We start from the raw sequence: 57,671 nt of genomic DNA on the forward strand, positions 1-57,671 counted from the left end.
GAGAAGCAAAAGAGGAGTAAATGAGAAAACATAAAACATAGTAATTATGTATTTTTACTTCTCTAAAGCGCAGCGCCATCTTAACCTCTTTGTGAATAAATCACTTAAAACCTTATTGCACAAAGAGAAGCAAAAGAGGAGTAAATGAGAAAACATAAAACATAGTAATTATGTATTTTTACTTCTCTAAAGCGCAGCGCCCTCTTAACCTCTTTGTGAATAAATAACTTATAAATCTATTTTTTGTCGGTATAAGTTATTAAATGCGTTCACCGCCTGCTTTATAGCAAAACACTACATGCAAAAGCGCGCTCGAATTTAACGCAGCGTCAATCCCTGCGAATGAAAGCTTGCTTCTATATATCCCGACTAATATATCGCTTTTTTCTTCCTTACTTAGGCGTTTATTGCTAACCTCGCGTTAACGTTTTTACTTAAACAAATTTTGCTAACGGAATAATTATGCTCAAAAAAATATCACTGTTTATCGGGATGGCAATCAGTGCAAATGCTGTTGCTAAAGGTGGCGTATCACCTTATTTACCTTTAAATCAAGCCCCAGAACTTGAGCACCAAGTACAACGACTTTTAGCCGTAAGTAAAAATACACATATTATGAGTAAGCCTTATAAAGCGCACGATATTTATAGAGTGCTGCAAACAGTAAGGCATACTTACCCAGAACTATATCAAACACTTTCGTACCAACTTAGCCCCTACATTCAAAGCGACGCGGGGTCATTTGCAAAAGTAACGCTTGCTGCAGGCACAAAAGATAAAACACTGCCTAACCAACGCGGCCAAACTACTAAAACCAACTTAATTGTTGAAGGTGGCGCTTACGCTAACTTTGGGCGTTACTTTGGTGTAAGTGTTGCAGGCATAGCCAACGAAGACGAAATATTACCTACACAAAGTTTTTTTTATCTTGGTAATAAATACGCGCAGCTAGATGTAGGTTACCGAGAGCATTGGTACTCACCTTTTAACGACAGTGCCATGCTATTAAGCACACAAGCTAAAACAACGCCTTCTATAACGCTTAGTAATATAGAGCCAATAACCAGCTTTAATATTCGTTACGATATGTTTATTAGTAAAATGACAGAGCAAAGCGGAATTTTAAAAGAAGGTAAGCAAACAGGAGTCGCTAACGTATATGAGCCAGGCAAGCCTTATTTATTTGGCTTACACACTAGTTTTGCAGCAACAGATAATTTAACTATAGGTATAAGCCGTTTAATGCAGTTTGGTGGCGGTCCGCGAAGCGTTACAATCAAAGACTTTACAGAAGGTTTTTTTACTCCTGGCGCTAAAGATAACGTAGGCAGTAATGATGCAAATGAGTTTGGTGAAAATTTTGAGCTTGGGGATCAACTAGGATCAATAACATTTGCCTACAACAATAGTATTTACGCACTCCCTTATGAGCTTTATGGTGAAGTTGCACTTGAAGATACATTGGGTGGCTCTCGCAATAATGCATATAGTTTAGGCCTTTATTTACCCTTTATTGCTAATAACCACAGTTTGCGTATTGAACACAGTAATTGGCAAAAAAGATGGTATCAAAATAATTTGTATTTAGACGGCAACCGTAACTCAGGGAATGTAATTGGCCACTGGGCCGGTGATGAACACGACTACACAGACTACACTCCGGCTAAATCAATGAGCGTAAATTGGCATTGGCAATTAAGTAAAATAGAAAGTTTAAATACCACCATTCGCATGCTTGAAAATAAAAACGAAGGGTATAAAACAAGTTACGAACTGCAAACAGCGTACACACGCAAGTTAAGTAAACCAATAATGGGTGCTAAAAGTTGGGGAGCTGAGCTGTATCAAGGAAAGGATGTATACGGGGAAACGTTTGCTAGGTTAGGTGTATTTGCTAATTTTTAACACCCTGTAGGTGCGAATTAACTTCGCACTCATGTAATTTAACGTTACAAAAGCGAGGTATAAAACCTCACCTATAACATATGCCACCCTATAAGTGTGAATTTACTTCGCGCTCACCTAACCTAACTTTACCAAAAGCGAGGTATAAAACCTCACCTACAATATACACCCTGTAGGTGCGAATTTACTTCGCGCTCTTCTAACTTAACTTTACCAAAAGCGACGTATAAAACCTCACCTAGGGGATATAAATTAACTATGTTATTAATTTTTACCATTAACAAAGGTATTTATATACTGAGTAAAATCTTTACCTAGCTTTTCATCGCGCATTGAGTATTCAACAATTGCTTTTAAATAACCTAACTTATCGCCACAATCGTGCGAAGCGCCACTCATATGGAATGCTTCAACCGTTTCCTGTGTCATTAACGCATCAATAGCATCGGTTAATTGAATTTCGTCACCTGCGCCTACAGGCGTTTTAGCAAGTAATGGCCAAATATTTTTACTAAGTACATAGCGACCAACAACCGCAAGGTTTGAAGGAGCAATATCTACAGCCGGTTTTTCAACCATTGTCTTAATTGCTGCGCTCATACCTGGGGTAAGCTGCACACCATTAATATCGGCAATACCGTATTTACTTACATCTTCCTGCGCTACAGGTTCAAGCATAATCTGGCTGGCTTGTGTTTCATTAAAGCGCTTAATCATCGCAGCTAAGTTTTCAGTTTTTTGATCAGCTGTATATGCATCAAGTATTACATCTGGAAGTAACACAACAAAATCGTTATTACCTACAATGGGTTTGGCGCATAAAATTGCATGGCCTAAACCTTTAGCTTCACCTTGGCGTACACTCATAACGGTTACATCTGGCGGGCAAATTGATCGGACTTCATCAAGCAGAGCACGTTTTACGCGCTTTTCGAGTGTGGCTTCTAGCTCATAGCTTGTATCAAAGTGATTTTCAATTGCATTTTTAGAGCTATGCGTTACTAAAACAATATCTTTAATACCAGCAGCAACACATTCACTAACAATATATTGAATAAGTGGCTTGTCTACAATTGGCAGCATTTCTTTAGGAATAGCTTTGGTCATTGGCAACATACGAGTACCAAGGCCTGCAACGGGAATAACGGCTTTCATGGGTAGTCCTTTATCTGTAAATTAATAATTTTTAAATTTAATAAGTTAAAAATAGGTAGATGGTAAATAAAAAGTAACTTTCAGTAAAATTCAGCTCATCAATGGTTTAATGTGTTTAGGTTAACCAATCTAAACACATTAAAAAACACTGTCTCAAATTGAAAACAGTGTTTCTAAATGACTTACAAGTTGTAACCTTTATTTATAAAAGTCTTTATACCACTTAATAAGCTCACTAACGCCTTGCTTAACCCCAACCTGCGCTTTATAGCCTGTTGCATTAAATAAGTCTGTAGTATCAGCATAAGTTTTATAAACATCGCCGGCTTGCATTTCACGGAAGTTCTTTTTAGCTTCAGTACCTAATTCTGCCTCAATGGCTTCAATAAACTTCATTAGGTTTATTGGGCTACCGTGGCCAATATTATAAACCGCATAAGGAGCAGAGCTAGAAGCTGGCGAACCTGTTTCAACTCTCCAATCTGGATTTGCAACTGGTATAACATCAGCAGCACGAACAACACCTTCTACTATGTCATCTATGTAAGTAAAGTCACGCCACATATCACCATTGTTGTTTATATCAATAGTGTCGCCGGCAAGTATTTTTTTAGTAAAAATATACGGTGCCATATCTGGGCGCCCCCATGGGCCATAAACAGTAAAAAAGCGTAAGCCTGTTGTAGGTAAGCTATATAAATGAGAGTAGCTATGCGCCATTAGCTCATTCGCTTTTTTAGTTGCTGCATAAAACGACACAGGGTGATCAACACTGTCGGTTGTTTCAAACGGGGTTTTTTCGTTTAAGCCATACACAGAGCTAGATGAAGCATAAACTAAGTGTTTAACTTTATTATTACGACACCCTTCAAGCACATTTAAGTGCCCTACTAAATTAGAATCGGCATAAGCATCAGGGTTTTCTATTGAATACCTAACACCGGCTTGCGCCGCTAAATGTATTACTTTATCAAACTGCTGTGCTCTAAATAGCTCGCTCATTGCTGGGCGTTCACTTATATCAAGCTTGATAAATGTAAATGCTTCATGGCTTTCAAACTGCGCTAAACGAGCTAGTTTTAAACTTACATCGTAATAGTCGTTAAGGTTATCAATACCGACTACTACATGGCCAGCTGCTAACAATTTTTGGCATGTTGCCGCACCAATAAAACCAGCCGCACCCGTTACTAAATATTTCATAATTTCCTAATCTTTAAGCTGATAAAGTTGAAGGTTGAAGGTTGAAGGTTGAAAGTTGAAAGTTGAAAGTTGAAAGTTGAAGACTAAAAGCCTAATCCCAAGTTTCAATAGTTTTCATTAAGGCAGATATCATTTTTGATAACTGCCTAGACTCTTCTATCCAGATTTCTGCTGTTTTTGTATCAACCTCTCCAATTTTTAAGGCAATATATATTTGTGAGCGAAGCTCACCACAACTACCTTTAGAGTAAGAGAGAAAACGGCAGTAATCTTTAGCTGTCTTTCTCTCATAACCCTCAGCAATATTTGATGAAATTGATAATGCAGAGCGTGTAATTTGATCTTTTAAACCAAATTGCTTACTTGCCTTAAAATAAATAAAAACTTCACAAGCTAAATCGGCAGAGCGTTGCCATACATTTAAGTTCTCAAACTGCACAACGCCCCCTAATATAAATCAGCTTAAGTTTTTAACTTAGTCTTTAATCTTTAATCTTTAATCTTTAATCTTTAATCTTTAATCTTTAATCTTTAGCCTTTGTTTATTAATCGCTACCAAACAAGTCGCGAGTATAAACTTTGTCAGCAATATCACTAAGCTCTTCAACCATACGGTTAGATACAACAACGTCAGATATTTGCTTAAACTCGTTTAAGTCTTTAATTACACGTGAATGATAAAACTCATTTTCTTCAAGTACTGGTTCGTAAACTACTACCTCAATACCTTTAGCTTTAATGCGCTTCATAATGCCTTGGATGGCAGAGGCTCTAAAGTTATCAGACCCAGTCTTCATTACTAAACGATACACACCAACTACTTTAGGGCTACGTTTAATTATTGAGTCTGCAATAAAGTCTTTACGTGTAGTATTAGCATCAACAATTGCACCAATAATGTTGTTTGGTACATTTGCATAGTTTGCACGTAGTTGCTTAGTGTCTTTTGGTAAACAGTAACCACCGTAACCAAACGATGGATTATTGTAATGGCTACCTATGCGAGGGTCTAAGCTAACACCCTGTATAATTTGCTTAGAGTTTAAGCCATGTGCTTCAGCGTAGCTATCAAGCTCATTAAAATAAGCCACACGCATAGCTAAGTAAGTGTTTGAGAACAACTTAATAGCTTCGGCTTCAGTTGAATCAGTAAACAGTACTTCAATATCTTCTTTTATAGCGCCTTGTTTAAGTAAGTTAGCAAACACAGTTGCGCGCTCACTTTGCTCACCTACTACAATACGTGATGGGTATAGGTTATCGTGTAGTGCTTTACCTTCACGTAAAAATTCAGGTGAAAATATTAAATTACTAACGCCTAACGTCTCTTTAATACCTTGTGTAAAACCAACTGGTATAGTTGATTTAATAACCATAACTGCATTTGGATTATGCGCTATCGCATCCTTAATTACAGCCTCTACAGAGTTTGTATTAAAGTAATTATTTTCTACATCGTAATCAGTGGGTGTAGCAATAATTACAAAGTCAGCATTTTTATAGGCTGCTACTTTGTCGGTAGTTGCTGTAAAATTTAAGTCACTACGTGTTAAAAACTCACTAATTTCGGTATCGACAATTGGTGACTTTTTATTATTTAAAAGTGCTATTTTTTGTTCATCTATATCTAATGCAACCACTTCATTGTGCTGTGCTAGCAACATAGCGTTAGAGAGGCCTACATAGCCTGTACCTACTACGGCAATTTTCATATTAATCCTTTAAGATTAGTTAATAATTAATAAAATGATTCTATCAGAGTTATAAATTAGGCTCTAGCTAAAAGGCTCTAGCTAAAATGTAACATCGAATGATATTACTCGACGACCTCATAACTTTACCTAAGCTGCGCTTTTAAAGTGCATTAACCTTTAATTTATTTGTGAGTAAATCACCTAAGTTTTTTACTTAATAGTAAAATAAAAGTGGATGACTATTCTGATGAACACGTTCTTTGTAGATTTGAATTTACTGCGCACTTAAGTAATTTACCTTTACCAAAGCGAGGTATAAAGCCTCACCTACAATATATTCACCCAGTCCGGATTTACTGCGCGACCATGTGGTTTCATTTACTCGTTGAATATTCTTTTTCTGGCAGGTCTAACTTACGTCTAAAAAAGTTTATAATTTTACAATAATTAATCAGTACAATTAAATAAGCTGCGAACATAATAATAAAACTATAAAACATTAAAAATTCAGGTATTAAAAAAACCTCACCAATAATACCGACTACTGCAAAGACAGCGGCAATAGAACATATTAAAATGAGTGTTTGCGTAGGTGAGCAACCAAGACGCTGACAAATGTGATGCAAATGCTCACGATCGGGTTTAAATGGTGATTTACCCTGCTTAATACGACGTATCATTATTGCAGTCATATCCATTAATGGTAGTGCAATTAGCCACAATGCAGTTACTGGGCGTATCATAGGGTTACCAGGGGTTTGACTTGCGCCAATTAATAGCCAAATAACCGTAAAGCCAATCATCATACTGCCAGCATCGCCCATAAATACTTTTCGCTCACGACCTATAAGGCCCAAGTTCATAACAATGTAAGGGATCATACAAACAACCAATAATAAGCATAAATAACTTAAGCTTTGCTCGTTACTCATACTTAACAAAATACCAATAGCAGCAAATGTAACTACCGAAAGGCCACCCAAAAGGCCATCGATACCATCAACCATATTAAAGGCATTTATACAACCAATAACCGCGAAAATAGTAATCATTCCGCCGACATAGCCATAACCTAAACTAATATCACCAAAACCTAATATATTACCTAGCGTGACTAATTCTGCTTTAGCAAAATAAATCATAGCAATAGATACAACAGCTTGGACAAGCATACGTATTTTTACACTTAAGTCGAAACGATCATCTAACGCACCTATTGTTGTTAAGCCAACAATACAATACATGTATAAATTAGTGTAATTAATTATGTCCGGATGCGTATAAATATATTGTACGATAGTGATGCATATTGATACACCGCCTACCAATGGTACATTGCCGGTATGCAGCTTTCTACCAGAGGGCTTATCTACTAAACCAATTTCTCGTGCAACTTTTCGCATTAAAAAAAGAACAGCAAAAGAAATAAAAAAAGTAAAACACAAATCTATAACCATATAAAATCTAAACCTTATTTTTGTTGTTAGTCTTCAAAATTTTTAAATTCTGATAAATCAACTCTCAAAGCACCAAAATATAAACCCGATAAAGTCCAAAAGAAGTAAGCTACTTTATGTCCATCTAGAGGTGAATTTGCTAATGAGAATATAACTGCACCAAGAACGATTGAAAAATAGGCCAATGATACAGACCGTCCTTCTTCTGACGCGTCTAAATTGTGAACAATTTTAATGGTAGACAATGATTTACAGAAAAAATATATCAGCAACAGTAGGTAGTAAAACAACCCAAATAAACCATAGTTATAAAGATAATAGCCGTAGCCATTTTCAATAACTACATATTCGGCTGGATACCCTAAAAAAGGGTTATTCTCTAATGTTAACGAAATATATGAAAGCTGATTAAGCCTAGTTTGTGTTGATGCATCTTCACCATTGCTCGTCACTGAAGATACAAACCTTTCAATATTACCAAAGTCATCTAAATTCGCTATAACGTAAGTAACTAACATAGCTATAAACAAAAAGAGTAGAATAACAATACTGAGCATTGTTTTACTTTTTCCGTATCTAAAACCTAAATAGCAGAAAAATATAAAGTTTATTATATAAGCCAAATAAGCAGCTTTCGATTGACCTGCTAATATAGTTAATAATAAAACAATAAAAAAAAGCCAATGCCATTTATTTGCTGCACCTTTAAACATTTTAGAGAAAATTAAAAAAATTATAGGTAACAAAACAAATCCATAAGAATAAGACCAAACCAAAGGCCCCCCGATCCTAAACCCCAGTCTACCTATCGCCTCTCTATTTGTTATTCCCAACTTTAAAATAAGATCAGGTATTAATAATTGTAATAAAACAAATACCATAGTTAAAACCCCTAAATAAAGGATTGGTAAATATAGTTCTTTGAGACCGATCCCTAAATTTATCGCTATGTTATATGTAAATAAAAAAATAAAAAAATAAGCCAAGTATCTAAAATGCCCTAACAGTATTTGAACATTAATAAAATCAAACTTACTTAAAATACTAAAAACGTAAAAACAAAAAGCTGAAAATATGATAATTGCAATTTTAGGAAGATAAATAGACCTATTTTTAAAAAAAAGAAAAAGGCAAGCTAATATTGCAGGATAAAATACATACAGGACCTTTTGGCCTAAGGCTAGTGACATTCCGCCTATATAAGTAGGAAAGAAGATTATTATAGTAAATAAAAATAGTACTAAAAGCTCTTTAGAACCCATTCTACTTTTTAGCAAGAAATAGATCCTTCATGAAAACAAATAAAAATTTTGGATAAAACTTTATGACTCTTTTTATTACATGACTTTCAGTAAAAAAGCGATATAGCCATCGTAAATTATACTTGTTAACCCATTTTGGATAATAATCACCATTTGATGAACCTGCAGTTTGAGATATAAAAGCCCCGCAAGTAAAGTACAGCCCCAAGCGACTCTTAGCCAAATGCGCTGCCACTCTCTCTTGCTTTAAGTTACCTAACCCAAGTATAACTATGTCTGAATTAGCAGCTGTAACATTACCAATCACTTCATCCTCTGAGATATAGCCATCACAATGGCCAGCCCAATTAATATTTGGAAATCGACTATCAATTAATCTACAAAATTTTTCAGCATCGCCTGGTTTGCCGCCAGCAATATACACACTTTTATTCTCACGCTGTGCATAATCAAATATAACCGGCGCTAAAGAAGTCATATCGAAAGACTGTCGATAAAAGTTGATTGTTCGTGGTAAGAAAGCTTTAAATATCGAAATAAGGTATATACCATCAGAGCGATAATAAGCAACTTCAGTTATGTCAGGCGCATTTCGAAGATACATATAATTAAATGGGTTTACATATATATAAGCACCTGGTTTAAAGTCATTTACTTTAGCAAGTGCTTTTACATCTACATAGCGAGTTTTCAGAAATTCTATAATTTTCACAACGTTCCAGTATTAAAAAGTTTTATATAGTTTTTAGCGGCATTAGAAACACTAAACTGCCACCCTCTATTTTTTATAAGTTGAATATTGCGCTGAGTTGAGAGCTCTTTTTTGATACCTTCAGCAAAAGCAGCGGTATTTTTTATTGGTACTAAGGTCCCAAATTTTTCGTCTTCTAAAATTTCTCGCGGGCCTGCAATACAATCTGTTGAAACAACTTGTTTGCCTAGGGCCATAGCTTCAATCATCGCATTCGGCAAGCCTTCCCACAAAGAAGACATCACAAACAAATCAGCCCTAGATACATACTTATAAGGATTATCAACAAACCCGACTAAATCTATATACTCAGCAAGAGCAATATTATTGACCTCATTTTGTAACTCGTCGAGTAAGTCGCCACCACCTAGAATTATTAACCTAAGATTTTGGTTATTCTTAAAAGCAATTTCAAATGCATTAATTAATGTATGATAATCTTTTTGTACATTAAGCCGCCCAGCAGCGACTAGAACCGTATTTTCAATGTTAAAAAAGGTGTGCTGTAAAGGCTCTTCAGCAAGTTCAATTAAACGATTCGAAACAACAGGGTTATATATCGTAAGCGTTTTAGATTTTAATTTAGTACTCAACCCATCAACGGTTGCTTTAACCTCATCTGATACACAGATTACTTTATCCGCCATTGGATAATAGTGTTTAATAGCAACTTTACGTACAAAATTTTTAATCCAACTATTTGCCAACAACTCAACAGGAACAGCTTGAATAACATACCACCGACAAGCAGTTGGTAATTGTTTTTTAAAACGTATAACTTCCATAAATTGCTGCCCCATGCAGCAAGTAACTATATCAGGAACTATGTTCTTTAAAGTTTTTCTTAGTTGTTTTTTTAGTTCAGTCCCTTTAAGAGCACCCAGCACGTAAAGCTTTACACTGTCAGGAACTAAATTTATATTTTCGCCGTTGGGCTCATTAATAATTAAATGAACGCTAGCATTTTCAAGAGACTTTTCATCTACAACTCCTTGAAGTAACCTCATGGTTCTTCGCTGGACTCCACCATCTTTCAAATTCTCTAAATAAAAAACAATATTCAAAAAAGGTTCCTCATTAACAGTACTAGTCTACGAAAAAAAAATCTCGTTAGTCTATTTGAATCAATTATATAAATGATAATCGCGACAACTTCTAAATATAGCCTGCGTCCAAAAGTAATATTTTTTCTAAATATACCAAGCCACATTAAAGCCATTTTATATTCACCAGTAATAATCAAAGTAAAAAAACTTTTCACAGATTTCTTTAACAGTAAACTTTCCTTAGTAGCTAGATATTCATCCAAACCATATTCACTTATAAAATTATAGGTATCATTTCGTTCGGTATCATTCTTATTTAATTGCAGCCTAATTACTTCAGCATATTTTATTTGCTCAAAACGCTTCTTAGGGTTAAATGTTGCTCCATCATCAAACACCTTTTTACTATAAGCGACATCATTTAATACAAATATTTTACCCACTGACAATAATCGCACATATAAATCCCAGTCTTGGCAAAATTTAAATAAAGGATTGTATCCACCCACTTCATTAAAAGCACTTACGCGGTAAATAATTGTACCGTGTGTCCATTTTGGAGGAGACTCAAGATTATTGAGCATAACTTCACCTGAAAACCTAGAGGTGTATACAACTTCGTCAGCTCTATTTAATAAAGAATGTTTACATGCAACGGCACAGAAATCATCGTTAAGCTCTAAATAGTCAACTTGTTTTTTGAAGCGAAAATCTGTACATAAATCACCAGAGCCATGTATTGCAATATATTTAGTCGGATTATTTTTTTGAGTTATATTTATTGCGTTTTGTAAACACTTAGTAAAACCTAAATTACTGTTACTTTTTAAATAATGCACTTGAGAGTGTTTTCTTTCAAGCTTTCTAGCTATTTCGGCTGTATCATCAGTTGAAAAATCATCTACAATTACAATGCCAGTCTCATCGGGAGAGTACTGCAATAAAGAGTCAACTGTTTCATTTAAGCAAAACCCTCTATTGTAAAAAACTGTGTAAATAGTCAAGTTTGGCTTCATCTAAACACCTGTTTCTATGAACTTAGCAGGGACACCAACTGCAAGACTATTGTCTGGAACGTTTTTGTTTACCACTGCATTAGCACCAATAGATACATTCTCTCCAACAATTATCGGCCCTATTACTTTACAACCAGCATAAAGGATTGAACCCTTTTTAATCGTAGGGAATGGTTTACTACCCCAATCACCAACTTTCCCACCACCGACAGTAACTTGTTGGTAAATAATAACATTTTCCTCAACGACCACCCCTTTACCTATAACTATCCCATTCGCATGTATAAACTCAACAGTTGGGTGAATGACTGCATCTATACTTATAAAGCAACCAAATTTATTCTCTATACTTCTTTGAATAAACTTTGCTAACTTTACTTTTTTTTTACATTTCAATTTCACTGCCAGAAAGTAAAGCATTTTAACCTTTTTACTTGCGCCCCCTAATAAATACTGCAGAATCCAAAACCTCTTAATACGTTTTAACATTTAGAGTTTACCTCCTAAAAAAGTATCATAAGAAGAAGGAGTGAATAAAGCATAACCAGCACTAGGGTAAGGAGTTAACTCCCCAAAATAAATTTTGTCGCCAACTTCATATAAATCAACTCTCATAAACTCGAAATCAGAACCTAAAACTTTGGCAAGTTCGATCATTTCATTCAAGTTTTTAGGTGCTTCAACATCATAACCCTTGGTATATTTATACTTTACATCTAGAAGCTCCCAGCTTGGCGAATACAAAGTTCGAGTGTGTCCTTCAAAGCGATCTAAATCAACTTGAATAAACACTACAACTCCCTTAAAAACAAATAACTTGTAATCTTTAGGGACCTTGCCGGACTCGTCGATTAATAATTCTTCAATGAGTATTCTTCTTTTATGCAATTGAGTAAACCACACTAAAGGTTGATATCTATATTTTTCGCTTATCCAACATTTTATATTTTTTATTACCTTGGATCGGTTTATTTTACCATCTTTAACAATTACATTTTGACCAGAGGAGTGGCTCATTTTAAGGATGTAATTTTTAGGCAATTTGCAATTAAGGTATTCTTCGACTGTTTCAAACGCAGCGATTAAAGGGATTAAATATCTTTCACCTATTTTACTTGCTACATAACTTCTTACAGTATACTTATCTGTAATTATAGGAGTTATATCTTTTCTGTTAAATAATTTATCTGCTATCAACTTTTCATTAAACGTTTTTGGATTTTTAAAATCAGGCCAGTATCGATTTTCATTATAAAATGACAATCGAATTAATGGAAAATTCATTTTTTTGTGAAAATTAAAATACTGTTCAAAATTCATAGTTTTTACAAACAAATAATAATCAAAATTACGGACTATTATTAAAATAACTTTACTAAATTTCACGAAATCCTCTCTTTTTTTAATGTGTAGATAATCAAGGTATATATACCTAAAAAAAACAAAGACATTATCACTGAGTAAGCAAAAACAATCTCAATAAAAACGAATTCAAAAACATAACTTATGAGGCAAAATAATACCAAACAAATAAATCTTATAAAATTTACAATCAAATACATTTTTTGCTTATTTAAAACATCAAAAACGTTTAATAATGGGCCAACTGTAATCGAAAACACTAAATATAGACTCAAGCATTCTACGACCTCACCAGCTAATCGCCAATCCACTCCAAAAAAATATGTAAAAATTTCTTTACCGAATAGACTTAGCCCTAAGCAGGGTATTAAGGCAACAACAAACAATCGAATAGAAAACTTATATGTTAAGCTTAATATATCTTTAACCGATTTATTATTTACTATCTCACCATAAAAAACTTTTTTTATGGTCGAAACAAATAGCATTGTAGGAATTGCAATTAAAGATAGCGCCAGGCCAAGCTGACCAACATTATCTTGAGAGAAATTTAAAGCAACATAAAAAACTAATAGTTGCTGTGAAAGTGTCATTAATAGATTCGATGGTAGGCGTAACTTCGGATATCTAGAATACCGTCTTGCGATATTAATAAGTTTATTAGGATTAATTATTATTTTTATTTTTTTAAAATATAAATAAAAATTAAGAAATAACCTGTAATTCCCTGAAGAAAGTTGTGCAATATAACCAATCATCAAGCCGCTTCCTACACTCACACCTCCCATCACTAGCTTCGTTATAGTTCCTATAAAGCTTTGGGCAACCTGACTTTTAGCAATAACCCCAAAGCTTTTTGTGCGAATAGCCCACATATTAAGAACTTCATACATAGCAGAAAGGAGTAGCGCCGAGAACAGTGTTAACGTAAATATAAAAGGATGTTCAGAAAAAGGTGTTGAAATAACATTTATAATAACTACAAACGTTAAAGTTACACATAATACGAAAGCACCTATTAAAGACCCGCATAAAAAAACGAGTAAAATAGCCTGTCTGTTACTTGCAGGCAATGGTATTGCATCGCAATACCTTAGGGAAATTAATGGCGCTAAGACCAGGACCAAAGATGTGAATGTTGTAAATAGTCCAAATTGCTCAGGGCTATAAATCCTTGCTAGTACTGGCATTGCAAGAATACCAATCAACTTTGCCCCACCAGAACCTAAAATTAATTTTAAGCAATTAACAAGTAAAGTGTTTTTTTTTAAATCAATCATTAATATGCACTTCGTGAGCAGGTATAAACCCACCAAAGGAAGTAACAAAACGCACCTCTGAAACCATGTGATAACCAGTTTCTCGCTTTACACTTTCACACGCTAGCTTTACTAGAGTTAATATATCAGAAGCCTTAGCTCCATGCTTATTTACAATAAAATTAGCATGCAATGGTGATATTTCTGCTCCACCAGCCTGCTTACCTTTTAAGCCACATTTTTCTATTACAGCCCCTGGCGGACCAAATTCTTCATACATTGCAGGGTTACTAACAAAGACTGAACCACAGTTAGGAAGCTTTAATGGAAATTTATGCCTTCGACTTCTTAATATAGATAACATTTGTTTTTTTATCTGCTTGCTAGGTAAAGTATTTAACTTTAAAACTGCGGATAATATTATCTCATTATTTTTTTGAAAAACTGAAGTTCTATAAGCAAATGAACATTCACTTTGTGAGTATTGCTTAACTAAACCGTCCCGAGTTAAAGCCGTGACAGATAAAACATTTTCTCCAATCCCTTTTCGCATACTTCCGCCATTCATGCAGATTAGCCCACCGATTGTTCCAGGTATACCTGCGGTATGTTCTAACCCCGACAATCCATTATTTGAGAGCGTTCTTGCAAATCCAGGGACCCAAGCACCAGCCTCTACTGTAACTTCATTACACTTGTCAAAACTCACATTTGAGAGTTGCGAGCCTAGGTTTATAGCAAGTATATCTAGGCCTTCATCTGCAAATAACAAGTTGCTAGTAGAACCTATTACTATATATGGTTGATTTAGCTCACTAGCTATTTTTACTACGTGAATTAATTCATCTATGCTAGTAGGTGTGAAAATACACTTAGCATTACCACCTACTTTCCAACGACTAAACTCAGCTAAAGAAACGTCTTCTTTAGTAGAGTCTTCATTGATATCAAGGAGTTTTTTAATAAAACTCTTTGATATACTTTTATTACTTGCTATGTTTTCCATTAACCAACTCTTACGTTAACGCCTAAAGCTTCCATTTTTTCAAAAAAGCGATCGTAGCCTCTTGTAATTTGCCATGCTTCATGGATGTGCGTCTCACCTTCAGAAAATAATGCTGCAAGTGCCAAAGCAATTCCAGCTCGGAGATCTAGTGCTGTAACGTCAGTTCCTTTAAGGCTACTCCCACCATCAACAATTAACAAATTACCTTCAGTTCTAGATTTTAGGCCCATTTTATTTAATTCACTGGCATAGCCGTAGCGACCAGGAAAACGTAAATCAACAAATTTTGACTGGCCAAGTGCTTTAGCTGCATAAACAGCAAGAATAGGTTGCATGTCTGAATTCACACCAGGATACGGTCCAGTACTAAGCTCTAAAGGGTAACAACTAGATCCTTTAACTATCATGGAATTCTCATGACGATACATTTTAGCACCTGATTCTTTCAAGAATGCTAGAGGTATTTCTAGGTGTTCAAAAGGGAAGTTTTGAATTTCAACTTCGCCACCAGTAACCGAGGCACCGACCAACCATGTTAATGCTTCAACATTGTCTGGTATTACTGTGTGTGTTGTGCCTCTTAATGATTGCTTACCTATAACTTCAATATGCTCTTGACCATATACATTTATTTCACCACCCATCGAATTAATCATATCGATTAAATCAAGTATTTCTGGGCGCACATGAGGGTTCCAAATTCTAGTAACTCCGTTAGCAAGAGTGCCTGCAATTATTGCATTTTCTGTAGCTCCAGTTGAACGAATTGGTAAATGAATATCAGCCCCAACCAGCCCTCCATCAGGAGCTTTAGCGTGCAAAAACCCACCTTCACCCCAAACTTTAGCACCTAACTTTTCAAGTAACATTACGTGTAAATCATACGCACGCTCTCCTGTTCCACCTCCAATGCTACATCCGCCAGGAAGAGGTACAGCGCCATAACCTGTACGTGTAACTAAGCCACCTAATATCAGTAACGTATTACGTATTGAACGTCCGTGCCAATCTAATTTACTAGCAAGGCCTGACGGCTCTTCCACTACGAGAACGTCATCTTGCACTACACAATTTTTCCCTAAAACCTCAAGCATATCCTTGTGCACAATTGCATCGAGAAGAGTTGCAGGGTAATTTTGTATGACTAATTTTTCATTAGTTAAAAGAGTGGCGGCCATTAGTCGTAAAACAGAGTTTTTAGCTCCACTAACTTTTACGGTTCCATTTAATATTGCTGGTTTTACGGTAATTTTACTTATGTTTTCAGACGAAAAATTAGTCATTAAAATTCTCTATTAATTATACTTAGTTCAAAGTTATTTGTATTCGTAGTTGTAATATCCATAGTACCCATATGCATTACTTGCTTTTTTCACTACGCCATTAAAAACAAGGCCTTTAATATCTGTACCATTTTGCTCAAAGCGATTTCGGGTCAATTCTATTTCTCGCAGATGATTTTGGCCAAAACGAGCTACCAATAAAGTAGTACCACAATGAGCACTTACAATAGCAGGGTCCGTTACTGCAAGTATTGGAGGGGTGTCGATAATTATAATGTCGTAAGCGGCGCTTACTTCTTCAACTAATTTGCTAAAGTTACTATGCATTAATAGTTCTGAAGGGTTTGGTGGTATTTGCCCGCGCGTAATAACACTTAAGCCTTCAACTTTGGTTGGTTTAGTCACTTGCTCTAGGTTTAAACGGCCCGATAGGTAATCACTCAAGCCATCGTCCCATTTCAAACCAAACTGGGTTTGTAAGTAGCCTTTACGCATATCGGCATCAATAATGAGTACTTTTTTACCACTTTGCGCGAGCACTGAGGCTAAATTAACCGATATAAACGATTTACCTACACTTGGGCTTGGGCCCGATATGGCAATAACATTATTTTTAGCTTCCATCATCGCAAAGTGTAAACTGGTACGTAAGCTACGCAGTGCCTCAATCGCTAGGTCAGCTGGATTATCAAGCGCTAAAATACTTTTAGGCTTATTCGTTTTATTTTTACGGGCTCGCTCAGCAAAGCCAGTTAGTTTATCTTGATAATCTGAGTGCGGTACACTTGCATATACAGGTATACCTATTGCCTCAATTTCACTAGGGTTTTCTACTCCTCGATTGATAGCTTTTTGTATTAAAACAAGTAATACTGAAAAAAGAACTCCAAGGAAAGTAACAATAATAACAACTAAAGTTTTTCTAGGCTTTACTGGTTTAGAATGGTTAACGGCTGCTGAATCTATTACCCTCACATTACCAACAGTTCCTGCACGTACAATATCAAGTTCTTGGCTTTTTCTAAGTAATAATGTGTAAATTTGGTTACTTACTTCAACATCGCGCTTTAAACGTAGTAACTCTTGCTGAGTTTCTGGTAAGTTGCCAACCTCTCCAATCAATTCCTTTTTTTGACTCTCAACCGCCTGTATTTGCTCAACAATACTTTGATATGTTGGATGGTCTTTTTTGAACTTACGGCCAAGCTCTAGGCGTTTCAAATTTAGCTCTTGTAACTTGGTCTCTAGCTTAACAACTTGCTCAAGCACGCCTTGTGTTTCGAGCGTTATGTTTATTGATTGGCGTTTAATTTGATAGTCGTTAAAGCGTTGCTCAGCATATTCAAGCTGTTTTTTAATTTCAGGTAATTGTACTTCTAAAAACTCCAGCGACTTTTGTGCTTCAGCACTGTTACGTTCTACATTACGGCGTACATATATATCAGCAATTTTATTAAGTACTTTTTCAGCATAATTAGGGTTTGTACTCTCTAAACTTAAATTAACTATACCTGAGCTTTTTACTTCCTCTTCTGCGACAAACTCTTTTTGTAGGTTCAAAATAGTATTAAGGCGATCTTTATGGATAATTGTAAACTCTGTACCAGGGCGTGCATTCAAAGTACGAACTGTTAAGCTAAATAAATCATTTTTAAGTTCATCACCAATTTTGCCCTTTAAAACTTGTTCGCCATTATCGTTTAAAAGTGCAAGGCTGTTGTTAGCTTGTGCTACCAATGTGAACTCTTGATTTACTGCACTACGCGGTACATCAAACCTAAATACATTTATACTCTCACCGCCCCATGCATAGCTAACAGCTCCAAAGCTTGGCTCAGCTAAGTCGCCATTTTCCATTGGTGTAAACTTACGATATGCACGGTTACCCAAAAACGGAAATAATTTAGGCTCTGCTGTTATATCAAGCTTTAAAGCATCTACTGCTTCGCCTATTATACTGCGCGACTTTAGTAGCTCAATTTCAGTAACGGCAGCCGATGTACTTTCAAGCATACCACCAACATCATCAAACCCTGGAACTGATGCACTACCAGCCTCAACTTGTATCATGGCAGTTGCTTGGTAAACAGGAGTGCTCAATACTGCATATACAACACCTATGGTCATAAATAATGTAGTTACAGCAACTATAAAATACTTGCGATCGAGTAGTGCACCAAGCAGAGCCATCAAGTCAATTTCTTGGATTTGTTGCGTTGCATTATTACTTTTTTTATTAGTGCTTTTATTATTTGGCTGGGCATTCATTAAATTAGTCATTCCTTATAAATACTTTTGCCAAGCGCTACACGCGCTGTCGATTAATGTATAAACGTGTTCAAAAGCCTCTTGGCTTTGGCGGTAAGGGTCGGGTATTTCGGCGTTGTTAATCCACTTACCGAGTAAGAACGTTTTACCTCGCGCCTCTGGATAACGAGCATGTACGTCGTTTAAATGGCGTTCTTCCATTACGAGTATTACGCTGTTTTGCGCAACTAAGCTTGATGTAAGCTGTTGGCCTTGGTGTGCATCCATATTAACGCCATGTGCCAGTGCTATTTGTTTTGCTTTCGCATCTGCTGGTTTGCCTTCAAGTGCTGTTAGCCCAGCTGACGATACTTTAATATTTTTGCCTTCAAGCTTTTGCTTTAAAACATACTCACCGGTTGGGCTGCGGCAAATGTTACCTGCGCACACGACTAAAACTGAATCAAACATGCTTTTAGTAACCTTTAATTATTAATGTCATTTAAGTTATCAACTGTTGATACCGATGGTAATAATAAACTTATTACACGGTTCCAACGGGCAAGCGGCGCCGACGTAACATATACAATATCGTGCGGTTGTAGTTCAAATTGCTCAGCTAATACCATTGCCGCTATATTTTTAGCATGTAATTGGTATACGTTTGCAATAATACCTGTTTGCTCTAGGTCACTTTTACGCAGTACAAATACGCCATTTGCATCAGCCGAACCTTCACTTAATCCACCAGCATCACTTAATGCTTCAGCCAAGTTTAAACCATAACGGTTAAGCGTTACTGAACCTGCTTTGTTTACACTACCGAGTACAAATATTTTTTGTGCATCGTTACGATTTACATGCACTATGTCGCCATGTTGCAATAAACGATTTTGCGAAATGTCGCCATGGGCATAAAAGTCATCAAGTTTAATAACTTCTGTTTTGTCGCCACGGGTAAATGTTACTGTGCGCCAATCGGCTGCATCAGTTAAACCGCCTGCTTGGTTTAAGGCATCAATAAGGGTAAGTGGAATTTCGGTTACTGGGTATACACCAGGCTTGTTTACTTCACCGGTAACGTAGGTTTTTTGGCTTCTAAAGCCAACTACTTTTACGTCCACTTGCGGGTCTTCTATTACTCGGCTTAGGCGTTTTACAAGTTCGTTACGTACTTGGCTTATTGTTTTACCTGCAGCGGGTATATTTGGTGCGTAGGCATAAGTAATGGTGCCATCTCGCTGTACTCTAAAGCCGTCAAATTCTGCGGTACGCTGTACTGCTGCCGGTATTGTTAGCTCTGGGTGATCCCATACGCCTATGGTTAGTACGTCGCCAACACCTAGTTTGTATTCGTAGTTACTTACGTTTAAACCATCGGTGCTTGAAATTGGTTTAGCTGCTATACGCGCTTGATTTTGTTTATTTATTAGTAGCGAGTCGATTATTTGAATGTTTACTTTTTCGAGATCTTGTTCGAGGTTTTGTGTTTGCTCGCCTGAGTCTATACCTTCAAAGTGACTGCCTGGTACTATTGTACAGCCGGTCATGCTTAGTATTGCGAGTATTGATGCGAGTGATTTACAGCTTAACGCCATTGTAGAATCCCAAAATTATTTTAAATATTGCACTTACTCACCAACCTTGGTGAGCACTTGTATTTTAGCCGACTAATTAAAGCATGTGCACTATTGTGAAGCAATAGCCTTTGCTTTGTAAAAGCTTTGTTACTAAGTTTTTAATTAGCACTGAAATTATATCAGTATTTTCATAAGGCCTTTATGAATAAATTTAATTGATAGCCGTTTTCAGTAAAACACTTAACGCATTCATCGCCAATTGTACAAAGAGAAGTGAATGAGAAGCCATTTAAACAAGTGCTTTAGGCTGTTTACTTCTCTAAAGCGCAGTGCGCTCGACCTCTTTGTGAATAACCCTTATTACGAGCTTTGCTCGTCACGCCAGCAAGCTGTGCGTCTACAAAGTAACTTAACCACGGTGTTAAACTTTGCCGCTGGGCTTTCACTTAAAAGCACAGCGCCCTCGACCTCTTCAGATTAACCACTTAAAGCTTTATTGCACAAAGAGAAGCGAATGAGAAGCCATTTAAACAAGTGCTTTATGGCTGTTTACTTCTCTAAAGCGCAGTGTGCTCGACCTCTTTGTGAATAATCCTTATTACGAGCTTTGCTCGTCACGCCAGCAAGCTGAGCGTCTACAAGTGAACTTAACCACGGTGTTAAACTTTGCCGTTGGGCTTTCACTTAAAAGCACAGCGCCCTCGACCTCTTCAGATTAACCACTTAAAGCTTTATTGCACAAAGAGAAGCGAATGAGGAGTAAATGAGAAGCCATTTAAATAAGTACTTTATGAGTTTACTTCTCTAAAGCTCAGCTCGTCACGCCAGCAAGCTGCGCGTCTACAAGTGAACTTAACCACGGTGTTTTAAGTGCTTCAGGCACGCTTCCGCCCTTAGGTTACAGTTCCTAGTTACTGATAGAACACTATTTTTCGTGGCATGAAGCTGCTACGTTTTAATTCACGCGGCATAAAGCCGCTGCTACGTTTTTAGTTATTAGTTATTATTGCTTAATATCTTTATTATCTACACTTACTTCAATTTTTTGATTAAGTAAGTTAATTAGTAAAATACTGCGCAAGTCGCCGTCTGGCTCTTTGTATATTGCTTGTATATTACTAAATGAATCGTTATTCACACTTACTACATCACCTGTTTTTGGTATTTTTGATTCTATAGTATGTGCACGTTCATTTTTTAACTGGTCAATTATGTGCTTAGAAACCAACTGATAACTTGCCCCATAAGAAACAAAACCACCTATTCCACGGGTATTTTTTACAGCAGAAAAGTTACCATTTTTTGATTCAAGGCATACAAATAAATAATTAGGGAATAAAGCGGTGTGTTTGACGGTCCGACGACCTTTAACCAACCTTTCGGTAGTTAATTGGGGGTAAAACGCTTCAATCCCTTGATTTTGCAAGTTAGTTTTAGCTCGCTCTTCTTGCTTAGGTTTGCATACGACTAAATACCAACATTCCATAGTAGCCCTTAATACATAACTAAATTGCAAAAAATACAATTCCAAACTAAACAACGGCGGCATTATAGCCAACATAGAGTACCTATGTAAATAAGCCTTAGCGGTTAATAGCCACTCACTTTAACAAATATTGTTATTGAGTTTAAAGGGAGTAAAGGCTTTAACGCTAGTTTAGTACCCATAAAGCCATGTTTAGATTAGGCTAAACAAAAGTTTAGCCGCGAAAATTTATTAAAAACTTTAATTAATATTTTTTAATAAATATATAAGTAAGAGCGCGAAGTAAATTCGCACCTACAGGTTGGTGTATGTTTGTAGGTGATATGTTGTAAGTGAAGTATTAATTTAGCCCAAGCGTTAGAACCTTGAATAATTATGGCTTTACTTCTACCTTAAAATTCAATGTAACAAATTGATGACAAGGAAGCACAATGCAAATACTTCACCACGGAGCAGTTAATGGCGTTACTGGTTCGTGCCACGAGCTGGTAGTTAACGAGCAAACAAGTGTGCTTATTGATTGCGGGTTATTTCAAGGCGAAGACTCTAAAGTCGACCTTTCAATTGAGTTTAATATTACCCATGTTACTGCCCTTATTGTTACTCATTGCCATATTGACCATGTTGGCCGAATTCCTTACTTATTAGCAGCCGGTTTTAAAGGCCCTATTTTTACAAGTATTGCATCGGCCAGTTTATTACCGTTAGTAATTGAAGATGCTTTAAAAGTGGGTGTAACCCGCGACCCTAAAATTATAGCTGCCTGCTTAAGCTTATTGAATAAACGAATAGTAGCTGTTGACTATAAAACGTGGTTTGAACTACCTTGCAAAGGGCTCAATAAAGCTAAAGCGCGGTTTCAGCGTGCAGGCCATATATTAGGTTCTGCCTACGTTGAAATTGATATTACAAATAGCAATAACAACAAACATCGCGTTGTATTTTCGGGAGACTTAGGCGCGCCCTATACCCCGCTACTCCCTTCGCCTAAGCCGCCCTATAAAGCCGATACTCTAGTTATTGAATCAACCTACGGTGATAAAAATCATCAAGGCCGTAAAGAGCGCACTCAAACGCTAAAAAGCATTATTGAACGCGCTGTTAGCGATAATGGCGTGGTGTTAGTGCCAGCTTTTAGTATTGGCCGTACACAAGAGCTACTATATGAGCTGGAGCAACTCATACATAGCTCATCTAAAAAGTCTAAGTGGCAAGACATTCACGTAATACTCGACTCCCCTATGGCAGCCAATTTTACTGAGCAATACAAAAAGTTTAAGCACCTATGGGATAGCGAGGCCAAACGCAAAGTTGCAAACGGTAGGCACCCGCTCGATTTTAAAAACCTAACTACGGTTGATTCACACAAAGAGCACATAGCTATTATTAACTATTTAAGTTCGCGGCAAACACCAGCAATAATATTAGCGGCAAGCGGTATGTGTACTGGTGGGCGAATAGTTAATTATCTTGAGCGATTTTTAAGTGACAAAACCACCGATGTATTGTTTGTAGGTTACCAAGGTAACAAAACGTTAGGCCGCGAAATTCAAAAATATGGCCCGCGTAATGGATATGTTTTTATAAATGATGCTCGTATTACTATAAACGCAAAAGTACATACAATTAGCGGGTACAGCGCCCATGCCGATCAAAACGGATTAATTAAGTTTGTAACGGGTATGTATAAAAAGCCAAGCCATATAAAAATTGTGCATGGCGATGATGATGCAAAAAACGCGTTAGCCGCAAAGTACAAAGAGGTTTTAGGTAATGATGTTGAAGTTGAGATAGGTAGATCGTAGATACCATCTCTCATTTTAAGCTTCAAGGTCGTATTTAACTTTCTTGAAGCTTAAACGCTTCTTGGTTTTTTATTACGCCAAAACATATATGAATTAACTTTCGCATATTTGCACACACAGCTTGCATCGGTGTTTTACCATTATTTATTAACGTTAACTTGTGTCTCTTTATTGTTTTATTCCATTGCCCTGCAACAATGGCCGCCATATAAAGTTTGCATCGAATTCTGGCTGGCCCAAGTTTACTGATTGACGTTCGCCCTTTTAATTTACCCGATTCATTATGCCGTGGAATTAATCCGCAATAAGCTGCCGCTTCTTTGGCTTTATTAAATTTTTTAGCCGCAAACAAATACGTCAGCTCTCTCGATAATACGGGTCCAATGCCAGGGATAGACTCAAGTAGTTTTCTGTTTCTTTTTAAATCAGGTTCATTATCTATGTGGTTATCAATGTCAGATTTAAGCTGTTTAATTTCATCGTCTAAAAACGCGATAGTCACTTTTATCGATTGGCAAACACGTGCTGAAACGTTACTGAATTCACTTGCTTCTAATCGGTTAGCTTCTCGTTGTCGGTTACTCTCAAGCGCATCTAAACGACGGATAAGGGCTTTAAGCTCTCTAATCTCTAATGCTTCAGGTTGCCAATAATTAACGACTGCGTGCTTAGCACAGCCATAATGAGCAAGCATCGTTGCATCAGATTTGTCTGTTTTGTGAATTATGTTTAAAGCGTCTGCATACTTTTTTGCTTTACCTGGATTCGCTAAAATAATTTTAAAGCCTTGCTCGTGTAAAAAATACATCAGTGCTTCATGATAAACACCCGTTGGTTCGAGAGTGATAACGAGCTCATTAGCAGCGCTTTTTGTTGTATTTAAAAGCCATTTTTCTATTGCTAAAAAGTCTTGATGCTTGTTTTTAAAGACTTTTGTTTTAATCTTGTTTGTAAGCTGGTCTCTCAACCACGATAAATCAATTTTCTCTTTACTAATATCAATGCCGATAAACATCATCTCTACTTACTCCCCTTGTACATACAGCATCTACTTAAATAAAAGCGTGCTTGGATACCATTCAGTTTGTGAGAATAGAAAGTCAGGGCTTTATCTACGGCGCAGTATTAAATACTAGGCGTAAAGGCAAGCTCACTGACTTCGATGTGATAAATGATAGCTAATCATTTATCAATGAGAGATACAAGGCGTGAAGCTTGCTCACGCAAATTAATAAATGCGTAAAAGCTGCGCTTTTAGTGCGCCAGTAAGCAAGGCGCCTGCATGACCACATACGCCGAGGGTAAAAATCCACGTATGCGTGAAGCTTGTTATCGCAATTTAATAAATACGTAAAAGCTGCGTTTTTAAAGCGCCAGCAAGCAAGGCGCCTACTGGTCACATACACCGAGGGGGAAATCCACGCAGGCATGTCATTCCCTACAAAGATCAAACTATTGCAATCTATTCGCTTTAGGAGCCACTTACGTTTGGTAAAATTGTAACGTTAGTCTGCTTATTAAATTTTTGCTTCCAATTCAAATCACAAATACCATCAGTGGGTGAAAAAGCGGTAGGTGCTGTTAAAAATAACCTACGTATTTCTTGATGATCAGACTCGTCACATGCAATTTTAAGTTTATCTAAAAACGGATCGAGCTCAGACCAAGGCATTTTAACTTCTTGTGCACTTAGGATTCTTGGGTGGTCTGTTCCAATAACGTTATCTCCGATGAGTAGCTCTTCAAAGAGTTTTTCACCTGGGCGTAATCCTGTGCACTTAATTTCTATATCGCCATTTGGGCGTTTTGCATGTTTAACTTCAAGCCCTGATAGGTGAACCATTTTAGTCGCTAAATCTTTAATTTTAACAGGCTCTCCCATATCAAGTACAAACACGTCACTACCCACTCCCATTGCACCCGCTTGAATAACCAACTGGGCAGCTTCTGGTATTGTCATAAAGTAACGCGTTATATCTTGATGAGTAAGTGTTATTGGGCCGCCTGCTTTAATTTGTTTTCTGAACAGAGGCACAACAGAACCAGACGATCCTAAAACATTACCGAATCTGACCATAGTAAACCGTGTTGTGTCTTGGATTTCAGATAGCCCTTGCAGTACTAATTCAGCCATGCGCTTAGTTGTGCCCATTATATTTGTTGGACGTACTGCTTTGTCAGTGGAAACCAATACAAACGTTTCTACATTTGTATAAATTGCAGCGGTTGCTACATTGTAGGTGCCATAAACATTGTTACGCACGCCTTCAACTACATTATGCTCAACTAAAGGTACATGTTTATATGCGGCAGCATGATAGACAGTTTGAATATTGAAGGTAGAAAATGTAGATTCAACAAGTTTTTTATTTTGAATTGAACCTAATATTGGTAGTACTTCTATATTTAAATTATTGGTATCACAGTACTCCGACAACTCTTTTTCTATAGCATATAAAGCAAACTCAGACAGCTCAAATAACACTATTTTAGTCGGGCTGTTCTTAATTATTTGTCTACAAAGTTCTGAACCTATAGAGCCGCCAGCACCGGTTACCATTACAGCTTTGTTGGCTATATTTGCCGACATTAAATCTTGTCGTGGTTGGACTGAATCGCGGCCCAACAGATCTTCTATTTCAACATCTTTGATTTCATCAAGATTCGTTGTCCCTGCAACAATATCGGCCATGCCGGGAACTGTCATAACTTGTAGTTTAAACTTTTCTATTGCGTTAAGGACTTCTTTTCGACGACTTCGAGATGTACTTGGTAGTGCCAACAATATTTTATTTGCACATTTTTGCTTTGCAATTTCAGCAATTTGCGACGGTGCATGTACACAAATACCTTGGATTAACGATAAATGCTTTTTAGGGTCGTCGTCTATAAAAGCGACTGGTGAATATTCTGGCCCGTTTGCTAAGGCGGTGGCTAATTGACGACCAGCAGAACCAGCCCCATATATAATTACACCTTCTTTACGGCGCATAGTTATTTGACCAACTACAGCTCGTACCGTTAGCCTTGCACCACCAACAAATAAAATACAAAAGCTGGCATAAATAAACGGTACTGTTCTTGGTACTGGCGCACTAAGAAAAAAAGATAAAACAGTTAAATAAACAGTCGAAAGAACAACACCCGCAATAATTGCCCACATAGCCTGGGTATTCATATAACGCAATACAGCTCTGTAAAGCCCAAGTTTTACGAAGCTTAATAAACTCAAAGGTAATACTGCTGCCAATAGTACCCATGTGTGTGTGTTTTTTAAAACGGCTGTACTGTCTAGCCTGAGTAAAAAAGCCAGCCAAAAAGCGACTATTATAAATACGCTATCGATGAAGAGAGAAATAATTCTTTTTTGAGGACGAGGTAAATTAACTAAAAATTTTAAAGGCACAATACATTTCCCTGAAGCTAGCAGTGATACTACTATTCTATTGATTACAATTTTACTACAAGATGAACAACCATTGCACTTAATAGTTAAAGACTATATGTAAATATTTATATAGTCTTTATGTATTTGGTTGTTTTTTGTAAGTAAACGTTATCGTTAGGTATATGTTTTTATTTTAAAGAAGCTAAAACAAGCACTTCGTTGATTATTTGAGCTGTTTTACCTATTTCGCTTTCAGTCAAAGTTGGATGCACTAAAAACATAATTGACGTTTCTCCTAACTGTACGGCATTAGGTAAACGTTTTTTAGGTCTCCATGGGGTATCATCAAATGCTTTTTCAAGATAAACCTCTGAACAACTGCCTTGAAAACACGGTACACCACGTTCCACAATTTCGTTTACTATACGATCTCGATTCCAATCATTAGCCAAATATTCGGGGTTTATAAACATGTAATGTTTATATTGAGCATGTTCGATGTGTTTTGGTACGTTAACTAATCTTACGCAATCAAAGCTATCTGCGGCATTATCGAGCAATGCACCATAAGCTTGACGTTTTGCGGTCCATTTAGCCATACGCTTTAGCTGAATACGCCCTATAGCAGCTTGCATTTCGGTCATACGCCAATTTGTGCCAAAACTTTCATGCAGCCATCTAAAACCTGGTGGGTGCTCTCTATTATAAATAGCATCAAAGCTTTTCCCGTGGTCTTTATAGCTCCACATGGCTGACCATAGCTCTTTTGAGTTAGTTGTTACCATTCCTCCTTCGCCACCAGTAGTCATTACTTTATCTTGGCAAAAACTCCATGCACCTATGTGACCAATACTTCCAACAGAACGACCTTTATATTTAGCACCATGGGCTTGTGCACAGTCTTCAATTACATAAAATCCATGTTCTTTACTGAGCGCCATTATTTCATCCATTTCAGCTGGCATACCCGCTAAATGAACAACAATAACTGCTTTAGTTTTTGGCGTTAATACTGCTTTTATAGATTCGGCGGTTATAGCTTGGCTATTTAGATCAACATCCGCAAATACAGGGGCCGCACCAGATGTAACAATACTTGAAGCAGATGCTAAAAAAGTACGCGGAGTAGTTATTACTTCATCACCAGCGCCTATATTTAATGCTTTTAAAGCAAGATCAAGTGCTAATGTGCCATTACCTAGCGCTATGGCATATCCACTATCAGCCCAGCTTGCAAATTCTTTTTCAAATTCACGGCCTTCAGTGCCGGTCCAATAATTTACTTTGTTAGATAAAATAACGCGGCTAACTGCATCGGCTTCTTCTTGTGTAAAGCTAGGCCATGGGGAAAATGGGGTATTTAACATGCAATTCCTATAAAATTTAAAAAAGGCTTAACTATTATCTGAAACTTTAGTGCAAGGAGAGCCATATGCAATTACACCAGATGGTATATCTTTGACAACTAAACTACCTGCACCAATTAATGTATTGTCGCCAATATTAATAAGTTGTTTTACTTTACTTCCAATACCTACCCAGCTACTTCGTCCGACGCAAACTCCGCCAGCTAATGCTGTACCTGGACAAATATGCGTAAAGTCATCTATTTTGCAATCATGCTCAATTATAGCTGAAGTATTAATTATACATCCACGGCCTATTACTGCAAAAGCGTTAATAACAGCATTAGCAGCTATGACAGACCCTAAATCTATTTGAGCATATTTACTTATAACCGCACTTGGGTGTATTAGGATTGGAAGTGTATAGCCATTTTTGGCTAGCGTTTTTATTTTTACTTCTCGAGTATTATTGTGACCTATAGCAACAGCAACATTTATGTTGGTGCTAGGTACATTAAGTAAATCTGAAAATGTACCTATAACAGGCCAATGCTCTATATTTTTTTTATTAGGATAGGCATCGTCATAAAAGCTAACACTAAAACCTAGTTGCTCAGCAATATCAGCTATTATTTTACCGTGGCCGCTAGCCCCTAAAATAGCCAACGTTTTTACAGCTGGCTTAGTCATTGTTAGAGCCTTTAAAAGGCTCAATAGTTACGTGCCCATCAGCACTGATGCCCTCTCTTATAAAAACTTTTTTTACCGTTAACAGTAATATTTTCATATCGAGGAGGAAGCTTTGATTTTCTACATACCATACGTCGAGCTTAAACTTTTCATCCCAGCCAATCGCATTACGCCCGTTAACTTGTGCCCAACCTGTTATACCAGGTCTTACATTGTGGCGTTTAGCTTGTTCTGAGTTATACAGCGGTAAATATTGTACTAATAATGGCCGAGGCCCAACTAAGCTCATATCGCCTTTAAGAACATTAAACAAACCAGGTAGCTCGTCTAAACTAGTTGAGCGTAAAAAAGCGCCAAACTTAGTCATTCTTTCGTTATCTGGAAGCAAGTTACCGTGCTTATCTTTGGCATCGAGCATGCTTCTAAACTTCATCATTTTAAATACTTTACCGTGTAAACCAGGGCGGTTTTGCGTAAATAAAATAGGTGAACCTAATTTAGTACGGATTAATATCGCTACAATAACAATAATGGGTAACAACATAGCAAAGGCACTCAGTGCCACTATAAAATCAAATAAACGTTTCATGGTTTAACCAACTGTAAATAAAAGTTTTCTAGCTTTTTTAGATAAGTATTTCTTTCGAATCTTTCTACAATTCTTGTTCTTGCATTGCAAGCCATCAAACTAAGTGAGGATGTAGTAGCATTTTGCATTGCTTTAGCTAAACTATCTTCATTTTTAGGTTTCACTAACCACCCATTAAAATTAGGAGTTATTATCTCATTACAACCATTAATATCTGTTGCTATAACAGGTAATGACATAGCACCGGCTTGTAAAACAACATTAGGAAACCCTTCTCGATAACTCGAAAGAACCACTACATCGCTGGCTATTAATGCTGGACGTATATCTGACTGAAAACCTAACATATGAATTCTAGGATGGTTTTCAATTATAGTCATAATATCAGGCTGTATAGGTGCTGTATGATCAATATCACCAACCAGTAGTAAGTGATTTTTTTCTGTTTGCAATATAAAAGCATTAACTAGCTCTTTTATTCCTTTATCTATATTTAAGCGCCCTACAAATGTAAAAATAAAATGCTCAGTGGGAATAGATAATTCACTTTTTAGGTTAGTACTAATACCATCGTTATTTTTGTTAAAATACCCAACATCAATGCCTGCTATGTTGCCATTACCAATTAAGTTTAGCTGTTTGGATGTAATTTTATAACTTAATAGATCGCGTTTAACACCTTCTCCCTCTGGTACTATATGAGTAGCTGATTTACAAATAAGTCTATCTATAAAAATTAATAAGCTTTTTTTAAAACCCGTTTGAGTAGGGAAAATAAGACCCGTAAACGTATGTATTTTAATTGGTACAAAACATAGTCTTGCAGCTAGCATGGCGATCAATCCAGCTTTTGGGGTATACGAATGCACTATATCTGGTTTGTGAATTAGAAATAATTTGATCATAAAAAATAGTGAAATAATATCTCTAAATACATTTATACCTCGGCTCATTAGCACTGGATATACTGAAACACCTTCATTTTTAGCTACTCGCTCTAAAGCCGGTGCAGGAGAGCTTACAATAGATACATCAAATGTATTATTTAAAAATTTAGGCTGATTTTTTAAAATAGTGTCTAGAGTTTCAGGTACAGTCGTGACTATAAATAATGTCTTTTTGTTCATAAGGCTTAAGAGTTCCAGATCTCATTATATTTACTTACCATGGTTTCTATCTTGAAGTTATTTTCTATTCGCTCTCGCGCTTTAAGCTGCCTTGCTTCCCATGCATCTTTTGAATGGGCTTTCATATTTATAGCTTCAACTATTTTACTTGCTAAATCTTGAGAATTTTGCGGTTTAGCCACCCATCCAGTATCACCAACAATATGTGCAGCATCACCTACATCTGTGGTAACGCATGGAGTACCACACGCCATAGCCTCATTTAATACATTCGGGAACGCTTCACTAGAACTTGACAGAAGGTGTATATCAAGCCCATTCATTACTTTTGGTATATCACTTCTTTTTCCTGCCAAAATAACATTATCGAGTACGTTATTTTGTTGTAACCATCCCATTAGTTGCTGGTTACTGTCACACATATCTAGACCAACTAATAAACATGAAAAATTAATTTTCTGCTGCTTTACTAAACCTAAAGCTTTTATTAAATTTTCGTGATCTTTAAACGGATGGAAACGACTTACCATGCCTATAAAAACAGTGTTACTTGAAATACTAAACTCTTTTTTAATTTGTTCTTTAGCATTATTATCGGCTTTAAAATCGTTAAGGTCATAACCATTGTAAACCACGTTAAGTTTTGCTTCACAATAGCCAATCCCTTTATTAGCTTCTGCAGCTTTATCAGCACAACAAATAATTTTTTTAGGAATGATGTAACTTAAATAGCCACATAATTTCGCAACCAGTATGGTGGACTTTTTAGCAGCACCTGGTGTTAAATTAGACTGATGCAATCCCCATGTTATATTTTTTATACCCGCACAACGAGCCACTAGGCCACCAAGAAGGTCTGCATGATACATCCATGTTTGTACTGCATCAGGCTTAATGCTTTTAATCAGTTTATATAGCTTTAATAGGCCGCTGAATGTAAAGCGTCCTAATGGCATATCCAATGAATACGCAGTAACACCTTGTTGCTGCAATAACGGACCATATTTAGATAAGCCCATTAGTGAAATAACTGTATGGCTATTTTTTGAATCGGTTGTGCATAAGCGATATAAAACAGCTTCAGCACCACCGTCAGCTAACCCTGTAATAATGTGCACAACCTTCATGTATCTGTCCTATTTGTTTTTTTATATAACCAACTATCATAATGCATATAAGCCAGCATCATCCATATACCAGGTATATAATAATGATCCATGCCTATATATTGAAAAAATAAAGAAAAGAAAGCTATAAAGTAAACAGGTTTAATCAATGCAGCCTTTATATGGTAGAAGTAAAATAATAAGAAAAATAAAACCCCAAGTAAGCCCGCCTCTATGTATAGCTGCATATAGAGATTAAATAGTCCCGTCTCAGAATAGTTATAATAAAAAGTAGGCCCCAAGCCAATCAAAGGACTATTACCCACATATTTTATACTCTCTAGCAACGCTGTTAGCCTCACACTATCCGACGTTCCAGAACCTGATAGCATATTAAATAATTTAGAAAACAATGGGAATTTTGTTAATAAACCAAATAAAGAAGCAGGAATAATAATCAGTAACAATAAATTTATTTTGTAAATGGCACGTCGGTTAATACAAGATTTATAGAGATTATACACTAAAACTGCTGCAGCAATACCAAAAGCAGCTGAAGTAGAAAAAGTCCAAAATAAAATATACACCACGAGTAATCTAGCCCTTAAACCAATATCCCAAATAAATACAGAACAAGAAACCACAAAAAGAGCTAAGTGACTTGGCTCATTAAATAATGATCGCATACGAGGAAATAGCCCACCATAAACCCCAACGTTTCCTCCATGGTTTAAAAAATTTTCATATTCACTAAAGCCATAAATAAAAAACATTAGTATCTCTACAGTACCAACAAGTGCAATTACAGCCAAACCAAAGTATATAATCTTTTGTATGCAAGCTTTTCCTAAAAAATTTAAGGCTAAATAAAAACAAAAGTAATAAAAAAAGAAAGTTATCATATAGAAAATAATATGATTAAACCCTCTTCCATCCAAATTAGTAAAGTTATATATATAAGAAGTCATATAAATGATAAGAAAGACAGCAAAAGCTAAAAATGGGTAAATCGATATGGTTAACCTTCGCTCTGTTCTCCTTAAAATAATAAAGTATAAAAACAAAAATATAGAGCCAAATAAGAATGACCATGTAATTCCAGGCACCGGAAACTGAGGAACATCATAAAAAGGGATTGAACTGATAAAAAGCACAGCAGCAAAACTAACCAATGATTTTTTTTTCATTTATGCAACCAAAATAAAATTGTGTGAAATTTATTATCAGATAAAAAACGAACTTAAATTTCAAGCCATTTTTTTATAATACAGTTAGTTGAATAAACTTTTGAGGTTATGTGGACATCATAAGGTTTCATTTCAACTTGCAATAATAAATCAATTTTTTCAATCAATGATGTACTACTCATATAATCTGCTATGAAGCCGTTGCAGCCACTTTTAATTATCTCACTAGGGCCACTCTTACAATTTACAGCAACAACAGGAGTACCTAGTGTGATGGATTCAATTAAAACATTCGGAAAGCCTTCGTAAAGAGATGTTAAAATAGTTGCCTTTGCATATAAATAATAAGGTATCACATTGCCTTGAAAACCTTCAAAGTCGATCCTTTCAGAAACATTCAAACTGATAGCTAGACTCTTAAGTGAGGGTTCTAAACTCCCTTGACCAATTATTTTAAGACGTAAACCCGGGTATTTATAAGCAACTCCAGCAAAAGCTTCAATAGCATAATGAAATGCTTTTTGCTTTTCTAAACGACCGACGCAAAGTAAATAATTTTGCTTTTCTACTTTAGTAAAATCAACATTTCGAGCATAGTTCTCAATCGTTTTGTTTACAGGATTATATATAACACTCGTTTTATTCTTTAATTCTGGAAATACTGATAATAAATCAGTTCTCATGCCTTCACACTGATTAACAATATGGTCAGATTTCTTATAAATTCTCATTAATAAAAAAGAAAAAACAGAAGTTCGAAAGCTTTTTTCAACATTTTTTGAATTTTCAGAAAGTGAGTTTATATTCCTACTTATAATTTTTACATTAACTCTCATAAAAAGCTTAATAAGTAACAATATAAGACTAAGTTCATAATTAAAAACAACTACTTTAGTTGGTTTATGTGTTTTTAAATAATTATATATAGGTAAAGTAGAACTGCGAGCATTTGGTAAGTCTAATACAACTAAGTTGACTTTTTTACTTAATCGAGCGAGATAAGCAGCATCTTTCAATGTAAGTATTACAAGTGTTACATCACAACCTGCTTCAGCTAAACCACTTGCGACAGTAACACACACACCCTCAGCACCACCACCTGCGAGTGATGATATAAAGAAAGTAATTTTTTTATTTTTCATTCAAGTATTTACTCTTATTCTTCCACATTGACAGTAAATATAATCGATATATTAATACACAAGAAAACTCAGAGTACTTCCCTTTACTGTCAACAGTTTTCCTCAGCCTATGGATTATTTTTTCTACTTCATCACGCTCCCACAAAGTGCAATCGTAAATTTCTTTCGTAACTAAGTCCCAGTTATTCAATACAATAGAGATTGTATCGTATGACCACCCCATTTTTCCAATTTCATCGGAGTCGAGGTTCATTCGCTCTTTTAAAATATCTCTTAAAATCATTTTGTTTTTAAAGGTTTTTCTATCAAACAGATGATTTTCAGTTACTTTTGAAAAATATTTAGCAACACGTTTCGTTGCAAAAGGAAGGACTATATTTGCGTTTAAATAAGTAGAAAAATTAAACAACTTCCTCATCATTTTTTCGCTAATTACACGCGTAGAGTAAATATCAGATTTAAAATAAAATAAATCCCATTTCCTTCTTTTTTTAGATTCTGCGCTCCAGTACGGATAAACAGAAATACCCTCTGGATATATTTTATTACTATCTTTCAAAGAAAATCCAGATGAGCCAAACCACTCAGAAGGTGTTCGTAGTGGAACATTTAAATGACTTTCAGATTCAATAAAATTTCTTAAAAAAGAAAACTTAGATGTAAACTGCAAAATATTAATAAATAACCTATCTTTTGGCGATGGAGGACTTATCATATGACTATCATTACCATCTCCAAAGATAATGTTTGCGTTCACTAACTCTGGAATTTGCATGCTATACAATGGATAAGCTAAGCAAAGATTATCTACACATGGGAACGGAGATTCTTTAAAGTATTTTTTAATAAATACTAAGTGCTCTTCTTTTAGTTCATCTATTTCGTGTAATACTTGATGCGAAAATCCTAGCTGCTTTGCTATTTTCTCACTAATGATACTCTCGTCTAAATTCCCTTTAGAGCGATGAGTCACAAGCGTTATATTGTCTTTTATACCAGCTTCAGATAAGGCTAAAACAATACTATTACTATCTTTCCCTGCACTATGGAATAAGTATGTTTTTTTATTGGGATCAATTCTTTTAACTGTTTCTTCGACCAATAAGTTTAATATATCTTCATGCTTAGGTTCAGATATTGCCTCTTTACCTTCCCTTTTATCACTCATAAATGGGAAGTTATGCTCAAATTTCATTACAATTTCATTGTTGTTGGTTTGTACTTTTACAGAGTCGCCAATACCAAGAATAAATATGTTTTCATAGGCCGTTAAAGGTGGAGGAACAACTCCACTTTGCAATAAAAAAGAAAGCCCTTCATTCGATACTTTTAATGGCTTCTCAACTCTTTCATCATTAAGTAGCTGAGTAATTAATTCAGAATATAAAAGTACTTTTTTATCTTTAGATAGATATATATAGAGAGGGAATTCACCTGCCAAATCAGAATCTAACTTTATAGCAGGTTCATTAAGAGTATATTTTTTTATCATTTAGTTAGCTCTTTTATAATCGATAATACATTGATTTAGTTTGGTTTAAAGTCTTCAAATTGAGTTAACTTAGGATGCCTTTTATTAAAACGCATACTAACTCTGTCTAATATTCTTGAAAATTCATAAATCCAGCGGTTATATTTTAATTTTTTAGCCGGCATAGTTATATATTTCAATTCATCCATTGATTTTTGACAAGACTCATTAGTAAAACTATCAATGCACTCTAAATGACTAGATATTAGGGCTTTTCTTTGCTGAGTATTCATATTGATATAATCTTCAATAATTGTCTCAACCGATATCATTTCTAAATCCAATCCCTTTAGATTGTATTCATATTGGTTAACATCGCTAAAATACCCATATGTTTCAGCTTCTATAACATTTTCAACGCCTACAATACTTGGCAAACCTAATGCTGCAGCTTGGATTATAGCAGTACCACTACCTATGAATAAATTATAATTACTCACTGTTTCATCAAACTTTAGATAGTCTAATGTCCCTTTTAAATGAATAGATTCACTCAATCCAGCCTTATTTATCTCATCAGCTATTTGTGCTTTTAAAGGGCCATCACCATAAATGTCAAATTGAACATTAAACCCTTTCGTTTTTAAATTTTTTAAGACCTTAATCATATAAAAATTATATGTTTTAAAATCAACTAGTCGTCCTATTGCTACGATTTTTATTGGTAAGTTTACTTCACCTGAAACTTTAATATCTTTTTTATCGATAACACCTAGTCTAAAAGTATTTGCATCAGTCAATTTTTTACGCTTATGTTTTATATATAATTGGCGATTGCCTTCAGAGAAAAAAAGTAGCGATTTTTCGGGTAAAAAATCAAATATAAATTTGCGATTAACTTTCTCATGCCAAGCAACATTATCACCGCCCCACAAAAACTTTATGTAATGATAAAAACCAACTGTAACAATTATATTTTTATTTAACATATTTGATAAGCGATATCCCACTAGTGCATGCATTCCATCGCTTGCATGTATCTGATCTACATTTTCTAAAATGCGCTCTAATGCTCTTTTTTTCACGGGCACGAGTAGGGGTAATCTGCGTGTGAATTTTCCTAAATTTAAAAATATATCATCAGGAAATAATACGTTTGCATACTTTTTCATTTCGTTTAATAATTCAGGGTTACTTTCGTGTGGTAATGACAAGAGAAGAATGGTTGTATGCAACCCTAACCTGTGACGCTCTTTAGCCATTCGCATAAAAAACGTTTCAATACCACCTACTGGTAAAGCACCATAAATAAATAACATTCAAACCCTTTCCATTAAATAGTTTTTTAAATAAAAATATGTTTCTGCTAACCTTTTAGAAAATAGAACGCTGCTCAAAATTAGTAGGAAAACCCAAATCCACATTAGCGCCGGTTCATTTGCTTTTGTAATGACCATAATGCATGTAGCAGCGACATAACCAATCATCAATACATAAATTTTAACTCTTGGTATGGCCTTCCATATATGCGCGCTAGATTCTGTCTTTACTGTAAAAAAAATAAAAAATGCAAAGATTGAAGCTAATGCAGCTCCAGAAGCCCCATAATGAGGTATTAGTAGATAATTTAGAATTGCATTAACTGCAAATGCTATAAAAGACGCTAACATAGAAAAGTTAGTTCTGCGGGTTATACCAATCCCTACTCCTGTCACCTCGCTTAATAAGTAAAATAAAGGCATAGCTACGCACGCTACTATTAAATATTCTATAGCGGAGTATTCCTGAGGTAAAAATATAGGAATAATGAAAGATAATAAACCAAATAAAGACCAAATCAGCACAACAAATAACACCATATTTTCTATAACACACTCGATTTTACTTGTCTCAGAGCCCTCTTTGACCCAGCGATAAAGAAGGGGGTGCCATATGCTAGAAAAAATAGATGTAACAACCGATACAACTCCAGCAAGAGCTGCTGCCAATGAATAAATACCGAGTTCCTCGAAGCCTGACAAGCTTCTAAGGAAGAACCTATCCATTGTACTCACCCCCCAGTAAGCAATGCCCCCAGCTACCAGCGGTAAGCTAAATGTTAGCATTCCCTTTAATAATACGGTGTCAATTCGCTTCGTAAAAGCTGCAATCCAAGATTTTCGGGTTAGCCAAGCAAATATAATTAATGAAAACGATATCGCTAACGTATTCATCAACATAAGCGTATAAAATTCAGCTTTTAAGCCAAAAAGCATTATTAAGCTTATTAATATAAGTAAAAATAACTTAGGAGCAATCTGCGTTATAGAAAATGCTAAACCACGTTCTTGCATACGAATTACGTGTGCTAAGAAGTTAATAAAAAAACTAGCTAACAATCCCACAAATAACAAAACCGTTAACGAATTTGAATTTATCCCGAATAATAATTTAGAAATAGAGTAAGGCTGTAATAAGGCTATCAATGCAACAATAGTAATTAGGACTAAACCGGGAAGAATACTTAATTTTAATAAAGCTTCCTTATCAGTCTTTTCATGATATTCACGAACATAAGCTTGATGCATTGATAAACTAAATAAGGATACAGCTAACCCTAAAACCACTTGCAGCATAGTCAAACGGCCGACATCTTCAACTGTAAAAAACCAAGCGACAAACGGCAGGGTTATAAACCCAAGAAGTGCTGCACCAATTGGGCCTAAAGCAAATTGTAAAATTATTTTAGCTTTCAAGGAAGAAATCCAAAGACGCTTTTATTACCTTGTCTTGATTTTCTGTAGTCATTCCATAATACAGCGGCAAACGTACTAGCCTTGAACTCTCTTGCGTTGTATAAGTATCTTTGCCTGAAAACTCGCCAAACTGCTTTCCTGCAGGGCTTGAGTGTAGTGGAATATAATGAAAAGGTGTCGTAATATCCTGCGTTTTCATATAACTAATAAATTCATTTCGCTCTTCATTTGAGCTCAATTTTATATAAAACATATGCGCGTTATGCGTTAATGAATCCGGAATATGAGGTAGCTGTCCAGCCTTTAGTTTTAGGCTGAGTTTATTATAATAACGTTCCCATATTGATAAACGGAAATTATTTATCGTGTCTGCGGCTTCAAGTTGAGCATATAAATACGCAGCTTGTAACTCGCTTGGTAAAAAGCTCGAGCCTATGTCTTGCCATGTGTATTTATCGACAATACCATGTAGGAATTGGCTACGGTTTGTTCCTTTCTCACGTATAATCTCAGCTCGTTCAACTAGCTTAGGGTCATTAATTAAAATAGCCCCACCTTCACCACCCGATGAGTAGTTTTTAGTTTCATGAAAGCTATAACAACCTATATGACCAAGAGTTCCTAGTGCTTTACCTTTATAGGTAGACATTACGCCTTGTGCTGCATCTTCCACTACCCACAAGTCATGTTTTTCTGCGATAACGAGTATTGTATCCATTTCACAAGCTACACCTGCGTAATGTACTGGCACTATTGCTTTTGTTTTAGCCGTAATAGCAGCTTCAATGAGTGTTTCATCAATATTCATTGTGTCCGGACGAGCGTCAACAAATATAATTTTTGCACCACGTAATACAAACGCATTCGCTGTAGATACAAATGTGTATGAGGGCATTATAACTTCATCACCAGGCTGAATATCAATCAGAATAGCGGCTAGCTCTAACGATGCTGTACATGAGGGAGTTAGTAATGCTTTTGTTGTGTTGAAGCTGTCTTCAAACCATTTTTCGCACTTTTTAGAGAAGTAACCATCGCCGCATAACTTGTCTGATGCAATCGCTTGCTCGATATACGCTAATTCTGTACCTACTTTAGGAGAAATATTAAAAGGAACCATTGCTATCTCTTAAAAATTCAATTTCTAGTTCAAGTAAATTTTTCTTTCTTTCTTTTACACGCTTTGCTGGATTTCCAACGTAAATCCCCCAAGGCTCAGTAGTTTTGTTAACTAGAGACAAGGCACCTACAGAGCAGCCCTCTGTAAGCTTTACTCCTGGAAAAACAATTGATCCAGCACCGACAATTACATGCTTAGCTAAATGCACATGTTTTTTCGTCTCTTTTTTATATTTAGTCGGTATTGTAGGGTTTGTTAAAGTTCGACCAGAGTAATCATCCGACTGACTAAACACTTGTACTTGATAAGCTAAACCTGAAAAGTCATCCATTTGAATACCTTTCTCACCGCCAGCAACTAGACAAAATGGTGCTATATGGACATATTGACCTATTTTTACATTACCTGAAATAACACAAAAATCATCAATTCGGCTGTTATTACCAATCTCAATTTGATCTGGGTTATATATTGCAGCTTTGTCGCTAATTTTGACATTCTTACCAAGCGCTTTAAAGCCAACACTTTGTAATTCAATATCTGTTAAATATGCCATTTTTATAATTACCCTATGAATAAACCGCCATTTACAGGAATATTCGCACCTGTAATGTATGAGCAACAATCACTCGCAAGAAATGAAGCTACATTAGCAATTTCTTTTGGCTCAGCCAGTCGCCCTAGTGGAATGTTGTCTTTTATGCCTTGCAATATATCAACTCTAATATTCTTCATCATTTCGGTGTTTGTATAACCCGGAGATATTGTATTAACTAAAATATTACTTCTAGCGCCTTCTTGCGCTAATGCCATTGTAAATCCATGGACACCAGCCTTCGAAGACGAATAATTTACTTGACCTGCCTGACCCTTTTGACCATTAACAGATGAAATGTTAATTATTTTTCCACCGCCGTTCTCTTTCATTATTTTATATATTGGTTGTGTAATATAAAATAATGAATTTAGATTAGTATCGATTACACTTTTCCAACTTTCCAATGACATTTTATGGAAAAAACTATCACTTGTAATACCTGCATTATTTACAAGTAAATGAACTGAACCTTCAAGCTCACTAATTTTAGCAATCACCTCTTCAACAGCTAATAAACTTGTGACGTCGCACTTAAATAAACGACAATCATTTGACAGAGAATTAACCCAAGAATCATTAGCTTCTTGGTTATCAGCCCTTGATATACCTACAATAAAAAAACCATCTTGGCTTAGCTTCTGGGATATAGCTAAGCCAATACCTCTTGTAGCACCAGTTACTACGGCTATTTTTTTCATAACTAACTCACTTTATAATTTCAGCTGGCAATACTTTTTAAATACTGCCCGTAACTATTTTTTTCTAGTGGCTTAGCGAGTCTTAAAACGTCTTGCTTTGTTAACCAGCCATAATTTAATGCAATTTCTTCTAGGCAAGCTATTTTGTATCCTTGTCGCTTTTCAATTGTTTCTACAAATTGAGCCGCTTCAAGTAAGCTTTCATGCGTGCCAGTATCAAGCCAAGCAAAGCCGCGACCAAGTATTTCAACATTAAGCTTATTTTGCTTTAAATAAATTTCATTTAAGCACGTTATCTCTAGCTCACCTCTATGCGAGGGCTTAACTTGTTTTGCTATTTCAACAACAGAATTATCGTAAAAATATAAACCGGTTACTGCTAAATCAGACTTTGGTTTAGCTGGCTTTTCTTCAATGGAAATAGCCTTTTGATTCTCATCAAATTCAACAACACCAAAACGTTCCGGATCTTTTACTTGATAGCCAAATACAGTCGCTCCTAGTCCGTTCTTAGCATTCTCAACCGCATGCTTTAACTTAGGTGAAAACCCTTGCCCATAAAAAATATTATCGCCTAGCAATAAACAAACGTCGTCAGAGCCAATAAACTCTTCACCTAAAATAAACGCTTGAGCCAAGCCATCTGGGCTTGGTTGTATCGTGTAACTAAGCTCAATGCCAAAGCGTGAGCCATCACCTAATAATCGTTTAAATGATTCTTGATCTTCAGGTGTAGTAATAATTAAGATTTCACGTATTCCCGCTAACATCAACACAGAAAGCGGATAGTAAATCATTGGCTTATCATAAATTGGGAGTAACTGCTTGGATACACCCATAGTAATAGGATAAAGGCGTGTACCGGAGCCTCCGGCAAGGATAATTCCTTTCATGCTATTTTCCTTTAGCTGTCATATTTATTTCGCCCAGACGCTCACGCTGATATGAACCATCTTGTACGTTTTGACACCACGTTTGATTATCTAAATACCATTGAACGGTTTTACGTAGGCCTGTTTCAAAGGTTTCGACCGGTGTCCAGTTTAGCTCTGCACTCATTTTTGATGAATCAATAGCATAACGTCTATCGTGACCAGGGCGATCTGCCACGTATGTTATCTGTTCTGAGTACGGGGAGTCCTTAGGCACTAAAGTATCTAGAATACTGCAAATACTTTTAACAACTTCAATGTTTTGCTTTTCGTTATGGCCACCAATATTATATGTTTCACCAATTTTACCTTCAGTTACTACCTTATATAAAGCTCGAGCATGATCCTCAACGAATAACCAATCTCTAATCTGATCACCTTTTCCATAAATCGGTAGTTTTTTACCTTCAAGGGCATTAAGTATTACTAATGGTATTAATTTTTCAGGGAAATGATATGGCCCATAGTTATTTGAGCAATTGGTTACAACTGTAGGAAAGCCATACGTACGTAGCCATGCACGAACTAAGTGATCACTAGATGCCTTACTTGCTGAATAAGGACTGCTTGGTGCATAAGATGTTTGTTCAGTAAACAGAGGTAGCGCTTTACCCAACGCATTACCAGCTTGCTCATCTGGGTGAGGTAAATCACCATACACTTCATCAGTAGATATATGATGAAACCTAAAAGCTAGCTTTGCGCTATCTTCGAGTGAATTCCAGTACTCGCGAGCAGCTTCTAATAAAGTGTAAGTTCCTACAATATTGGTTTGGATGAATTCAGCGGGGCCTGTAATTGAGCGATCAACATGGCTCTCTGCAGCTAAATGCATTACAGCATCTGGCTTGTGCTTGGCAAACACACGGTCTAGGGCTACACGGTCACAAATATCAACTTGCTCAAATGCATAACGCTCATTACTATCAACTGATCTTAGTGACTCTAAATTACCTGCATAAGTCAGCTTATCGAGATTGATAACCAAATCTTGAGTATTATCTATTATATGTCGGATAACGGCAGAGCCAATAAACCCTGCACCACCTGTTATTAGTATTTTCATTATTATATTTCCAGCATCACCTAAAATAAACTATGTACAAATTATATTTACTTCATTGAACTAATATACTTGTTATTGAATTTTATTTTCTTTCTGCCCTAGGAAAGCTCTAGATAAAACAAACATCATACTCAAGATACCACCTAAAAAAATAGCTATGACACAAATTAGTGCACGCTTAGGGCCATTCTTTTCTTCTGGTACTAATGCTGGATCAATAGTTTTGAATATATACTCATCACGGACGTTAGCAAACATAATGGTCTTTGTTTGCTCTTCAATTAATTTATATAATACGATACGTATATCAGCTATCTTTATTTGATTTAACTGTTTAGTTAAAAATTCGGTGCTTTTATTAGCCTCAATAACGTCTCGCTGCTTCATACTTTTATTTATATCATGTATTAACCAGGTGACCCATTGCTGCGCGACTACAGGGGATTGATGCTCAACGGCTAGAGTTATCATGCCCGTTTCTGAATCAACATCTACTGAGATGAGCTTACTTAATACTTTATAAGCCTCTTGCATTGAAGGCTCTGATTTTTTAGGTGCTTTTACGGCTCGCAGCCAATTTTTATTTTGTGGGTTATAAATCTCGGTGTTGTAGCTTAAAGTGTTTGTAACTAAATTCCATGATTTAACAGCCATCAGATCAGGCAAAATATTATGCTTTTGAATAAACTCGCTGGTAAATTTTCGTGACTTTAGGACTTCAAGCGCCATTTGAGTTTTATCAACACCTCCACCTGCCCCTAAACTAACACCGGCTAAACTTGCCAAGCCTCCAAACTGACCCGCCAATGCCCCTAAGCCACCTTGTTGCTCTTGCTCTGCAGGAGCAAGCAATGCTTCAGATTTATAAATATTAGGCTGATTCATAGCGTAAAAAACTGACGATACAGCAAATAACGCAGTGATCGCGATAATAAACCATTTACCTTGCCAAATTGCTGAAAATAATTCTCGTAGGTCAATTTCGTCATCAGCGACTATTTTCTTATTGATTTGTTTTGGGCTATTTAAATTATTTTCCATGTAAATCTCATGCTCATTCTACGCGGCATAAAGCCCCGCCTTCTTAAATACATGCGAGGCATAAAACCCCGCCTAATTGTAAATATTTGCTTAAATACATGCGCGGCATTAAGCCGCTCATGATTATTAAATGCTGCTTATTGCTGCGACTGCCACACCTAATTGATACAGTATTTGTGTTGCTGTGCTCCAAAGAGTTAGCTTATCCATATGGCCAGCGTCCATTGGTATAACTATTGTATCGCCTGGTTCTAACTGCTCAGAACTATTAGAGGCAAACCACCCTCCCGTATTCGGTATTTTTACCGAGCCATTGGCTTTTATAATGTAAATACGGTCCTCGTCAGCGCGCTCTTTTAAACCACCGCTTAAGTTAATGTATTCGTCAACGCTTACGCCTTGCCTATACAAATGCGAGGTAGAGTAGTTAACTTCGCCTATTACACTAATCGAATCGCGTTTACTTGGCACATAAAGTGTGTCGCCATTTTGCAGTACTAAATTTTGTTGATTATTGACTATTTGTGGAAGGTCGATAACCAAGCGCCCTAAAGCCTCAACGCTTGCTAAATCATTAAGTAACTTATCCATTTCTTCATATGAGAGTGAATTACTACTCACTGAACTTTCAAAGCTTTTTGAAGCTATATCACGGCGAAGTTCTGTAGATAAACGTGCTAACTGCTTTTCCTCTTGTTCTTTAATTGACGCACGAGTAAATATTGCAGCTTTTTGCTCTGCAAATTTTGAAAAACCACCTGCACGCTCAAGTAATTCAGTTAGCGTTTCACCGCGGCGTATAGTGTACGTACCAGGAAATTTAAGCTCGCCTTTTAATTCTACTTTTACGTTTTCTTGCCAATTTGGAATAGCGAATACGTTTATGCTGTCTTTGCTTTGTAACGTAATATTACTTTGAAGGTCGCCCTTCATGGCACTTTCAAGGTCAAATCTTAAGTGTTCTATTTTAGAACCATCGCTGGCTACAATACGTGTAATTTCAGCTTGTTTTACGTAGGCAGACTCTAAAAGGCCACCGGCTGCTGTTATTAAATCACTTACTTCACCACCAATCATTAGTGGATAAATACCAGGAAAAGTAACGTTTCCGCTAATCTCAACTAATTGCATAGCTTGCTGCACTGATGCTTGCTGCTTAAATTTAGCAATAATTGGCGCTAGTAAGTTATGGCGGCTAAATAATGCGTAATCTTCGGGTTTGAGTTCTTGGTCTTCTTCTTCTTTTGCTTTACGTTTAGAAATTTCAGCAATTGTTAGTATTTTATTGTCTTCAAGAACAAGCTCTTCGTCTTCTTGATTAACGCCAATATATTTTTCGAATTCTTTTTGCTCAAACTTATGCCATTGCTCTGCTTTTTGTTGCTGCTCTTGTTGCTCTTGGCTAAGGGCCATATTTGCTAGAGCTGATTGCTCTGCTTCTTTTTCTTCAAAACGGCTAAATACAACAATTTTGTCATTAGTTTGAAGTTGTAAGTTATTTTCAGGATTTTTAATAATCGCTTGAGCAACGTCGAATTGGTGTGCTTCTATATCGCCGTTTATATTTATTTCGCGGATTACGAGTCCGTAGCTTAAATCTGCTTGCGGTAGTAAGTCACCACGTACTGATTTAAGTACATCAGAAATACGCTTACCTTGGTGCCATTGATAATTACCTGGGCGTGCTACCGCACCAATTAGACTAACCGAATTTTGATATTGCGAGCTAACTGAATTAAAGCGAATACGGTCGCCATCTTGTGGAATATAGTTAATTTGCGATTTTGAAAAATCTACCGAGAGTACTTCTTTACGATCGAAGTTAAAGCGCTCTACAATTGCACTTTTGGCATAGGCATTTGGCTTAAGACCTCCGGCCATTGCTAATAACTGCTTGGCAGACTCACCTTTTTTAAGTTCAAATATAGCTGGGCGTTTTACTGCCCCTTCAACTCTTACTTGAGCACCAACCGATGGAATAAATACAGCATCGCCCGATTTCAATACAATATCATTGCTGCTATCGCCATTAATAAGTAAGTCGTAAAGGTCAAAATTTGCAACTACGTTACCAGCTCGTTTAACTTGAATGTTACGAAGAGAAGCAATATCTGATACACCACCGCTTACAAATAATGCATGCGACACAGTTGTTAATGAAGAAACACTGTAGCTACCCGGCTTGTAAGCCTCACCGAGCACTAAAATACGCATGCTACGAAGTTGACCAAGCGATACAAAAGCTTTTACACCTATTACCTCTTGCTCTACTTTTACTTTAACTAGTTCTTTAATTTCTGCAAAGGTTAAACCTGCAACTTCTACAGGGCTCAAATCAGGGATACTAATACGCCCTTCACGGTCAACTATGACTTCAAAGCTGTCACTTTCTTTGCCATAAAAGTTGATTTTTAACTGATCGCCAGGGCCTACAATATAGGTATCTGGTACTGCAGCATTTTCACTCGGCATGAAAGTAGTTGGTTCACCTGCAAACAGCTCGTAACCATATGGCTTTAATTCGTCTGCTTTTGGTTTGAACCGTTCTTCATCTGTTAGCTGCTCTTTCTCTGGCTCTGCGCGCTCGCCAATACTGTTTTGTTGCTCTGTATTATTTTGATTATTGGATTGGTTTGTACCGGTGATTGTTGAAACATCAACACCGTATTGTTTTGCTAGGGCTTCTTGCTGAGCTTTTGGCAGCTTTTTAAATTGCTCAATTTGAGAAGCTGTTGGCGTAAAAGCCAAAGTACTAAAACTACAAAGTAGAATAAAAGCACTAATAAATTGTGTAAAAACTTTCACGAGTAGGTATATCCCTAGGTCTACAACCAAAATTGGTGGCTATAATACATTAATTTTGAGCAAATAAAAAAGGGACTTTCGCCCCTTTTGTCACTTTAGTGTCATTAACTTAGTTACATTGGTTAAAAACTGTAAACCAACGTGAATGACGTTTCAGTATCTGTACTTTCTTTATCATCAGCAACGTCTGAGTTGTTGGTAACATTAAAAGCTACTTTCATTTGTAGCGAGCCGTTTATTTTTGCAAGCAATGCAGTTTCTGAACGAGTTTTAGTGTTTGTATCACCGTACTCCACAGCAACTAATTGGGTAAAACGGGCACTTTCAGAAATTTGCCAGTTGTAATCTAACTTACCTAAGGCAATTACTTCGCCTTCAAACTCGCCAGCAAGAGAGTTACCGTTATCATCTATTTCAGTGCTGTCATCTGGGTATTCAAAATATTTATAACCAGGACCAACTTCGGCGCTTAACCACATTGTCTTTTCGTTTAATAAACGTAGACCGTAACCAGCAGAAATTACCGACTCACTTCTATATGCTCCAAAATAATCTGAAACGTGTGAACCATAAATGAATAAATGAGAATGATCTTCATTTAATTTGTAATTGCCTTGAGCAGAAATTGAGTACTTTTCGTTAGTGCGCTGCTTATTTTTGTCGCCATCAGCATCTTCAACTTCATCTTCTTTGTAGATGCCGTCTAGCTTGTATTCGTTGTTCCAGTTTTCAAGGTTGTGTTGTACCTTGATACCACCTTTTAGTGTGGTTGTTTCGGTATTACCACTAGTGATAATAGCACCAAGTTCACTGGTAACTTCCCACGTTTTTTGATCTGCGTCTGCAGCGAATGCATTTGTTGCAGCAGAAGCTGCAACTAAAACTGATAAAAGCTTTAATTTCATTAAAAAATAACCTTTGTATGAATGTATATCTATTTTATTAAAGCGTTACTTGTTAGAGCAAGCTAAATAGCTTATTAATTAAATTAAAAATTTTCATGCAGAAAATCCACATGAAAATTTTATAAGCAATTTTACTGCTACAACAATTAAGAAGAACCTTAATTTAATAGGTATTTAAAATTAGTCTTGCTTGTGTAAATGAACATCCATTTGCGGAAATGGGATGGCAATATCTGCATCATCTAATGCAATTTTAATATTTTCCATTAATGACCAGTAAGTAGGCCAGTAGTCTGCAGCGTTAACCCAAGGGCGAACAACAAAGTTTACGCTAGAATCACCTAGCTCAGATACAGCTACTGTATAAGCTGGGTCTTTTAGTATGCGCGCTTCTGCATCTAATACAGATTTTAGTACTTCTTTTGCTTGGCGTAAATCAGCATCGTAACCAACACCAATAACTAAATCGATACGTCGAGTAGACTCTCGCGAGAAGTTAGTAATAGCACCAGACATTATTTGAGAGTTTGGTACGATGATTACTTTATTGTCTGGAGTACGAAGCTCAGTTGAAAATATTTCGATTTTCTTAACAGTACCCATTTTACTACCAGCTTCTACAAAGTCACCAGATTTAAACGGACGAAGTAAAATAATTAGCACGCCTGATGCAAAATTAGATAGTGAACCTTGTAATGCTAAGCCAACAGCTAAGCCTGCAGCACCTAAAATAGCGATGAACGAAGTTGTTTCAATGCCAATTTGCGAAAGTGCCATTAATATGGTTACTGCGAACACAAGAGTGAACACGATGCTAGCAACAAAAGATCCAACTGCCTTATCTACTTTCTTCTTAGCAAAACCTTTTTCAGTTAAGTTAGAACAAAACTTAGCAACACGACTACCAATTAAAAAGATAACAAGCGCAACAACAGCTTGAATACCATAATGTAAGATTAGGCCTGAGTTTTCGTTAAGCCAATTAAGTACTGAATCCATATTTACTCCAAATGTTTTTTATTAAGCGTTTTCCGAGCATTATTATACATTAATTTACAATTTATTCTCATGAAATAATGAATTAATACTATTAAACATAACTTCATTCGATTTTTTAGGGGTAATTCTGTGCCAAATATATCCTCTGGTATGGATAAATATTAGTTGCCCAACGCTGATTACATTTGCATGGTTTAAATTATTTTAATTTATTTCACTTTTGGGCTTCACAACATTTATTATTTTATGTATTATGCGCGCCACACCAAACAAGGTGTGTGTAGTGGCGGTTGTAGCTCAGTTGGTAGAGCCCCGGATTGTGATTCCGGTTGTCGCGGGTTCAAGCCCCGTCAATCGCCCCACTTTTTCTCCTAGTAATACCCTTTATTTATATTTTAATAATCTCCCTAAATTATCTTTTTATATCCTATACAGCATATCTAACCTTTGTTACCCAAATTAATTACTATTCTAAGCTAAAGCAGTCTATCAGCAACCTCCCCTATTTTAATAAGTGTAATTAGAAGATTTATTAAACAAGTATTTAGCCTAAATTAAATAACATTTATTTAACCAATGTGATTACATTGGCTGTACTTAAGTACAAAAAGTGCTAAATTTCTAGTACATACATCTCTTTTTATACAAAACATCAAACTTCTACTGGGATATAAAATTAAGCATGATTAAACAGGTTTTAAGAAATTTACTGTGTAGTTGTTTAGCTGTAATGAGCTTTAACTCATTGGCTCAAAGCAATGATGAATATAATAAGCTACTGATTGAACTTCAAAAATTAGTTTCTGAAAAAAAATATACTCAGGCTTATCAAAAAAGTAATAGTGAATACCAGTACCTGGGTGAACCCGTATACGATTTTTTACTAGGGATCTCTGCCCTTAATACAGGACATCCGGCGCCAGCTGTATTTGCCTTTGAACGTGTGGTTGAAAACAACCCAAGGTGGTATCAAGCTCGCTTGTATTTAGTGCGCGCTTATTTAACAGTTAATAATTTACCTGCTGCTGACACACAAGCTTTAATACTGATTAACTCACCTAATACACCTAATAACATAAAATCTTCAGCACAGTCGTTACTTGATACAACCACACTTAAAAAACAAGAAGCTAGGCGTTCTTATAAGCAAAATATTGAGCTTGCCCTTGGCGTTGATGGCAACGTAAATGCAGGTACGGCAGAAGATACAATTATAATTCCTAACATTGGTGAATTTTTATTATCGCCAGAAAGTAAAAGTACGCAAGACAACTATGCGCGACTAAATTATAGAGGAAAGTACTCCCACCCTATAGATCAAAAGAGTTTAATCACTTTGAGTGTTAATACTGGGTGGTACAAATTTGCAGAACTCAGCCAATACGATCGTATAAACGCGCACATTAATGCTGCTTATCAATATAAACAAAATGACATAAGTTGGTTTGCACAAGTATCGACGACTCCATTAATGCTTGATGGCGATCTTTATCGTACTGAATCAGCTTTAACAGCAGGTGCTAATTATAAGCTGAATAAACAAGTTAATTTATTTAGCTCTGCGACTGCTGGTGTTTTGAATAATAGGTTTGATGAAAAGCTCGATAATTCGTTTTATGCATTAAATGCAGGTGCTAGCTATGCAACTAATCAATGGTTTCAAAGTTTAAGCGTTAACGCCAAAAACGAAAAAGCCGATATTACTGAAGGCGAATTTAATAGCCGAAATATTACTAGCTTGTACTACCAAGCAAACACTCAGCTGGCTCAACATTGGCAGTTGTTGTCTCTTGCTGGATACCAATGGATTAATTATAAAGAAGATCACCCTTTATTTTTACAAGAACGTGCCGATAACCTCTTTATGCTTTCGACTACTGTTCGCTATTTAGTTAATCGTGATTTAGCAATACAGTTGGCTGCAAACTATCAAGATAAATCCAGTAATATTTCTTTATTCGAATATGACCGTTTAGATATCAATTTAAGCGCTTCTTACTCATTTTAATTTAAGGTATTTATGAAACATTTACTCCCTGTAATTACCACTTTACTGTGTGTAAGTTTTTATACGCAAGCAAATGATCCTGCTGGTAAAACTATTTTAGCGCGAGGCTCAGTACTTGCGGTTGATGGAAGCTCTGAACAACAACGACAGTTGCAGCGCAGAGATACCGTTTTTGGTGTAGATCGCATTACGACTGGAGAGAAAAGTAAAGCGCAGTTTTCGATGTCGGATGGTGGTTTAATCGCTTTAAAAGAAAATTCAGAACTAAATATTGCTAACTACGAATTTGATGCTAATACCCAACAAGGTTCTGCTTCTATTGAGTTACTTAAAGGTGGTTTACGCTCTATTTCAGGTGTAATTAAAAAAAATGGCGGCTCTTATAGTGTAAAAACTCCCGTGGGCTCTATTGGTATACGTGGAACACATTTTGAAGTTCAGCTCGTTGAAGGCAATGTATTTTTAGCTGTATGGGATGGCGCAATAGATCTAACTTTAGAAAATAATAGCGTAGTTTCTTTGGGTGATAACGAAGCATTTTCGTTTGCGCAAATTACAGCTTCAGGTGAAGTATTAAAAACGACGCGTGCGGCACGTGTGTTTGATCAAAATATTGTAACGATCGATCCTAAAGATGACAACGAAGAAGAAACTGAGCAAGTAGCTGCAACTGAAGTTGAAGTAAATGCCTTTGAAACAGATACAGATGCTATGGATGTATATTCTGAACAACAATTTCAAACAGTTAGCAGCGCGTCTTTAGTAGATCAAATAGCTCAGCGCCAAGGTGTATTTAACTATGAAGCATCAAGCTTTAATGTAAATTCGAGTGTGGGTGCTGTTACTGACTTTGCTATGACTATGGCTGTTGATTTTGATAATGGCACAGTGCCTGATGGCGAAATTAGTTTTAATGACGCCGGCGGAAATTGGTATGCGGCTTACAGCGGTTTAATAAATTTAAGCGAACTTGACCTAGCCGTTACATTTGCATCCCATGGTAACAATAAAGCCGAAGGTGATGTTGAGGCAATATTTTTGAATGACTTAGACAACATTACTGGCAACTTTAATCTTAACGAAATAAATAATCCGGATGTAAATGCTAGCGGTTCTTTTAAATTAGAACCATAAACACATTGGATACAAAGCTTTTATTATGGAGTATTTAAAATGACAGCAAAGAATATATTTTTGCTTGGTTCTATGGTGTTTTTGTTAAGTGCTTGTGGAGGTTCAGAAGAAAGCCCTGCTCAAGAGACTATACAATCACCTACAGCTGAAGTATTAACGCCAACAGTGACTAGCTATATAAATTTAGCTGGCGTTATAGCAAGTAATCAAACCAAGAATACAAAAGTTTTAGGTGCTGTCACTTCAAGTAGAGGAGTTGTTGGATCAAGCATAGCCAATACGCGCACTAATATTGTTTTTTCACAAATAAACGAAACCGTGCAAGGCAATGTTTCTTTTTTACTTGAAGCTTCGGATGCGGATGGCATTGCTGAAGTTAATTTAGTGCTCCCTAGCGTAAATAAAAGCATATCACTGTGTTCTTCTGATTGTGGTTTTGACTACGAAAAATCAATTATAGGCCTCAGTCCTGTGCTTTATGGGGTAACTCCAGGAGAGATACGCCTAGAAATATGGATAACTGACACTTTAGATAACCAAGTCCTTGCTGATGCAATTACTTTTAACTGGCAACCATATCAAATTGAAGGGGTTACAGCTCAGCGAGACGAAGATAATATTAATCTTTCGTGGCAAGCTAACCCCGAACTTAATCGTTATAATGTTTATATTGCAACTCAAGCGGGTGTCTCATCTACTAATATTAATGAGTTAGAAAATGGGCAACAATTTTTAAGTATTCAAGATACTGCATTGAGCATTACCGAGTCATTGACAGATAAAAGTTATCAAGTACTTATTACCGGTGTTGATGGCAGTGGTGAAAGTGGCTTTGCTAATACAATAAACATAGCACCAGTGGGTGGAGAGCTTGCATTTGCGCCAGAAGCTAATGCCGATCAGTTTCAGATAAGTGAAGATCAAACTCTACAAGGCAACGTATTAACAAATGATACAAATCAATACAGTGGCGATTTACGTGTAAATGCTGATGCCTTAATTCTACCGCAGCATGGCACGCTTAATATAAATGAAAATGGGGATTTTACTTATATCCCTATTGCAAACTTTAATGGTGAAGATGCCTTTAGCTATCAAGTTGCTAACGAGCTAGGTATGACAGACACCGCAGTTGTAGAGATAACTATTTTAGCTGTTAATGACGCCCCTATTGCGCTTGATAATACTTATAACATTACAAACAATGGAGCCTTAGTTGTCCTATCGCCTGGCTTACTTATTAACGATAGCGATATAGACTTAGATAACTTAACTGTTGATACAACGCCTGTTAGCGAACCGACAAGAGGACAATTAACTCTTTTTGATAATGGTGGCTTTGAATACCAGGGCGAACAAAACATGCAAGGTGAAGACAGCTTTCAGTATAGAGTTGTTGATGCACAAGGTGCTCAGGCTATTGCAAATGTAACCATTGTAAGTTCAAACACTAACGTAGCCCCAATAACAAAAAATGATAGCTATAGTTTAAGCGAAGATGAAACACTTGTGGTTACAGCAGCCAATGGTGTGCTTAGTAACGATACTGATCCAAATAATGATAGTTTTTCAGTTGATGAAACATTTATTGTAGCACCTACACATGGCCAACTATTGTTAGCAATTGATGGCAGTTTTAGTTATGTACCAGATGCAAATTTTAATGGTGTTGATCAATTTCAATATCAAGCTATTGACGCTTTAGGAGCGACTTCTACAGCGACAGTAACTTTAATAATAAACAGTGAACCTGATAACCCTGTCGCACAAAATGATGCCTATCAATTTAGTAAAAATAAACTATTTGAAGTAACTACGCAAAATGGCCTACTAGTTAACGATTTTAATATTGAGGCTGGCGATTTATCAGTTAATACCACTGCAATTAATACAACTCAAAATGGCGAGCTTACATTAAAAGTTGATGGCTCGTTCACCTATCAGCCAGACTTAGGTTTTATTGGTGTAGATAGCTTTACTTATTCAATTTCAAATGAGCAAGGCTTAACCGCAACAGCTCAAGTAACATTAAGTGAAAGCGGTGTTAATACTTTTCCAGAAGCCAATGACGATCAATATACGTTAGATGAAGACAGCTCTGCATCTCTATTAGATGTGCTAGCTAACGACACTGATGCAGATGGCGATACAATTACTATTTCTAACATACAAAATATTGTTGGAGAAGCGACTATTGTTGCCGGCAAAATACAGTTTACTCCACCAGCAAACTTTTCAGGTGAGATAGTACTAACTTACACTATTACTGATGGCTATAGTGTTGGTAATGAAGGTATAAACGATAGAACAGCAAGTGTGACTATTACAGTTACACCCGTTAATGATACCCCTATTGCAAATGCTGATTCAATAACGATGAACGAAGATGCCCCTGCGGTATTAGTTAACGTATTAGCTAACGACTCCGATATTGATGGCGATATTCTTGCCATAACAGCTGCTACTGCAGATATAGGCTCTGCATCTGTTGTTGATAATAAAATTCAATACACTCCTGTTGCTAATACAAATGGAACAGCAATTATTAGCTACACAATAAGCGATGGAAGCGGCGGTACTGCAACTACAAACTTAACAATTACTATACTACCAATAAATGATACTCCAATTGCAAACGCTGACTCAGCTACAATTGATGAAGATGCTGCCCCAATACTAATAAACGTATTAGCAAATGACTCTGACGTGGATGGCGATAGCCTCACTATCAGCGCTGTCTCGGCAGATACTGGCTCGGTCTCAGTGATAAGCAATCAAATTCAATACACTCCTGAGACTAACAGCAACGGTTTAGCAACAGTTACTTATACTGTAAGTGATAGTAGCGGTGGTACAAGTACAACAACATTAACTATCACTATTACTCCCGTAAACGATGCCCCAGTTGCAAACGCAGACTTGGCTACCATGGCTGAAGATGCTGCGCCAATACTAATAAACGTATTAGCAAATGATTCAGACGTGGATGGTGATAGCCTCACGATCAGCGCAGCCTCGGCAGATATTGGCACAGTCTCAGTGGTTGGCAATCAAATTCAATACGCACCTGCAGCCGATAGCAACGGCTTAGCAACCGTCACTTATACTGTTAGTGATAATAATGGTGGAACGAATACCGCTACGGTTACTATTACGATAACTGCAGTGAACGATGCACCTGTTGCTAATAATGATACCGCGACCATGGCTGAAGATGCAGCGCCAATATTAATAAACGTATTAGCAAATGACTCAGATGAAGACGGCGACAGCCTAACAATAAGTGCAGCCTCAGCTGACATTGGTACGGTTTCAGTAGTTGGCAATCAAATTCAATACACCCCAGCTGCCAACGCCAATGGACTCGCCACAATAACTTATACTGTTAGTGATAATAATGGTGGAACGAATACCGCTACGGTCGCTATTACGATAACTGCAGTGAACGACGCACCTATTGCCAATAACGATACCGCGACCATGGCTGAAAATGCAGCGCCAATACTGATAAACGTATTAGAAAATGACTCAGATGTAGATGGCGACAGCCTGGCGATCACTTCAGCATCAGCTGATATTGGCTCAGTCTCAGTAGTTGGCAATCAAATTCAATACACCCCTGCACCGAATGAAAATGGACTCGCCACTATAACTTATACTGTTAGTGATAATAATGGTGGAACGAACACTGCTACACTCACTATTACGATAACTGCAGTAAACGATGCGCCTGTTGCCAATAACGATACCGCGACCATGGCTGAAGATGCTGCACCAATACTGATAAACGTATTAGCAAATGATACTGACTCTGATGGCGATAGCTTGGTGATTGCTTCAGCCTCAGCTGATATTGGCTCGGTCTCGATAATTGGCGATAAAATTCAATATACACCTGCAACCAATATCAATGGACTTGCCGCAGTAACTTATACTGTTATTGATAATAATGGTGGAACCAATACAGCCACAGTAGCCATTACCGTAACAGCCGTTAACGATGCCCCCGTAGCGTCAGTTCAAATTTTTAGTATTAATGAAAATGCTACAGATGGTGACATTATAGGGACTGTTAGCGCGTCAGATATTGAGAACCAGACCTTAACTTATAGTTTAACTGGCGGTGACACTGCTTTATTTGAAATTAATAGTAGCTCTGGTGTTTTATCAACCGCAGGTGAAAGCCCATTTGATTTTGAAACAACTAATCAATATATCTTAAATATCACTATAACTGATGATGGCACCCCTAATGAAAGTTCAAACGTTAACATAACCGTTAATATTACTGATGAAGTTGAGCTTTTTATACCAACTGAAGATGTGGCATTTGGCCGCCCAATTACAGGAGAGCTTGATCTTTCAGACATTTTTTCTGGTGGCGAATTTAAAGACAGTATAGAGCTTAATGGCAACCTTTATTTTGTTGGTTTTACCAACAATGCTGATAAAGACCTTCTTATTGTCTCTTACTCAAACAATGGTGATATGAATACTGCCTTTAATAACACCGGCACTAAAATACTCGATTTAGATCAAGACGAAGAAGCCACCGCTATTATTTCTGACGGTACAGATCTTTTCATTGCCTATTCTAGTTTTGATGGTACCCATAATGAAGCTTGTATACTTAAAATGGATCTCGCTGGAACGTTAAGCACTGGTTCGGATGATGACGATGATGATGACGACGACGATGAAAGTGGCGCAGATATTCAATGTACAACGCTTAATAGTACTACCGTTATTAATGACCTTGAAATTGATGGCGATAAATTACTGGCTGTGGGCAAACACTTTGACGGCACTCAAAACGATAGCCTATGGATACATTACAAAAAATCAGATTTAGATTTTGAGAACTCTACTCCAGCTATTGTAGATGTTAGCGGCGCTAATCGAGATGATGAAGGCTTTGCCGTTAAGAACTTTGATAAGTCTGATTACTTAGTTGTAGGGAGTGTTACCAATGCAGAGGGAACAAAAGACTCTCTACTTCGTTATTTAAAATCTGATGGCGATAATGACAATAACTTTAATGGTGGCGCTGCACTAACAATTGATATATCTGATAATGATACAGACGACGAACTTTTTGCGGTAGGCGGAGTTGTTGATTCTGAATTTACTGCCTTTGCCGGTGGGTATGTAACAAGAACCAGCGGTGAAAAAGAAGCCGTAGTATTAGCTATTAATGAAGATGGGGAACTAATTACCACTTTTGGCAGTGCTGGTATAGCAATTTACGATGTTGATGGTAATGGCGGAAATGGTAATGGCGGCGCTAAAATTTCCGGTATTAAACACGAACCTATTAACAATGGTATTAGTTTTTCGGGGACTACAGGCGTATCAGCCTCAGAAAAATTATTTTCAGCACGGATTAATGATGAAGGTGCTTTAGATGGCGCCTATGGCACCTCCGGCATTAATATAATTGATGGTATAAGTGGTAAGCAATTTGCCAATACTTTAGCTATCGACTCTAATGACACTATTTGGGTAGCAGGTGTTAACGATGATTCAAATACAAAACCGTTTATTGCAGCAATTGACGACCAAGCCACATTATTTAGTAACTTTGAAACCAATGGTTACTTTACCTTTACTAATTCAGTAGATGCAACTAACGATGAATCAATGCACGTTTTACAGCTTAGCAATGGCCCTGATGCTGGGAAATATATTCTTGCATCAACTGCTAAATCGGGCTCAACGACTAAGTTAGTATTAACACGCTTTACGAGTGCGGGTGATATCGATACTGGCTTTAGCGAAAGTGGCCATAAAGAAATTGCCATAGGTTTGAGTAACTCACGCATCGCTTTAACCGAGCAAAGCGACGGTAAATTAGTTATTGCAGGCTCTAAAAATAGTGAAAATGGTGAAGCGGGTTTTGTAGTTAAAGTTGATCAGTCTGGTAATTTAGACACATCATTTGCAACAGACGGGGTATACACAAGCTCTGTAAGTGGCGCAGAATTGGTAAACCTGACAGATATTGCACTTGATAATAGCGGTAACATTACTTCTGTTGGATCAATCGTAACAAGCGGTACTCCTAGCC

Annotated in this window: 46 protein-coding genes and 1 tRNA gene (1 of these 47 running past the window's edge); 8 read left to right on the forward strand and 39 right to left on the reverse strand. The window is 36.5% G+C overall.

The features are described 5' to 3' along the window. The first annotated feature begins 462 nt into the window (after positions 1 to 462). Positions 463 to 1,905, forward strand: coding sequence for a capsule assembly Wzi family protein (locus WNY79_RS08150; protein WP_342875606.1), 1,443 nt, complete (start codon positions 463 to 465; stop codon positions 1,903 to 1,905). A gap of 264 nt (positions 1,906 to 2,169) precedes the next feature. Here the strand turns inward: WNY79_RS08150 and galU are convergent, their stop codons facing one another. From galU to WNY79_RS08235, 17 genes are all read right to left on the reverse strand, one after another. Beyond that, complete coding sequence (gene galU / locus WNY79_RS08155) at positions 2,170 to 3,060, reverse strand: UTP--glucose-1-phosphate uridylyltransferase GalU (protein WP_342875607.1); 891 nt, start codon at positions 3,058 to 3,060, stop codon at positions 2,170 to 2,172. Between the two features lie 198 nt (positions 3,061 to 3,258). After that, positions 3,259 to 4,263 carry an NAD-dependent epimerase gene (locus WNY79_RS08160; RefSeq protein WP_342875608.1) on the reverse strand — a complete coding sequence of 335 codons (1,005 nt, stop codon included), beginning with the start codon at positions 4,261 to 4,263 and terminating at the stop codon, positions 3,259 to 3,261. A gap of 91 nt (positions 4,264 to 4,354) precedes the next feature. Then, complete coding sequence (locus tag WNY79_RS08165; protein ID WP_024600307.1) at positions 4,355 to 4,702, reverse strand: four helix bundle protein; 348 nt, start codon at positions 4,700 to 4,702, stop codon at positions 4,355 to 4,357. Positions 4,703 to 4,808: 106 nt separating this feature from the next. Then, entirely contained in the window at positions 4,809 to 5,975 is a 1,167-nt protein-coding gene (locus WNY79_RS08170) for a nucleotide sugar dehydrogenase (protein WP_342875609.1), read from the reverse strand. A 356-nt stretch (positions 5,976 to 6,331) separates the two neighbouring features. Beyond that, positions 6,332 to 7,414: a UDP-N-acetylglucosamine--undecaprenyl-phosphate N-acetylglucosaminephosphotransferase gene (wecA, locus tag WNY79_RS08175; RefSeq protein WP_342875610.1), complete on the reverse strand. Its 1,083-nt coding sequence runs from the start codon at positions 7,412 to 7,414 to the stop codon at positions 6,332 to 6,334. Between the two features lie 26 nt (positions 7,415 to 7,440). Further along, the gene (locus tag WNY79_RS08180; protein ID WP_342875611.1) at positions 7,441 to 8,691 is read right to left on the reverse strand and encodes an O-antigen ligase family protein; all 1,251 of its coding nucleotides are present in this window, start codon (positions 8,689 to 8,691) and stop codon (positions 7,441 to 7,443) included. After that, the gene (locus WNY79_RS08185; RefSeq protein WP_342875612.1) at positions 8,678 to 9,388 is read right to left on the reverse strand and encodes a WecB/TagA/CpsF family glycosyltransferase; all 711 of its coding nucleotides are present in this window, start codon (positions 9,386 to 9,388) and stop codon (positions 8,678 to 8,680) included. The genes WNY79_RS08180 and WNY79_RS08185 overlap by 14 nt, the downstream gene beginning before the upstream one ends. Further along, positions 9,385 to 10,491 carry a glycosyltransferase gene (locus tag WNY79_RS08190; protein ID WP_342875613.1) on the reverse strand — a complete coding sequence of 369 codons (1,107 nt, stop codon included), beginning with the start codon at positions 10,489 to 10,491 and terminating at the stop codon, positions 9,385 to 9,387. Before WNY79_RS08190 ends, WNY79_RS08185 begins: the two co-directional genes overlap by 4 nt. Further along, a complete protein-coding gene (locus tag WNY79_RS08195; RefSeq protein WP_342875614.1) occupies positions 10,488 to 11,489 on the reverse strand; it encodes a glycosyltransferase family A protein in 1,002 nt (333 codons plus the stop codon). Before WNY79_RS08195 ends, WNY79_RS08190 begins: the two co-directional genes overlap by 4 nt. Next, positions 11,490 to 11,978, reverse strand: a complete 489-nt coding sequence (locus tag WNY79_RS08200; protein ID WP_342875615.1) for a hypothetical protein — start codon at positions 11,976 to 11,978, stop codon at positions 11,490 to 11,492. Continuing rightward, positions 11,979 to 12,875 (reverse strand): ATP-grasp fold amidoligase family protein, encoded by an 897-nt coding sequence (locus WNY79_RS08205; protein WP_342875616.1) that lies wholly within the window; start codon positions 12,873 to 12,875, stop codon positions 11,979 to 11,981. It abuts the gene before it with no gap. Then, positions 12,872 to 14,131 carry an oligosaccharide flippase family protein gene (locus WNY79_RS08210; RefSeq protein WP_342875617.1) on the reverse strand — a complete coding sequence of 420 codons (1,260 nt, stop codon included), beginning with the start codon at positions 14,129 to 14,131 and terminating at the stop codon, positions 12,872 to 12,874. The genes WNY79_RS08205 and WNY79_RS08210 overlap by 4 nt, the downstream gene beginning before the upstream one ends. Continuing rightward, on the reverse strand, positions 14,124 to 15,116 hold the full coding sequence (gene murB, locus WNY79_RS08215; RefSeq protein ID WP_342875618.1) for a UDP-N-acetylmuramate dehydrogenase: 993 nt from the start codon (positions 15,114 to 15,116) through the stop codon (positions 14,124 to 14,126). Before murB ends, WNY79_RS08210 begins: the two co-directional genes overlap by 8 nt. Continuing rightward, positions 15,116 to 16,399, reverse strand: coding sequence for a UDP-N-acetylglucosamine 1-carboxyvinyltransferase (locus WNY79_RS08220; RefSeq protein ID WP_342875619.1), 1,284 nt, complete (start codon positions 16,397 to 16,399; stop codon positions 15,116 to 15,118). The genes murB and WNY79_RS08220 overlap by 1 nt, the downstream gene beginning before the upstream one ends. Before the next feature lie 33 nt (positions 16,400 to 16,432). Beyond that, on the reverse strand, positions 16,433 to 18,667 hold the full coding sequence (locus WNY79_RS08225) for a polysaccharide biosynthesis tyrosine autokinase (RefSeq protein WP_342875620.1): 2,235 nt from the start codon (positions 18,665 to 18,667) through the stop codon (positions 16,433 to 16,435). Between the two features lie 15 nt (positions 18,668 to 18,682). Next, positions 18,683 to 19,117, reverse strand: coding sequence for a low molecular weight protein-tyrosine-phosphatase (locus WNY79_RS08230; RefSeq protein ID WP_007582278.1), 435 nt, complete (start codon positions 19,115 to 19,117; stop codon positions 18,683 to 18,685). A gap of 14 nt (positions 19,118 to 19,131) precedes the next feature. Further along, complete coding sequence (locus tag WNY79_RS08235; RefSeq protein WP_342875621.1) at positions 19,132 to 20,244, reverse strand: polysaccharide export protein; 1,113 nt, start codon at positions 20,242 to 20,244, stop codon at positions 19,132 to 19,134. A 259-nt stretch (positions 20,245 to 20,503) separates the two neighbouring features. On the opposite strand from WNY79_RS08235, the gene WNY79_RS08240 reads away from it, so the two are divergent. Both WNY79_RS08240 and WNY79_RS08245 read left to right on the forward strand, forming a co-directional pair. Continuing rightward, positions 20,504 to 20,707, forward strand: a complete 204-nt coding sequence (locus WNY79_RS08240; protein ID WP_342875622.1) for a hypothetical protein — start codon at positions 20,504 to 20,506, stop codon at positions 20,705 to 20,707. An 88-nt stretch (positions 20,708 to 20,795) separates the two neighbouring features. Then, positions 20,796 to 20,945, forward strand: coding sequence for a hypothetical protein (locus tag WNY79_RS08245; RefSeq protein ID WP_342875623.1), 150 nt, complete (start codon positions 20,796 to 20,798; stop codon positions 20,943 to 20,945). A gap of 284 nt (positions 20,946 to 21,229) precedes the next feature. Here the strand turns inward: WNY79_RS08245 and rfaH are convergent, their stop codons facing one another. After that, positions 21,230 to 21,712 carry a transcription/translation regulatory transformer protein RfaH gene (gene rfaH, locus WNY79_RS08250; RefSeq protein ID WP_101218015.1) on the reverse strand — a complete coding sequence of 161 codons (483 nt, stop codon included), beginning with the start codon at positions 21,710 to 21,712 and terminating at the stop codon, positions 21,230 to 21,232. Between the two features lie 431 nt (positions 21,713 to 22,143). Here rfaH and WNY79_RS08255 point away from each other — a divergent pair, with 431 nt between their 5' ends. Then, positions 22,144 to 23,517 carry an MBL fold metallo-hydrolase gene (locus WNY79_RS08255; protein ID WP_342875624.1) on the forward strand — a complete coding sequence of 458 codons (1,374 nt, stop codon included), beginning with the start codon at positions 22,144 to 22,146 and terminating at the stop codon, positions 23,515 to 23,517. A gap of 34 nt (positions 23,518 to 23,551) precedes the next feature. Here the strand turns inward: WNY79_RS08255 and WNY79_RS08260 are convergent, their stop codons facing one another. The 21 genes from WNY79_RS08260 to WNY79_RS08360 all read right to left on the reverse strand — a co-directional run bounded on the left by WNY79_RS08260 (position 23,552) and on the right by WNY79_RS08360 (position 48,462). Continuing rightward, positions 23,552 to 24,535: an IS110 family transposase gene (locus tag WNY79_RS08260; protein WP_342875625.1), complete on the reverse strand. Its 984-nt coding sequence runs from the start codon at positions 24,533 to 24,535 to the stop codon at positions 23,552 to 23,554. A 453-nt stretch (positions 24,536 to 24,988) separates the two neighbouring features. Continuing rightward, positions 24,989 to 26,923: a nucleoside-diphosphate sugar epimerase/dehydratase gene (locus WNY79_RS08265; RefSeq protein WP_342875626.1), complete on the reverse strand. Its 1,935-nt coding sequence runs from the start codon at positions 26,921 to 26,923 to the stop codon at positions 24,989 to 24,991. 170 nt (positions 26,924 to 27,093) lie between these two features. Further along, complete coding sequence (locus WNY79_RS08270; protein WP_342875627.1) at positions 27,094 to 28,272, reverse strand: DegT/DnrJ/EryC1/StrS aminotransferase family protein; 1,179 nt, start codon at positions 28,270 to 28,272, stop codon at positions 27,094 to 27,096. A 27-nt stretch (positions 28,273 to 28,299) separates the two neighbouring features. Next, positions 28,300 to 28,941 (reverse strand): acetyltransferase, encoded by a 642-nt coding sequence (locus WNY79_RS08275; RefSeq protein ID WP_197116381.1) that lies wholly within the window; start codon positions 28,939 to 28,941, stop codon positions 28,300 to 28,302. Beyond that, positions 28,934 to 29,530, reverse strand: a complete 597-nt coding sequence (locus tag WNY79_RS08280) for a sugar transferase (RefSeq protein ID WP_024593736.1) — start codon at positions 29,528 to 29,530, stop codon at positions 28,934 to 28,936. The genes WNY79_RS08275 and WNY79_RS08280 overlap by 8 nt, the downstream gene beginning before the upstream one ends. Then, positions 29,527 to 30,657: a glycosyltransferase family 4 protein gene (locus WNY79_RS08285; protein ID WP_342875628.1), complete on the reverse strand. Its 1,131-nt coding sequence runs from the start codon at positions 30,655 to 30,657 to the stop codon at positions 29,527 to 29,529. The genes WNY79_RS08280 and WNY79_RS08285 overlap by 4 nt, the downstream gene beginning before the upstream one ends. 5 nt (positions 30,658 to 30,662) lie before the next feature. Continuing rightward, entirely contained in the window at positions 30,663 to 31,784 is a 1,122-nt protein-coding gene (locus WNY79_RS08290; protein ID WP_342875629.1) for a glycosyltransferase, read from the reverse strand. Continuing rightward, complete coding sequence (locus tag WNY79_RS08295; protein ID WP_342875630.1) at positions 31,781 to 32,950, reverse strand: O-antigen ligase family protein; 1,170 nt, start codon at positions 32,948 to 32,950, stop codon at positions 31,781 to 31,783. The genes WNY79_RS08290 and WNY79_RS08295 overlap by 4 nt, the downstream gene beginning before the upstream one ends. 53 nt (positions 32,951 to 33,003) lie before the next feature. Continuing rightward, complete coding sequence (locus WNY79_RS08300) at positions 33,004 to 34,092, reverse strand: glycosyltransferase (RefSeq protein WP_197116374.1); 1,089 nt, start codon at positions 34,090 to 34,092, stop codon at positions 33,004 to 33,006. After that, positions 34,082 to 35,584: a hypothetical protein gene (locus WNY79_RS08305; RefSeq protein ID WP_342875631.1), complete on the reverse strand. Its 1,503-nt coding sequence runs from the start codon at positions 35,582 to 35,584 to the stop codon at positions 34,082 to 34,084. Before WNY79_RS08305 ends, WNY79_RS08300 begins: the two co-directional genes overlap by 11 nt. A gap of 35 nt (positions 35,585 to 35,619) precedes the next feature. Continuing rightward, positions 35,620 to 36,882, reverse strand: coding sequence for a glycosyltransferase family 4 protein (locus WNY79_RS08310; RefSeq protein ID WP_342875632.1), 1,263 nt, complete (start codon positions 36,880 to 36,882; stop codon positions 35,620 to 35,622). Continuing rightward, positions 36,883 to 38,298, reverse strand: coding sequence for an oligosaccharide flippase family protein (locus WNY79_RS08315; protein WP_342875633.1), 1,416 nt, complete (start codon positions 38,296 to 38,298; stop codon positions 36,883 to 36,885). It lies immediately after the preceding gene. Further along, the gene (gene rffA, locus WNY79_RS08320; RefSeq protein ID WP_342875634.1) at positions 38,288 to 39,418 is read right to left on the reverse strand and encodes a dTDP-4-amino-4,6-dideoxygalactose transaminase; all 1,131 of its coding nucleotides are present in this window, start codon (positions 39,416 to 39,418) and stop codon (positions 38,288 to 38,290) included. Before rffA ends, WNY79_RS08315 begins: the two co-directional genes overlap by 11 nt. After that, positions 39,405 to 39,974, reverse strand: a complete 570-nt coding sequence (locus WNY79_RS08325) for an acyltransferase (protein WP_342875635.1) — start codon at positions 39,972 to 39,974, stop codon at positions 39,405 to 39,407. The genes rffA and WNY79_RS08325 overlap by 14 nt, the downstream gene beginning before the upstream one ends. Before the next feature lie 8 nt (positions 39,975 to 39,982). Next, positions 39,983 to 40,714, reverse strand: coding sequence for an acetoacetyl-CoA reductase (gene phbB / locus WNY79_RS08330; protein WP_342875636.1), 732 nt, complete (start codon positions 40,712 to 40,714; stop codon positions 39,983 to 39,985). A gap of 20 nt (positions 40,715 to 40,734) precedes the next feature. After that, positions 40,735 to 41,607 (reverse strand): glucose-1-phosphate thymidylyltransferase RfbA, encoded by an 873-nt coding sequence (gene rfbA / locus WNY79_RS08335; RefSeq protein ID WP_342875637.1) that lies wholly within the window; start codon positions 41,605 to 41,607, stop codon positions 40,735 to 40,737. Position 41,608: 1 nt separating this feature from the next. Next, on the reverse strand, positions 41,609 to 42,712 hold the full coding sequence (rfbB, locus tag WNY79_RS08340) for a dTDP-glucose 4,6-dehydratase (RefSeq protein ID WP_342875638.1): 1,104 nt from the start codon (positions 42,710 to 42,712) through the stop codon (positions 41,609 to 41,611). 72 nt (positions 42,713 to 42,784) lie between these two features. Then, positions 42,785 to 43,753, reverse strand: coding sequence for a Wzz/FepE/Etk N-terminal domain-containing protein (locus WNY79_RS08345; RefSeq protein ID WP_197116368.1), 969 nt, complete (start codon positions 43,751 to 43,753; stop codon positions 42,785 to 42,787). A 126-nt stretch (positions 43,754 to 43,879) separates the two neighbouring features. Beyond that, positions 43,880 to 46,558: an SLBB domain-containing protein gene (locus WNY79_RS08350; protein WP_342875639.1), complete on the reverse strand. Its 2,679-nt coding sequence runs from the start codon at positions 46,556 to 46,558 to the stop codon at positions 43,880 to 43,882. Positions 46,559 to 46,680: 122 nt separating this feature from the next. Beyond that, positions 46,681 to 47,463 carry a DUF481 domain-containing protein gene (locus WNY79_RS08355; RefSeq protein ID WP_024597834.1) on the reverse strand — a complete coding sequence of 261 codons (783 nt, stop codon included), beginning with the start codon at positions 47,461 to 47,463 and terminating at the stop codon, positions 46,681 to 46,683. Positions 47,464 to 47,643: 180 nt separating this feature from the next. Continuing rightward, positions 47,644 to 48,462, reverse strand: coding sequence for a mechanosensitive ion channel domain-containing protein (locus WNY79_RS08360; protein WP_197184527.1), 819 nt, complete (start codon positions 48,460 to 48,462; stop codon positions 47,644 to 47,646). 286 nt (positions 48,463 to 48,748) lie between these two features. Between WNY79_RS08360 and WNY79_RS08365 the strand changes: the two genes are divergently transcribed. The 4 genes from WNY79_RS08365 to WNY79_RS08380 form a co-directional block, all read left to right on the forward strand. Beyond that, positions 48,749 to 48,824: transfer RNA gene (locus tag WNY79_RS08365), tRNA-His, on the forward strand. 320 nt (positions 48,825 to 49,144) lie between these two features. After that, the gene (locus WNY79_RS08370; RefSeq protein ID WP_342875640.1) at positions 49,145 to 50,470 is read left to right on the forward strand and encodes a hypothetical protein; all 1,326 of its coding nucleotides are present in this window, start codon (positions 49,145 to 49,147) and stop codon (positions 50,468 to 50,470) included. Between the two features lie 12 nt (positions 50,471 to 50,482). After that, the gene (locus WNY79_RS08375; protein ID WP_170072616.1) at positions 50,483 to 51,604 is read left to right on the forward strand and encodes a FecR domain-containing protein; all 1,122 of its coding nucleotides are present in this window, start codon (positions 50,483 to 50,485) and stop codon (positions 51,602 to 51,604) included. A 39-nt stretch (positions 51,605 to 51,643) separates the two neighbouring features. Next, positions 51,644 to 57,671, forward strand: partial view of an Ig-like domain-containing protein gene (locus WNY79_RS08380; protein ID WP_342875641.1) — the 5' portion only. It continues 692 nt past the right edge of the window; only the first 6,028 of its 6,720 coding nucleotides appear in the window; it begins with the start codon at positions 51,644 to 51,646; its stop codon lies off the right edge, out of view.

Source organism: Pseudoalteromonas sp. AS84 (genome assembly GCF_038900255.1).
Lineage (GTDB): Bacteria > Pseudomonadota > Gammaproteobacteria > Enterobacterales > Alteromonadaceae > Pseudoalteromonas.

Coding starts and splice junctions, on each gene's coding strand:
- WNY79_RS08150 (WP_342875606.1), top strand. CDS start 463: ATGCTCAAAAAAATATCACTGTTTATCGGGATGGCAATCAGTGCAAAT.
- galU (WP_342875607.1), bottom strand. CDS start 3,060: ATGAAAGCCGTTATTCCCGTTGCAGGCCTTGGTACTCGTATGTTGCCA.
- WNY79_RS08160 (WP_342875608.1), bottom strand. CDS start 4,263: ATGAAATATTTAGTAACGGGTGCGGCTGGTTTTATTGGTGCGGCAACA.
- WNY79_RS08170 (WP_342875609.1), bottom strand. CDS start 5,975: ATGAAAATTGCCGTAGTAGGTACAGGCTATGTAGGCCTCTCTAACGCT.
- wecA (WP_342875610.1), bottom strand. CDS start 7,414: ATGGTTATAGATTTGTGTTTTACTTTTTTTATTTCTTTTGCTGTTCTT.
- WNY79_RS08195 (WP_342875614.1), bottom strand. CDS start 11,489: ATGAAGCCAAACTTGACTATTTACACAGTTTTTTACAATAGAGGGTTT.
- WNY79_RS08200 (WP_342875615.1), bottom strand. CDS start 11,978: ATGTTAAAACGTATTAAGAGGTTTTGGATTCTGCAGTATTTATTAGGG.
- WNY79_RS08210 (WP_342875617.1), bottom strand. CDS start 14,131: ATGATTGATTTAAAAAAAAACACTTTACTTGTTAATTGCTTAAAATTA.
- murB (WP_342875618.1), bottom strand. CDS start 15,116: ATGGAAAACATAGCAAGTAATAAAAGTATATCAAAGAGTTTTATTAAA.
- WNY79_RS08220 (WP_342875619.1), bottom strand. CDS start 16,399: ATGACTAATTTTTCGTCTGAAAACATAAGTAAAATTACCGTAAAACCA.
- WNY79_RS08225 (WP_342875620.1), bottom strand. CDS start 18,667: ATGAATGCCCAGCCAAATAATAAAAGCACTAATAAAAAAAGTAATAAT.
- WNY79_RS08230 (WP_007582278.1), bottom strand. CDS start 19,117: ATGTTTGATTCAGTTTTAGTCGTGTGCGCAGGTAACATTTGCCGCAGC.
- WNY79_RS08235 (WP_342875621.1), bottom strand. CDS start 20,244: ATGGCGTTAAGCTGTAAATCACTCGCATCAATACTCGCAATACTAAGC.
- WNY79_RS08240 (WP_342875622.1), top strand. CDS start 20,504: ATGAGAAGCCATTTAAACAAGTGCTTTAGGCTGTTTACTTCTCTAAAG.
- rfaH (WP_101218015.1), bottom strand. CDS start 21,712: ATGGAATGTTGGTATTTAGTCGTATGCAAACCTAAGCAAGAAGAGCGA.
- WNY79_RS08255 (WP_342875624.1), top strand. CDS start 22,144: ATGCAAATACTTCACCACGGAGCAGTTAATGGCGTTACTGGTTCGTGC.
- WNY79_RS08260 (WP_342875625.1), bottom strand. CDS start 24,535: ATGATGTTTATCGGCATTGATATTAGTAAAGAGAAAATTGATTTATCG.
- WNY79_RS08270 (WP_342875627.1), bottom strand. CDS start 28,272: ATGTTAAATACCCCATTTTCCCCATGGCCTAGCTTTACACAAGAAGAA.
- WNY79_RS08275 (WP_197116381.1), bottom strand. CDS start 28,941: ATGACTAAGCCAGCTGTAAAAACGTTGGCTATTTTAGGGGCTAGCGGC.
- WNY79_RS08280 (WP_024593736.1), bottom strand. CDS start 29,530: ATGAAACGTTTATTTGATTTTATAGTGGCACTGAGTGCCTTTGCTATG.
- WNY79_RS08285 (WP_342875628.1), bottom strand. CDS start 30,657: ATGAACAAAAAGACATTATTTATAGTCACGACTGTACCTGAAACTCTA.
- WNY79_RS08290 (WP_342875629.1), bottom strand. CDS start 31,784: ATGAAGGTTGTGCACATTATTACAGGGTTAGCTGACGGTGGTGCTGAA.
- WNY79_RS08295 (WP_342875630.1), bottom strand. CDS start 32,950: ATGAAAAAAAAATCATTGGTTAGTTTTGCTGCTGTGCTTTTTATCAGT.
- WNY79_RS08300 (WP_197116374.1), bottom strand. CDS start 34,092: ATGAAAAATAAAAAAATTACTTTCTTTATATCATCACTCGCAGGTGGT.
- WNY79_RS08305 (WP_342875631.1), bottom strand. CDS start 35,584: ATGATAAAAAAATATACTCTTAATGAACCTGCTATAAAGTTAGATTCT.
- WNY79_RS08310 (WP_342875632.1), bottom strand. CDS start 36,882: ATGTTATTTATTTATGGTGCTTTACCAGTAGGTGGTATTGAAACGTTT.
- rffA (WP_342875634.1), bottom strand. CDS start 39,418: ATGGTTCCTTTTAATATTTCTCCTAAAGTAGGTACAGAATTAGCGTAT.
- WNY79_RS08325 (WP_342875635.1), bottom strand. CDS start 39,974: ATGGCATATTTAACAGATATTGAATTACAAAGTGTTGGCTTTAAAGCG.
- phbB (WP_342875636.1), bottom strand. CDS start 40,714: ATGAAAAAAATAGCCGTAGTAACTGGTGCTACAAGAGGTATTGGCTTA.
- rfbA (WP_342875637.1), bottom strand. CDS start 41,607: ATGAAAGGAATTATCCTTGCCGGAGGCTCCGGTACACGCCTTTATCCT.
- rfbB (WP_342875638.1), bottom strand. CDS start 42,712: ATGAAAATACTAATAACAGGTGGTGCAGGGTTTATTGGCTCTGCCGTT.
- WNY79_RS08345 (WP_197116368.1), bottom strand. CDS start 43,753: ATGGAAAATAATTTAAATAGCCCAAAACAAATCAATAAGAAAATAGTC.
- WNY79_RS08355 (WP_024597834.1), bottom strand. CDS start 47,463: ATGAAATTAAAGCTTTTATCAGTTTTAGTTGCAGCTTCTGCTGCAACA.
- WNY79_RS08360 (WP_197184527.1), bottom strand. CDS start 48,462: ATGGATTCAGTACTTAATTGGCTTAACGAAAACTCAGGCCTAATCTTA.
- WNY79_RS08370 (WP_342875640.1), top strand. CDS start 49,145: ATGATTAAACAGGTTTTAAGAAATTTACTGTGTAGTTGTTTAGCTGTA.
- WNY79_RS08375 (WP_170072616.1), top strand. CDS start 50,483: ATGAAACATTTACTCCCTGTAATTACCACTTTACTGTGTGTAAGTTTT.